This window comes from Microcoleus sp. AT8-A3 (assembly GCF_036705675.1).
Lineage (GTDB): Bacteria > Cyanobacteriota > Cyanobacteriia > Cyanobacteriales > Microcoleaceae > Microcoleus.
The window spans coordinates 163,375-209,438 of the sequence record NZ_JAUBVD010000004.1 but is presented as its reverse complement, the minus strand read 5'-3'; the positions used below and the strand labels follow the sequence as shown (position 1 = coordinate 209,438).

Annotated in this window: 25 protein-coding genes and 1 CRISPR repeat array (1 of these 26 running past the window's edge); of the genes, 4 read left to right on the top strand and 21 right to left on the bottom strand. The window is 47.0% G+C overall.

Annotation, left to right across the window (positions count from 1 at the left end):
* The coding region (locus tag QUB51_RS04370; protein ID WP_333259767.1) for a two-partner secretion domain-containing protein at positions 1–3,305 on the bottom strand (3,305 nt) is incomplete at its 3' end.
* Between the two features lie 81 nt (positions 3,306–3,386).
* Between QUB51_RS04370 and rnhA the strand changes: the two genes are divergently transcribed.
* Entirely contained in the window at positions 3,387–4,292 is a 906-nt protein-coding gene (gene rnhA, locus QUB51_RS04365) for a ribonuclease HI (RefSeq protein ID WP_333259765.1), read from the top strand.
* 119 nt (positions 4,293–4,411) lie between these two features.
* Here rnhA and QUB51_RS04360 read toward each other — a convergent pair whose 3' ends face one another.
* Positions 4,412–4,945: a phosphatase domain-containing putative toxin gene (locus QUB51_RS04360; protein ID WP_333233934.1), complete on the bottom strand. Its 534-nt coding sequence runs from the start codon at positions 4,943–4,945 to the stop codon at positions 4,412–4,414.
* Between the two features lie 57 nt (positions 4,946–5,002).
* Here QUB51_RS04360 and QUB51_RS04355 point away from each other — a divergent pair, with 57 nt between their 5' ends.
* Positions 5,003–5,641, top strand: a complete 639-nt coding sequence (locus QUB51_RS04355) for a pentapeptide repeat-containing protein (protein WP_333259762.1) — start codon at positions 5,003–5,005, stop codon at positions 5,639–5,641.
* Between the two features lie 358 nt (positions 5,642–5,999).
* On the opposite strand, the gene QUB51_RS04350 is transcribed toward QUB51_RS04355, so the two are convergent.
* Positions 6,000–7,067: a TIGR03032 family protein gene (locus tag QUB51_RS04350; protein ID WP_333259759.1), complete on the bottom strand. Its 1,068-nt coding sequence runs from the start codon at positions 7,065–7,067 to the stop codon at positions 6,000–6,002.
* A gap of 275 nt (positions 7,068–7,342) precedes the next feature.
* Here QUB51_RS04350 and QUB51_RS04345 point away from each other — a divergent pair, with 275 nt between their 5' ends.
* Positions 7,343–11,356, top strand: a complete 4,014-nt coding sequence (locus QUB51_RS04345; protein ID WP_333259756.1) for an FG-GAP-like repeat-containing protein — start codon at positions 7,343–7,345, stop codon at positions 11,354–11,356.
* A 150-nt stretch (positions 11,357–11,506) separates the two neighbouring features.
* Here QUB51_RS04345 and cruG read toward each other — a convergent pair whose 3' ends face one another.
* The 16 genes from cruG to cas5d all read right to left on the bottom strand — a co-directional run bounded on the left by cruG (position 11,507) and on the right by cas5d (position 42,760).
* On the bottom strand, positions 11,507–12,709 hold the full coding sequence (gene cruG / locus QUB51_RS04340; RefSeq protein ID WP_333259753.1) for a 2'-O-glycosyltransferase CruG: 1,203 nt from the start codon (positions 12,707–12,709) through the stop codon (positions 11,507–11,509).
* Positions 12,710–12,941: 232 nt separating this feature from the next.
* Positions 12,942–13,883, bottom strand: a complete 942-nt coding sequence (cruF, locus tag QUB51_RS04335; protein ID WP_333052677.1) for a gamma-carotene 1'-hydroxylase CruF — start codon at positions 13,881–13,883, stop codon at positions 12,942–12,944.
* 235 nt (positions 13,884–14,118) lie between these two features.
* A complete protein-coding gene (locus tag QUB51_RS04330; protein ID WP_333259750.1) occupies positions 14,119–16,734 on the bottom strand; it encodes a CHAT domain-containing protein in 2,616 nt (871 codons plus the stop codon).
* 119 nt (positions 16,735–16,853) lie between these two features.
* Complete coding sequence (locus tag QUB51_RS04325; RefSeq protein ID WP_333259746.1) at positions 16,854–19,751, bottom strand: two-partner secretion domain-containing protein; 2,898 nt, start codon at positions 19,749–19,751, stop codon at positions 16,854–16,856.
* Between the two features lie 65 nt (positions 19,752–19,816).
* On the bottom strand, positions 19,817–22,768 hold the full coding sequence (locus QUB51_RS04320) for a two-partner secretion domain-containing protein (protein ID WP_333259743.1): 2,952 nt from the start codon (positions 22,766–22,768) through the stop codon (positions 19,817–19,819).
* A 106-nt stretch (positions 22,769–22,874) separates the two neighbouring features.
* Positions 22,875–23,492, bottom strand: a complete 618-nt coding sequence (locus QUB51_RS04315; protein ID WP_333052670.1) for a Uma2 family endonuclease — start codon at positions 23,490–23,492, stop codon at positions 22,875–22,877.
* Positions 23,493–23,736: 244 nt separating this feature from the next.
* The gene (locus QUB51_RS04310; RefSeq protein WP_333208387.1) at positions 23,737–25,902 is read right to left on the bottom strand and encodes a ShlB/FhaC/HecB family hemolysin secretion/activation protein; all 2,166 of its coding nucleotides are present in this window, start codon (positions 25,900–25,902) and stop codon (positions 23,737–23,739) included.
* A 615-nt stretch (positions 25,903–26,517) separates the two neighbouring features.
* Entirely contained in the window at positions 26,518–27,525 is a 1,008-nt protein-coding gene (locus tag QUB51_RS04305; RefSeq protein WP_333052668.1) for a protochlorophyllide reductase, read from the bottom strand.
* Between the two features lie 686 nt (positions 27,526–28,211).
* On the bottom strand, positions 28,212–29,330 hold the full coding sequence (locus QUB51_RS04300) for an alkene reductase (protein WP_333052666.1): 1,119 nt from the start codon (positions 29,328–29,330) through the stop codon (positions 28,212–28,214).
* A 124-nt stretch (positions 29,331–29,454) separates the two neighbouring features.
* Positions 29,455–29,607: a transposase gene (locus QUB51_RS04295; protein WP_445242998.1), complete on the bottom strand. Its 153-nt coding sequence runs from the start codon at positions 29,605–29,607 to the stop codon at positions 29,455–29,457.
* 138 nt (positions 29,608–29,745) lie between these two features.
* Positions 29,746–36,429: a CRISPR direct-repeat array (repeat unit 37 nt; unit sequence GTTTCAATCCCTGATAGGGTTTTAGGTTGTTTTCGGC).
* A gap of 254 nt (positions 36,430–36,683) precedes the next feature.
* The gene (gene cas2, locus QUB51_RS04290) at positions 36,684–36,956 is read right to left on the bottom strand and encodes a CRISPR-associated endonuclease Cas2 (protein WP_333052664.1); all 273 of its coding nucleotides are present in this window, start codon (positions 36,954–36,956) and stop codon (positions 36,684–36,686) included.
* 15 nt (positions 36,957–36,971) lie between these two features.
* A complete protein-coding gene (cas1d, locus tag QUB51_RS04285; RefSeq protein ID WP_333052662.1) occupies positions 36,972–37,976 on the bottom strand; it encodes a type I-D CRISPR-associated endonuclease Cas1d in 1,005 nt (334 codons plus the stop codon).
* A 22-nt stretch (positions 37,977–37,998) separates the two neighbouring features.
* On the bottom strand, positions 37,999–38,592 hold the full coding sequence (gene cas4, locus QUB51_RS04280; RefSeq protein WP_333208389.1) for a CRISPR-associated protein Cas4: 594 nt from the start codon (positions 38,590–38,592) through the stop codon (positions 37,999–38,001).
* Between the two features lie 276 nt (positions 38,593–38,868).
* Positions 38,869–39,711 (bottom strand): CRISPR-associated endoribonuclease Cas6, encoded by an 843-nt coding sequence (gene cas6, locus QUB51_RS04275; protein ID WP_333232822.1) that lies wholly within the window; start codon positions 39,709–39,711, stop codon positions 38,869–38,871.
* 3 nt (positions 39,712–39,714) lie between these two features.
* The gene (gene cas3, locus QUB51_RS04270; RefSeq protein WP_333259738.1) at positions 39,715–41,991 is read right to left on the bottom strand and encodes a type I-D CRISPR-associated helicase Cas3'; all 2,277 of its coding nucleotides are present in this window, start codon (positions 41,989–41,991) and stop codon (positions 39,715–39,717) included.
* On the bottom strand, positions 41,972–42,760 hold the full coding sequence (cas5d, locus tag QUB51_RS04265) for a type I-D CRISPR-associated protein Cas5/Csc1 (protein ID WP_333259735.1): 789 nt from the start codon (positions 42,758–42,760) through the stop codon (positions 41,972–41,974). The genes cas3 and cas5d overlap by 20 nt, the downstream gene beginning before the upstream one ends.
* A gap of 25 nt (positions 42,761–42,785) precedes the next feature.
* On the opposite strand from cas5d, the gene QUB51_RS04260 reads away from it, so the two are divergent.
* On the top strand, positions 42,786–43,361 hold the full coding sequence (locus QUB51_RS04260; RefSeq protein WP_333052653.1) for a Uma2 family endonuclease: 576 nt from the start codon (positions 42,786–42,788) through the stop codon (positions 43,359–43,361).
* A 37-nt stretch (positions 43,362–43,398) separates the two neighbouring features.
* On the opposite strand, the gene cas7d is transcribed toward QUB51_RS04260, so the two are convergent.
* Positions 43,399–44,415 carry a type I-D CRISPR-associated protein Cas7/Csc2 gene (gene cas7d / locus QUB51_RS04255; RefSeq protein ID WP_333259731.1) on the bottom strand — a complete coding sequence of 339 codons (1,017 nt, stop codon included), beginning with the start codon at positions 44,413–44,415 and terminating at the stop codon, positions 43,399–43,401.
* Positions 44,416–44,426: 11 nt separating this feature from the next.
* Positions 44,427–46,064, bottom strand: the 3' portion of a protein-coding gene (locus tag QUB51_RS04250; protein WP_333259727.1) for a CRISPR-associated protein Csc3. The gene runs 1,104 nt beyond the window's last position; 1,638 of the gene's 2,742 nt are visible here — the last part of the coding sequence; its start codon lies beyond the right edge, outside the window — the gene reads right to left on this strand; its stop codon occupies positions 44,427–44,429.

Genomic DNA, 46,064 nt, shown 5'->3' with positions numbered 1-46,064 from the left:
TTATTGGGATTATTAGGATTATTGGGATTATTGGGATTATTGGGATTATTGGGATTATTGGGATTATTGGGATTATTGGGATTATTCGGATTATTCGGATTATTGGGATTGTCGGGATTTGTTGGTTGATTGGTAGTTACGATCGCACTATTGCCTTGAGTGTAAGAATTTATGAACGATCGCCCTTGAGTAATCGTACCTGAAGCATTGCTGGCGATCGCCCCAGCAGTACCGTTAGTCGTCGCATCTCCCACCGCAAAAGGTATCGGCGGATTGACATCACCGCCGCCGTGGCGGATCGTAACTGTACCCGCTTGAGTGTCGCCAAGAGTCGAGATGCTAACAGGAGTGCCGTTTTGGCCAAAAGTACCCGTCACTCGAACTAAACCCGGAGTTGCGAGCTCAACATTACCGCCCGGAGCATTTATGGATGCAACGCTGATATCATTTTGAGCGTTAAGATTTACTGTAGAAGTGCGATCGACCCTAACAACAGGATTAACATTTATTCGCCCTATTGTGATTTCGTTTGCGGCTAAAATACTCACAATTTCCGCAGCATTTATATTGCCAGTGCTGACACTTCCCCTACTGCTATTAACATCAACAGCGACTCCCTGCAAATTCCCCGTATTCACATTGTCTAACGCTCTGAAAGTGATATTTTCTGTTGCAGTGATGTTGGTCATTTGCAGATTCCCGCTAGTGCTATTGACATTCACTCTCTCTCCCTGCAAATTTCCGGAACTTACATTGCCAGAAGCTGTTACATTAATATTCCCAGTGGCTGTGGTATTTGCAGTTTGAATTGTTCCAGAGTTACTATTGACATTCACTCCCACTCCCTGCAAATTTCCGGAAGTTATATCGCCTAAAGCTGTTACATTAATGTTACCAAGGGATGTAGTATTGCCGATCGCAATTTTTCCCCCATCGCTATTGACCTCAACTGCTCCTCCTAGCAAATTCACTGCATTTAAGTCGCTGGATGCTCTCAAAGCAATAGTGCCAGTGCCAGCATCGATCGATAGAACTCTAATATTAGTTTGGGCATTCAAATTTACTGTAGGAATGCGATTGCTTCCGTCTGTGCTGGTGGTAGGATTGACATTAATTGTCCCTGCTGTAATTTGCTGTCCTGCCAAAAGTCTGACATCTCCATTCGTAGCGATCGCCCCCGTATTAACACTCCCATTGCTGCTAGCATTGACAGTCGCAGCGGTGAGATTGCCTACCGTTAAGTCCCTCAAAGCTGTCAAATTGATATTCTCAGTTGCTGTGATATTGACTGGTGTAGTATTAGGCACAATGGTATTGGCATCAGTCACAACTCCCAATTCACCGGAGTTACTGGTAATATCAACATTAGACCCCTGCAAAGTCCCAAAATTCACATTGCCAAAAGCTCTGAGTGCGATCGCCCCGGAAGTCCCAGTATCGATCGACCCTGTTACTATATTGCCTCGAACAGTATTCAGACTAATACTGCCGTTGATATCAGCACGAGAAATGTCACTTGTCAATATAATATTGTCATTAGCTTGAATATTAATTGTCGAACTAGACGTTAATCTGCCCCCAACTACCACTCCTGCTTCCCTGCTTTCGAGATTAATTTGACCGCCATTAATATCTCTAGTTGCGATAATTCCCGGCGCTGACAAAATCACCGGCCCGCCTGCCGAAATATTTTCAATAGAAATCAAATTATTCGATAAAATAGACGCAGGAGTAAATATTGCATCGTCACCTAAAGGATTAGGTTGTTCATTATCACCCGGAGTATCCGTAGGAGAATTAGGAACATTAGGAGAATTAGCCAAATTTTGCACTCCCGCCCGCAGAATTAAAGCCGGACTGCTGGTTAAAATAGCAATATCTGGATCGCCACTCACATTTTCCCTACCCAATGCAATATCGGGGCCGGTAATTGTAATATCCTCGGCAACAATGCTCCCCCTCGCCTCGACTTTCAGCGAAACTCCGGTATAATCTCCAAAGAAAACATCTCCTTCCGAACTGATAATCGGGTCAAATAAACTGACAAAGTTTCCCGGCATTCCCGACAAATTGCGAATCGAAAAATTGCCACCAGAAACAAAGTGGGAATCCCCCGAAATAACGCCGTTGCTAACCAAACTCAAATTGCCGCCGCTTTGGAATTGCGGGGGAAGAGATAAGCCGCCGATCGCATTTTGAGTGAGAATGTCGATCGTGCGAGATCCCTGAATGTATAAATTACCCCCAGCCTTCGCCAAAAAAGGATTCTGGGCGCTGTCCCTGACCCGCACCGCATCCCCACCCAGCAAACTCAAATCCCCCGCAGTTTGCAGCCTAGCGCCCGCTAACGAGAGATTTTCCGCAGCCCATAAATTCGCACTTCCCGCATTCAACTGCGGTAGCCCAGACACATTAGCAGCAATCGCCACATCCCCAGAATTCACCTGCAAACCAGAAGCCACAAGCCGCACAGAACCGTCATCCGCAACCGCAACACCCGCAGCCTGATTTTGCCCAGTACCTGTCAGCAACTGCGGCAAAGAAATAGGATTCAAAGTCTGTTGAAAACTACCAAAATTTCCGCCCGTTGCTATTTCCAGACTCAACAAATGCCCCGGTTGACTAATGCGGAGAACATTATCTCCCGGAACAGCAGCAACAGTAATTTGCCCGCCCGCAGCCGACAACTGCCCCGTACTAACAACCGTACCGCCAAGCAAAGCCAAATTTTGCCCAGGATTCACCGCTAAATTGCCAGCATTAACAATACTTCCTGGTACACCCGGACTAAAATAAAAAGCATTTGGCGTACCAACCAAGGCGCTAAAATTATTTATACCCGCAGCATTAAACCAATTTGAACCAAAACCGACACCAGTAGCAGTAGTTGCAGTAAAAGCCGCCGGCACATTCAAACTCGCGTTCGGGCCAAACACAATCCCCGCAGGATTAATTAGAAAAAGATTAGAATTGCCGCCCGTGACAGTAATTAAACCGTTAATTAGCGAAGCGTCCCCGCCAGCAATTCGAGCTAATATATTTTGAATAGCCGAATTAGTCAGAAAATTAGCAATTTGACCTTGATTCAAGCCAAACTGCCCAAAACTGTGAAAAAGATTCGCGCCGTCTCCCGACAAACTGCCGCCGTTGATATCATAGCGGTTGCCGATCGGGGTGACAACAGTACCCGTACCGTCAGCAGCAGGCACTATGGGCTGTGCTTGCGCGAAAGTATTAAAAATTAACAAAGAAAACGGACAAATAAATAGCGCAACCTTTTTAATCTTTAAGTTGGCATTTTTCATAGCACTAAGTAAAACTATCTCAATTGCCTTAATTATCGCACTTGCAAACAACTTACCTGTAAATTACACATTAATTCGCTCATGACAACTCCCAAAATCAAAAGCCTCTACACAGACGGCGCTTGTTCCGGCAACCCAGGCCCCGGCGGCTGGGGTGCAGTAGTTTGTTTCGCCGACGGCAAGTGTCACGAACTCGGAGGTGCAGACCCCCAAACCACTAACAACCGCATGGAAATGCAGGCTGCCGTCGCTGCGCTGGAATTTTTTGCCAATTCCGGTCAAACCGAACCTGTCACCGTTTACACCGACAGCGAATACGTTAAAAACGGCATCACTAAATGGATTCAAGGCTGGAAAAATAAAGGCTGGAAAACCTCAACGGGCAAAGATGTTGTCAACCAAGACCTCTGGCATCTGCTAGACAAGCTGAATTCCCGGCAAATCCAGTGGGAACACGTCCGCGGCCACTCCGGCGACTTCTACAACGACAGATGCGATGAAATCGCCCGCAGCTTCTCGCACAATCTCACTCCCGAACTGCAACAGCAGAAACCAACGGGAGACGAGGCCGGGGCGGGCACGGGGGCACCGCCCCTACGCTTTGACAACACAATTGTTTCGGAAGAAACGGACGTAACTGGTAACAAAACGATAGAATCCTATGTCATAACTTCTGACCTTCCGATCTCCAACTCTACCATGATGGATTCAACTGCCGATACCCTGGAGAACTTGCCCCGCGAGGTGAGGGTTCAGGACCTCCGCAATCTGATCGAAACGTTGCACATCGCCGACGAGGTTGCGACGAAAGGCTACTTGATTACCAGTTCTGAACTGGCTGATTTGATGGATGTAAATGCCAGCGCTGTCACCAGTCGTGGAGACAACTGGGTTTGGCGAAATTGGGTAGTGTCGCGGGTGCGGCGCGAGGGCAACCAAATTCTCTGGCAATTAGAGAGAATTGACCACGTTAGTACAACTGATTAGTCAGTTGGCAGTTGGCAGTTGGCATTTGGCATTTGGTCAACTGTTAACTGTTAACTGTTAACTGTTAACTGTTAACTATTAACTGTTAACTGTTAATTAACTAACGGTGCAACCGGAGTTCATATAACAGGACGACCATCATCTAAAAGAGCATTAAGTTTTCCGGCAACTTGCCAAGGGTTTCGACCTTTGAACAAAGCAGCAAACACGGCTTCATAGGGATTTCTACCAGTTTTTTTTACTGCTGCGATCGCCTGTTTGTTAGATAATCCCCGCCCGCTAACCAACCAAGCAGCCAAAACCTGTCCTGTACGTCCGATCCCCCCAGAACAGTGAACTACGACCCCTTCGCCTTTGCTATTTGCAGATGCCAAAAATGGTAATATGCGATCGAGCAAAATATCCCTATCTACCAATTCAAAATCGGCAATCGGAGCCCAGCAAACTCGATCGCACCCAAAGATGTTCCGATACGTTCCCAGTAAGTCCCTGTAGCGGATGAGTTGGGAATCGGGAAGCAAACAGCAAACTTGCTTGATATTGTGCCCCTGCATAAATTCAATCCACTCAGCAATTTCTGCATCGCGATATCCAGGTCTCGCTGCACCAAATACAATTAATTCAGTCTCCGAAGCCGCCGCAAATTTGTGCATAATGTTTTCAATAATTTTACCTATAATTAAGAAATACCAACAAATCCTGAATCAACAGTGAAAAACAAGAGTTCGATCGCCTTAATGAACTGGCTGCAACCCAAACCAGAAACCGTTTTGTTATGCGACTCAATTGTAGCAGCTTCTGAGATGGCATTCATGCTCAACGGTGAGTGGGATGGGTGCAATAGTTTAGTCCTCCCTAAATCCGACAAGGTAGCAATTGAAGCAGCCGCCCGTTTGCTGGAGACATCGTGGTGCTACCAAAATACTTGCGAACCAGTTTTAATTCGGCTGGGAGTTGACGAATTGCTGCGCCGTTATGGAATTGGAGACAGGTTTTTTATTAATGCTAACTTGCGATGCGCGCAATTGAGCGAACTTTGCTTGGAAAACATTGATTTGAGTTATGCTAAATTAAATTTGGCTAACCTCAGCGGCAGTAATTTAAGCAAAGCAAACTTAATGGCAGCACAGATGCAATCGGCAAATTTGAGTTGCAGCAATTTGAGTAAATCGCAACTTGTGAGGGCGAATTTATCAGGAGCAAATTTATCTGATGCTAATCTCAAAGGTGCTGATTTGAGTTATGCAGATTTAAGCAATGTTTGTTTAACAGGTGCTGATTTAAGAGGTGCAAATTTAGCCAGAACAGACTTAAGAAAAACCAGCTTAGATGGGGCGATTGTTGAGTAATATCAAATCCCGCTTAAATACTTTCTCTCACACCGCGTGGGTAAATCCTGTAAACATTTTAACATCAAACCGACAGTCCGGCAGGGGTTGAAACCCCTGCCTCAAAGCGCAAGTCCTCTTTTAGAGGACTGATGAGTTCTTGAGTCCTCTTTTAGAGGACTTTAGCTATTAGACAGGGGTTTCAACCCCTGGCGGAGTAGCGGGTGGGGGGGAGGACTGGTGGACTAAAAGCTTAAGTTGACACGCTTTGGGTAATGCCGTTTCCCTACGGCGATCGATCGCACTTCCGGGGTGTGCTTCATAAACGTGGAATCTGCTGTATCTGCGTCCATCCGCGTACATCCGCCACCATCTGCGGTTAAAGTTCCAAAGTAATTAACTGAGCAATTTCGTCAGTCTGAAAACCCAAGGCCATCGGCTTTTGCACTGTCGGAATCACTTGTACATCATAGAGTTCGGTGACAATTCCTTCAAAGCGCAACCAGTGAACGATCGCCCCCGTAGTCAAATCAATCACCATCATACCACAGCGAGCTTCAGCATCCTTGGCCAGCAACAACTCATCCAATTCTAAACCGCTAAAAGTGTTGTCACCTCCCCGAGGTTTCGAGAGTCCAACAATTGCCCAATTTTGCCAAAAAGCCAGTCCTCGGACATATCCCGGACAAAACGTAATTGCCTCAAATTTTCCTGTTTCTAAATCCACATAACCGAATTCTCCTCTCCCCGAATTCAGCAGCCACAATTTATCTTGATACCAGCGGGGTGAATGCGGCATCGACAATCCCGTGACGATAATATCATTAGATTCAATATCAATAACTATACCGCCATTTTTTCTGCGATCGCGCCAGCCATCCACGACATCCGACTGACTCGACGCTGTGACATATTTCGCTTCTCCTTCTACCATAGCCAAACCGTTGAGGTGACAGCGGTCTTCATTGATATATTGTGAGATAAAACTTGGTTTCCAGAGAGGTTTGCAACTGTGGCGATCGCTCACTGTAGCGATACAATTAAACAAAGTGCTAATAAAAATGATTTGATTATTTTTATCGACAGCGATATCGTGAATGTCAATATCTCCTGTAGTATAGCCAATTCTTGGTATATATAATTTATCGTATCCTTGGTATAGTTTCCCGGATTCTAAGACATTATCTAATTGCCAGAGTTGATATTTTGAACTTAAATAAAGGCGTTCCGGCGTGCAGAAAAGCCCCATTGCGCGATCGAATATTCGCCAAAAAGCCGATATTCTGTTCGTTTCGGGCACAGCACCAATTAACATTAACCTGCTGGTTTGGTAGGTAGTGCAAGCGAGACTGATTTGTTGTTGGGTTAACCAAGATGGAAAATCGCGATCGCCAAAAATCTCGTGTTCTTGGACTGTATTGAAATTTGTGCGATCGTCATTATTCATAGAATCACTGAGCGTAATTGCCTAAAATCAATAATCTCATAAACTCGCCCCGACTTCGACTTTTTATAATTGTTTACAATAACCCGGAAACATATAAAGATTTTGTAAAGGAGAAGCTCAACCACTGACAGTACGATCGAACCCTGCTAAGCTCCTAGCAATTAAAAGTTTAGGGGGTCATCCGCTACCAGATAGAAATACCGCCATCGCAACTCAAATCGGGCGATCGCTTTTAGCAGCTCAAAAACCAGTAATTCTACCTAATGCAAAAACAGATGAAAACCCTAACTCAACTTAACAAAAAAAATCCCTTTGTTGCTTGCATGAGCAACCAGCCAAGCTCGATCGTCATCCTTGACCCCACAGTACCAGACAGCAACTACATAGCCCAAGGCATCAAACCAGGCACTGCCACCTACATCCTGGAAAACCAGCCTGATGCCCTAGAGCAAATCACCACATTCCTCGCTCAGCATCAAGGCATCGAAACCCTCCACATCATCACCCACGGTAGCCCCGGCAAGATTTACTTAGGCACGACAGAACTCAACAGCAGCAACATCAAACACTACAGCCAACAGTTGCAACAGTGGCGAAACGCCCTCAGTGTCAACGCCAGCATCATATTATATGGATGTGAGATAGCAGCCGGGGAGACAGGACACCAATTCCTGACTCAACTCCACCAACTCACAGGCGCAAACATCGCCGCTAACTCCCAGCCTACAGGTAACAGCAAACTAGGTGGCACCTGGAACATCCCGCAACTCATCCCCCCATCGAGCCAAAAGCCCAAACTTTCTCTGACAGAAACCACCCTCAAAACCTACAGCGGCGTGCTCAGCTTCGCCCCTAAAGTTGACTTCACAACTGGCAGTTTCCCCATCTCCGTCAGCATCGGCGACTTCAATGGCGACGGCAAACCTGACTTAGCTGTGGCGAATAGCGGCAGCAACACTGCCTCCATCCTGCTCAACACCAGCACCACAGGAGCCACCACCCCCACCTTTGCCTCCCAAGTCACCTTCGCAACTGGCCTTACTCCCACCTCCATCAGCATCGGCGACATCAACGGCGACGGCAAACCAGACTTAGCTGTGGCGAACTTCGGCAGCAACGACGCTTCCATCTTGCTCAACACCAGCACCACAGGAGCCACTACCCCCACTTTCGCCACCAAAGTAGACTTACCTACACAGGACTTACCTACTGGCACTCACCCCAACTCCGTCAGCATCGGCGACATCAACGGCGACGGGAAACCTGACTTAGCTGTGGCGGTGGTATTCAGTAACGATGCTTCCATCCTGCTCAATACCACCGCCATAGGAGCCACCACCCCCACTTTCGCCACCCACGTTACCTTCCCTACTGACACTGGTCCCAACTCCGTCAGCATCGGCGACATCAACGGCGACGGGAAACCTGACTTAGCTGTGGCGAATCGGTTCAGCAACACTGTCTCCATCCTGCTCAACACTACCGCCACAGGAGCCACCACCCCCTCTTTCGCCACTAAAGTTGACTTCAGAGCTGGCAGTTCTCCCAGAAGCGTCAGCATAGGCGACATCAACGGCGATGGCAAACCTGACTTAGCTGTGGCGAATAACGGCAGCAACATCTCGATCCTGCTCAACACCACCCCCAGCAACGCCACCACCCCCACTTTCGCCACCAAAGTAGACTTCACAACTGACACTGGCCCCAAATCCATCAGCATCGGCGACATCAACGGCGACGGCAAACCTGACTTAGCTGTGGCGAACGCCAACGACAACAACGTCTCCATCCTGATCAATACCACCGCCACCGGAGCCACCATTCCTACCTTTGCCACCAAAGTAGACTTCACAACTGGCAGTAACCCCAGCTCCGTCAGCATCGGCGACATCAACGGCGACGGGAAACCTGACTTAGCTGTGGCGAACCAGTTCAGCGACAGTGCCTCGATCCTGCTCAACACGGCAACGCCAGTCACGCCAACACCAACGCCAGTAACGCCAACACCAACGCCAGTAACTCCCACGCCAACACCAGTAACGCCAACGAATAAGAACAACCCCCCAGTTGTAAATCTTTCTGCCTTTTCGCAACAAAGTGGAGCACTAGGTTTTTCTCAAACTGGCAATGTGTTTACCTTGGCTGCAAACACCTATACTGACCCCGATCCGGGCGACAGCATTAATTATTCGATCGCCCTAGCAGATTTCAAGGCGTTGAATTCGTCGGCGTTTACATGGAAAACCGATCGGAGTGGCGGTCGCTATCGTCAGCCAGTAAATGAGTTAAGTTTTCCTGAGATTCCTCTCCCCTCATGGTTAACTTTCAATTCCGCAACTCGCAAAATTGAGATCGGCGAGACTCGCCCGCAGAAATTTGACTACTGGATGAAGATAATAGGAACGGATTCGTCTGGTGCCAATGTTAGCGAAATAATCCGCTTCAAGAGTTCTACTTTTGGTGGTTTTGTAATTGACGACTATATTGCCGGCGCGAATGTCTTCTTTGATGCTAACAAAAATGGCATCGCCGATCCGAACGAACCCAAAGGCACAACAGACGGTAACGGCGCATTTAGTTTTGATATTACTTCGGACACTTTTGACACTAATAATAACGGCAAACTTGATGCAAGTGAAGGTAATTTAGTTGCTTTTGGCGGCACCGACATCGGTACCGGTTTACCCCTAGAAACTCCGCTCAAAGCGACACCCGATGCAGAAGTAATTACTTTACTGACTAGCATGGTAGCTGAATTAGCCGATCGCGGTTTAACCGTTAATGAAGCTGATGCAAAAGTCACTAGCGCTTTCGATATTCCTAGCGATATCCCGATTAATTATGTGGATCCGATCGCCGCTACCCTAGGGGAACAACCGGGTGGTAAAGCGGTATTAACTGCGATGCTGGTAGCCCAAAACTCGATCACTCAAACAGCAGGATTAATTGAAGGTGCCAGCAATCTGAGTATGGGTGATGCTGTCAAGCAAATAATTAGTACGATCGCCGATCGCATCCTAACAGGAACCTTAGATTTCACCAAACCCGAACAAGTGGCGGATTTAATCGTCCAAGTGGGCGATCAAGTAAAGGCGATCGATCCTAATTTTAACGCCCAAGAGATATCAGTGGTGGCACCAGCACTAGCCCAGGTAATCGCAGCATCCAATCAACGGATTGTAGAGGCGATCGCGACTAATACCGATCTTACACAACTGCAAAAACAAGTAGCAGCCATCCAAAAAATTGCTTTGGGTGAAACAACTCAAGACTTTAAAGCATTTGGTGCCGGTCAAAAACCCCTCGATTCTCTAGTTGCAGAAAACACGGGTACGGCGTTAGATGAACAAATTTTGAATGGTGGTAATAACCCTGTAGTCACAACACCAACACCTGTAGTCACAACACCAACACCTGTAGTCACAACACCAACACCTGTAGTCACAACACCAACACCCGCAGTCACAACACCAACACCTGTAGTCACAACACCAACACCTGTAGTCACAACTCCTACACCCGCAGTCACAACTCCTACACCAACACCGACACCGACACCGACACCGACACCGACACCGGAAGTACAAATTGCGATCGCAATGCCAAAACCATCGGTATCAAGTAACGTGCGATCGGGTTTACCAGAAAACACCCGATTAGGAGATGTTTACCTGCTAACAGATGGCAACGATACCAGCTTCCCAGCAGCAGCATTAGGCTTAAGCGTATTTGCCCTTGCCGGCAACGATTCCTTGAGGGGATTAGACTTCCCAAACACCTATTTTGGGAATCAAGGAGAAGATACTTTAGTAGGTGGAGGAGGTAACGACGAACTAATTGGCGGCAAAGGTTCAGATTCGATCGCGGGCGGTACTGGCAACGATTTTCTTAGCGGGAATAATGACAACGATATCCTGCTAGGTGGTGATGGCGATGATACCCTGCGCGGTGGTAAGCAAGATGATATCTTATCAGGCGGTGCGGGTAACGATCTCCTGAATGGCGATTCCGGTTTGGATATCCTCACAGGTGGCGCAGGGAATGATATCTTTGTATTGCAAGATACGGCTACGGAAGTATCTCAAGCCGATCTGATTACTGACTTCACTTCAGAGGATAAAATTAAGTTAATTGATGTCACTTTTAGTCAATTAACTTTTGAGTCAGTTAATGCCATTTTAGATGGTGCAACTGCTGTATTATCAACGGCGATCAAATCAGGGAATGACTACTTGGGAGTGGTTTATAATCTGAATCCAACGGCTCTTAATAGTAGCTCTTTCTTGTAAGATTGATGGGGAATTCATATTACCCACAGTCAGGACACGGCAGTACATAAGAAGGAGACGGCAGTGCCGTTTCCCTACAATTAATCTGCTGTAGGGAAACGGCACTGCCGTGTCCTCATTTCAGCTAGTAATAATTCCGAATTTTAACGATTATTCATACTTTCTGCCGCGCCACTGAGTAGGCTGATTCAACGCAGAAATGAGAATTCGCAAAAACGCCAACGGATCGGCTAAAGGTGACAGCCAAAACAGCCATTTACCCGATGCCCCAGTTGTATCGTAGGAAGGTGCGATCGCCAAACACAAAGCCGATCGCACTGCAACCAAAAATACATTCAATCCCAACAGCCAAAAGTGCGGAAATACACCAACCGGCGGCAGCGAACCAAACAACAAATAGCACAATATAATCGGTACCGGCAAACCTTGAACCGCCAGCAACAGCCACAAATCGCCCCAAATTTGACCGCCCGAAGCAGCATCTTTCAAATCGAGCGATCGACCCCATTCATTCCAAGTCTCGATCGCCCCCTCATACATCCGCACCTTCAACACCTTAGCCCCATCCAAAAAGCCCACCTTAAAGCCCTTAGCAGCCGCATAGCGAGCCAAAGTCACATCATCGCAAAACGAACCCCTCGCGACCTCATAGCCCCCTAATGCCACCAAAACCTCGCGCTTACACAAGAAACACTGACCGTTCGCCATCACCCGTTCCGGCACATCCCCGCCAGTCCCCGTCGGCCCGAACCGATAAACCAAAGTCATTAACAAAGCAGGTTGCAGCCACAACTCCCCCGGATACTTGAGGATAAACTGCGGCGAGAGCGAAATCAAATCGTAATTTCCAGCTTTCGCTGTTTTGAGTAAACTCGCAATCAAACCCGGATGGGGCACAGTATCCGCATCTATCCCCAAAATCCACTCGCACTTCTCGGAACTTGCCAAAAAACCCGCATTCAGCGCCCACGGACGCCCTACCCAACCCGCCGGCAGCGGATCGTCGTTAATCAAGCGAAACCGGGGGTCTTTTTGTGCTGCTGCTTTGACTAAATCTCCGGTTCCGTCTACCGAATAGCTGTCAACCACGATCGCTTCTCGGAGTTCGTAACTTTGGCTGGTTAATCCTTCCAAACAAGGCGAAATTCGATCGGCTTCGTTCAAAGTCGGTACCACCGCAGTACAACTACCCAACAAATCCAGCGTCGGCGAATCCGGTTCCAGGGGTGGGATGCGCGATGGGCCTTTAATCAAACGCGACATCAGAAGGGCGGCGGCGGGTAATTGCAGCAGCAGGAGTGCGACAGCGATGATACTTGTCAGCGATTGGGAGAACAGGTGAGGGGCGATCATGGGATTTTAGATTTTAGATTTTAGATTTTAGATTTTCAATTGAAGAATTGGAAATTACGGTTGGTGTCAATTTAAAAATTTAATAAAATTTTTGCCTCAAACATATTACAGGAATTGGGCATGAAAAAATCGCCATTGAAAAACCCGGTTTCTTGTAGAAACCGGGTTTTTAAACTAGCTCAAAATTTAGTGTAAATTTTTGCTAAATCAGCCGGGGTTGCTCGCTAGCAACTCACTTACGCAAAACGCCCACGGGCTGAGGTGGAATTTGGGCCGTGATAACAGATGTATCCAAAGACGGCATTGTTTCGGTTACGTCACCTGTTGCGGGTTTAGCGATCCAGCATAACGCGATCGCCGGAACTACACCCAGAAGCACCGCTAGCGATGTCGGGAACCAGAACCGAGAATCCAAGGAAACTACAGTGATAATTGCTCCGAAAGCAAAGTTTACCAAATAAACAATTAAGGGCAAACCCAATTCCGATCGCTCTAATTTAATCGGTGTTTTTCTCCACAAGAAAGCTGCTACAGACATAAATAGCGCCCCCGTACCCATCCAACCAGCCAAATTGCGGTAAGGCATTCCAAAGAAAGCCCCAAGTTCCTCAAACTCCCAAAAAGGAACAGCAGTTTGACTCATCGCCGGATCTAGTACAAAATCCCAAGCAGTTAGCAGCAAAGCACCAAGGGCGATCGCCCCTATTTGGCGCACCCAGTTGAGTTCACCTTTACCGCCAGCTACTCCAGCGCGAGCAATTATGTATGAAACCAGTCCCAGATAAAACCACGAGAGGGGAATGGTAAACGGAACCAGCCCTGCAATTTTGTAGCCCAAACCGCTTAAATAGTGGTAGTGGCCGAAGGGAAAACCCGTACTCGTTCCCAACAACTCGCTACTCAAGGACAAAAACACAGAAGGCACTAAAAAAGCCAGAGTTGCACCCCAACCCAATGTCCGCAAGGCATAGAGAGCAACTGCTGCTGCACCAAAGATGATATAAACTACTCCACCCCCAGCCATCCCCCACTGGAATAGCGTTTGCCCCGCGGGCGGTAAACTCATCACCAATTCGGGACGGGGTAAAATCAGCAGCAACCCTGCCAATCCAAAAGCCATTGACAAGACGTGGGCAATTAAGCAAAAGCGCTCAGCAATCAAAAGTTGCTTCATGGGACTCCTCGAAAAAATATTAGATGCAAAAAGCACTCTTAACAGTTTACAAACTTTAACAAAAAACCAACTGCATTTGAGTCACTTGTCAATTGTCAGTTGTCAGTTGTCAGTTGTCAGTTGACTGTTGTCCACCGCCCGCCGATGCCCAATGCCCTGAGCAATCTAAAATCTAAAATCTAAAATCTAAAATTGTCAGATGCCCGATGCCCCATGCCCGATGCCCGATCTTAAATTACTGCCAATTCCCCACTAGCACGAAAGGCGCCCAGAAATAGGGATTTTGATAGTCTGGGTTTTTCAGCAGCGTTAATTGAGCGTTGCGGAGGGCTTCAGCTTTGCTGGTTTTAGAAGAAGCCAGTTGCTTGTAAAATTCAGCCATAAAGATAGCTGTAGATTCGTCGTTGACTTGCCAAAGGGTGGCGGCGGTGCTGCGCGCACCCGATCGAATTGCCGCCCCCGCCAAACCCAAAGCCGCCCGGTTATCCCCCGAAGCAGTTTCGCAAGCACTCAAAACCAAAAGTTCGATCGGCTGTTGTCTCTCCCCAGTGCGGGCTCGCAGCAGTCGATCGAACTCCTTAACATTCACTTTCTGATCCCAAGTCACAATAAAAGTATCCGCTGCATTCGAGCTAAACTGACCGTGAGTTGCCAAATGGACGATCGGGTAAGATACTGCTTTAATTCGATCGTGCAATCGCCCGCTGACAAAATCTTCATTCAGCAGCGAACTCGCCGGCATCTCGGCTGCAATTTGCTGAACTTCCTCCTTCACCCCCGGCAAAGCCGAGAAGCCTTGACGCGGTTCCGAGAGGCCAGCGGTGAGCACTTTTAACTTGACTTTGTTCAGCGGTTTCGGTGCCAGCAATTGCAATCCCGGCGCCAAAGCAATGCTGTATTTTTCTACCAAAAACTTTTCACCGTCGTGCAGCACCGCCATCGGCAGATTTCGCAAATAACCGTCGAGCACAAATACCAGGGTTTTAATCCCGGCGGCAGTCAAATCCGCCTCTGCGGGGCGGATTAACCAGTCATAAACCTGTTCAACGGGTTGCCTCCTGTTGCGGGGGAAAGCAGCAGGCCTGATGAGATTTTTGGCTTGTCTGAAGGCAGTTTCCAACTCAGCTTGAGACTTCTTCGTAGCGTAGCGGCGCAGGGGTTTGCCGGGAATTGACAAAATTACCTCCAAACGATCGCTCAAAATAATCGGATAAATCACCGCCGCAGTCGGATCGATTTCCTCGATCGACTTTGGTTTAGCATCAGCGCAAGCATCCCGAAAAAAGTTGTCCAATTCCGCCAACTGCAAAGATTCCACCGTTTGGCGCGCCAGTTTCAATTTAGGTTGACTGGGAGATTCCTCTTGCAAAAGCAGCCCGACTAATTCCCGATAAACCGGTTCGGCACTTTCCCGAAACGAAAATTGCACTTCGGGATTGACTGTCACCAAATCGCCCCGCAGAGAAGACAATATATTGACAGCTTGAGTATATTGAACGATCGCCCCTTCTGTATTTCCTTGAGCTTTCCGAATCCGTCCCAGTTGCCAAAACAATTGGTAAGCAATATCGGGAGATTGAAAAGCCGGTGCTAAACTCAAAGCCTCGGTTGTGAGATTTTCTGCTTTCTGATACTGCTGTTGGATTTCCGATAGTTTGCCTTTTGCTGCCAGAATATAAGCTTGTATTCGTCGATCGCCCAAACTGTTTGCTCCTTCGACAGAGCGATCGAGCATTGTGTCAATATCGCTTAAACTCAAAGTTTTCGCAGGCGACTGAGCTAATTTCATCAAGCTTTGAGCTAAATTAATTTGAGCGTAAAGTCCGGCGCGATTCGAGCCAAATTGATCGGTTTGAGATTCGAGAGAACGCCACAAAGCCTCTGCTTCCGACCAATCTTGGCGATCGACTAACAAACTCAATTGATTTAACTTTGCCTGAATTTGTAGGGGCGATCGATCCGGCATCGCCTGGATCGATCGACCATAATACTCTAAGGCAAAGCGTTCCCAATCCGCCCGCTGTTCTGGTGTCAAACCCGGTTTATTGCTTTTAGCCCGTACCGTATTGCCCAGATTAAGATAAATTGCAGCCTCCTCTGGCCGGCTACCTAATTTTTGGGCTGCTTCGAGTCCAAGTGACAGCACATCCTGCGATCGTTCCAGTTGTCCCAAAACCCGCAGTACCCGCCCTAAAGCATGAATTGCCCGGACTTGTTCGAGAGAAACCGATTCATTTTTCAAAGTTTCCAAACCCGCTGCGGAAACTTCGCAAGTTTGGTTTTCCAGCTTGAAAGAAGCTAACAGCATTTTGCAAGCCCTGGGGTAAAGTCCGAGAATTTCCCAAGCCCGACTTTGATTAATTTGAACTTGAAAAAGTTGGTTCTTTCTATCAATTTGCTCGAAAATTTTAGCAGCTTGCGTCCAAATCTCGATCGCATCTTGAGTCTGCCCGCGTTCAAGTTGCAACTGTCCTTGAATGTTGAGAGTTTCAGCTAAAATCCGCTGCTGTTCGGGAGTTTTGGCTTGGGTTCGCACAGCCGACAAACTCGAATTTACAGCTTTTTCTGCTTCTTCCCAAAGCGCCAACTGCCCGTAGGTTGCAGCTAAATTGCTCAAAGCTGTGGCGCGATCGAGATTTTCGCCTTTTGCCTCAAACTGCGCCGCCGCTTGCTGCAACAAAGGTACAGCTTCCGAAAAACGTTCCTCTTGGTACAGAGTTCGAGCTTGTCGAACAAGCTGCACCGCTGGTGGTGGATTAACCTGAGCAATTCCAGGAGGAATCGCAACGGATAGCAGACAGGAAATCACAAATAACAGAATTACTTGTCGGAGCGATCGGGTAAACTTCATAGTTAGAAAATAAAATTACAAGCGCAGACACACCTACTGATTAACCCAAATACATCTTATTTTTGATCTGCGTTAATCCGCGTTAATCCGCCTACATCTGCGGTAAAAAAAACCTAATTTCAACGCGGCACACAAACAGAACTAGGTCGAGGATTGCGAGAGTCAGCAGCATTACCCGGATTATATCCAACAAGCATAACTTCTCCTTGAGCATTCACCACCCAACCTTGCGCCGGCACAACTTCGCGATCGGGGATTTCTCCTTCTTCCTTCTTCTTCCCTCGATCGGTTACATCGGTTAAACCCTCTACATTCGTTGCCGAACTTCCTGCCTCTTCCACCCAATTAAACTGGCTAGAATTGCTGCTGAGGGCATCATTGGGACTGGGTGGCACTCCTCCTTTCCCAGTGACGGTAAATGCGCTCTCGGCCTCTTGCGTGCAGGGATTTGCCGCAATTAACGCAGCCGAATCGACAACATTTTGCGGCAGTTCCACTAAACCTTGAGCCGGATTCACTCCAGAAGCACTAAATGTTACAGTACCTTGCAAAGCCGGGCCGCTACTTTGGGAAATCGCCGCAATATCACTGGTAGGATTTAGAGAAGTCGGACTTACTTGCAACGCTGCAAATTGAGCATCTGTTAATCCCAAAGTCGCTCGAACCTGTTCGCGAGTGACTGATGTAAACCCGAAAACATTGGGGACATTAATATTAACCCGCCCACCTTGGGCCGATCGCGCATTAGCCGTAATATCGCTATTTTCGTTGGGAAGAGTAACCAGAATATCGCTTTTAATGTTGATATTGCCGCCGTCGGCAGCGCCCGCATCAGTGGTGATGCGGCTCCCCCGGCGCAATTGGATGTCGCGCGATCGCAAGTTAATATTAGCCCCGATACCCGATACAGTCGTGCCGTCAATACTGCCTTTGGTGGTGAGGGCGATCGAATCTGCGACAACATTGATGCTGCCAGCCTCCCCCGTTCCATAACTCTGGACGCTAACCGCTGCGCCGTCTCGGACACTCAACCGGCCCGCCGCAATGCTCAAGCTTCCCGCCGCACCAGATGGAGGTTGCAGCCCCAACAAAGTCTGGTACAGCAAATCTCCCGAAGCTGTGCCGATGCTGCTGGGAAAGATCCCGTCTCTGGTAGTTCCGGCTATTTCCATCGATTCCGAAGCAGCGACAGTCACATTTCCCCCTTGTCCCTCACCCAAAGTTGAGGCTCCGATAGCTCCTCCGTCTCGGACAATCAACCGTCTGGCATTCAACGTCACATCACCGCCTTTGCCGCCCCCAGCCGTTCCCGCAGCGATTAGACTTCGGGAAGGAATTTCGCCCGGTGCGGTGCCGATCACTTCCACCGAGTCTGAAGCGTTGACGGTGATGTTGCCGCCGGGCCCCCCCGCAGGAATCACCTGCTCTGCAGTTCTCACCCCGCTCGAAGAAGTGATGCTAGCCCCTGCTTCGACGCGCAGGGAGCGGGTGTTAATTTCAATGTTTCCAGCCCTTCCCGTGCCGCCAATACTGTTAGCTGCTAGAGCCGTACTCAGGGGGCTATCCGATCGCTCTCTCGCTACTATTACCGAGTCAGAAGCTCTCACGCTCAGATTTCCGCTGTTCCCGGCACCAAAAGTCGAGGGCGAGATAATGGCTCCGTCGCTGACACTCAGTTGACCGGTTTCGATAGCGATACTACCTGCATTTCCGCTGTTAAAAGTTGTGGTGAACAGCCCGGAGGCGTTGATTTCTACCGATTCAGAGGCTCTAATTGTCACACCAGAGCCGTCTCCGGTACCGAGTGTAGGGTTGAGTATTGCCGATCCGTCTCGGATAGTTAATCGTTTGGTGTCGAGCGCGATATCCCCGGCTCTGCCGGCACCGAGGGTTCCGGTAATGATGCTGCTTTCGCGGGAGGCGACATCTGGCGGCTCTTGTGCTGCACCAGGATCGAGAATCCGTCGCCGAAAGTTCTCAAATCCTATTCCCTTGAGTTCTATATTCTCGGCGGTTCGGACATCGATCGGGCCTCCGGCTCCGCTTCCGGTAGTGGTGGAGCCGACAAAGGCTCGATCTAATAGGCTAAAGCGCACTGCTTCGATATTGATGCCGCGGCCGTCAATGCTTCCCAAGGTATCGGAGACTAGGCTCGATCGATCGCGCAATGTCACATTTCCTCCCCGGAGTGCGATCGCGCCTCCCCCTGGCCCACTGGCTGTCACCGCCGATAAACCTGATAATTCAATGTTGCCAAAATTGGCAACATTTGTATAATCTAAACCTAATCCTATGGGCGTGATGCTAAAGCTTACAAAACCCGGACTTGCCACACTTCCTAATTGAATGTTGCCACTAAAAGCGCTGGCAAAACCATTGTTAAAAATTAAATCTCCTCCCACCATTGCTAAGGTTTGACCGGGAGGAACTGCTAAACCTACGGGGATTGTTGTGCCTTCAATAACTTGGGTAACACTGGAAGAGTTGACAATTGTGCCAGGATTTTCTCTAAAGCTTAAACCCACAGGAATATTAATCGCTAACAATGGCACTGCATTAGAATTAGCTGCACTAAATTCAAACCCATTATCAAAGAGAACGCCGCTACCAGTAGAACCGATAAATGAGCCTCGCAAATCTAACCGAGCATTGGGGCCAAAGACAATCCCTTTGGGGTTAATTAAGAATAAATTGCCGTTTCCCAAAACTCCCAGAGTTCCTAAAATATTAGAAGGGTTGCCACCAGTAACGCGGGTGAAGATGTTGGCAATTCCGCTGGGATTGGCAAAATATGCTCCCCGCCCCTCACGGATGTTAAATTCGCGTAAACTGTGAAATAGGTTAACGCCGCGAGTTGCACCGCCTTCTATTCTATCTGAGGGTAAGTTATTAATCGTGTCGGGAACTGTGCGCGAACTTTCTGCACCCAAGCTGCTATCGGGGACAATTTGGGCGACGGCGGGGATAGGAAACAGCAGTAAAAATGCAAAAAATAGGGCGGAAGATTGGCGGGGCATCTTTTAATTCCTGTTAATTTACTCTTAGGAAAATACCGACGGGTTAGCTAAAAACTGAAGAGTACCTATTGAGGTACGCAAACACCCGTCCGTTTCGGACTGCGAAGAGATGCACCATTACTTGAATTATACGCTACCAGCGTTACTTTTCCTTGCTCATCTATTACCCAACCTTGAGCGGGAATAATTTCTGTTGGCCGCATTTCTATGGATGGTCTTTGGCTTTCTACTTGCTGACTTACACCTACCGCTGGTTCCACCCAATTAAACTGGCTATAATTGCTGCTGAGAACATCATTGGGACTGGGTGGCACTCCTCCTTTTCCAGTGACTGTAAATGCGCTCTCGGCCCCTTGCGTGCAGGGATTTGCGGCAATTAACGCAGCCGGATTGGCCACATTTTGCGGCAGTTCCACTAAACCTTGAACAGGATCAACTCCAACAGAACTAAATGTTACGGCTCCTTGCAACGCCGGGCCACCACTTTGGGAAATTGCGGCGATGTCGCTGCTATTAAGCAGAGATGTAGGACTTACTTGCAACGCTGCAAATTCGGCGTCACTGATCCCCAATCTGTTTCTGACTTGTTCGCGACTCGCTGCTGTAAAGCCGAAAACATTGGGGACATTGATATTGACGCGGCCGCCGCCTGCTGTGCGGGCGTTGGCTGTGATGTCGCTGTTTTCTTGCGGGAGGGCGACAAGAATGTTGCTGTTGATGTTGATATTGCCGCCGTCAGAAGTGCCTGCATCGGTGGTAATTTGGCTGTTGCGGCGCAATTGGATGTCTCGCGCTTGCAGGTTAATATTTGCTCCAGTACCGGATACAGTCGTACCGTCAATACTCGCTTTGTTATCAAGAGCGATCGAATTTGCGACAATATTGATATTACCAGCGCGTCCGGTTCCCGTAGCCTGTACCGTGACTGTAGCTCCATCTCTGACAATTAGTCGATCGGCATTCAGATTCAACGAACCGGCATTTGCTGTAGCATTAGGATTAGTACCAAATATCTTGCCCACGGAAGCATCAATTGTACTGACAAACAAACCATTATTTCCGCTGCCGCTGACTGAAATGCGATCGGCATTAACAGTAATATTCCCCACATCTCCAGAGCCCAAAGAACTCGTAGAAACTATCCCCCCATCCCGCACAGTCAGGCTGGGCGTATCAATCCGAATATCCCCGCCCCGACTCGAACTCAAAGTTCCAGAAGTCAGCGCGCTAGCATTCTGAATTCCGCTGGTCAAAACTTGAGAAATACCAGAAATTTCTACTGATTCACTAGCCCTAACAGTTAAATTTCCCGCAGGCCCGCCCTCCTGAGAAAACAAAAACCTGCCAATTAAAACACCCGTTCCTAAAGTAAAAGCAGAACCATCAGAGAGAGTCAACCGCTTCGTATCAACGTTAATATTCCCCGCCCTTCCGTTAGAACCGATACTCAGCGTGCTGATTCCAGTTGACACAACTGTTCGCGGGCCGGTGTTAGACAATTCTACTGATTCAGCAGCTTTAATGTTGATATTCCCCGACGGGCCACTGCTGTAGCTGGTGGTACCCAGAAGAGAACCGTCGCGCATAATTAATCGATTGACATCAACACTAATACTTCCTCCTGCACCGGTACTTTCTTTAGCCGTCCCGTTGTTAATTCCAGAACCCACCATCTCAAAAGTATTGGCGCGAATGATTAAATTCCCGCCCCTTCCACCGCCAAAAGTGATACCGCTACCTACTACGCCATTGTTGAATATCAGGCGGCCAGTGTCGATCGTAATATTCCCCCCCGAACCAGCACCAGCACTAGCATTAAACAGCACAAATAGCGGGTCAAAGGGGTCTGCGGTTCCCGATACCAGATACTTAATTACAACTTGTTGATAGCCATCAACTCCCAGCCCGCTCATTTCTACAGAATCAGCAGCGCGCAAGTTGATATTACCTCCTGCACCATCTCCGAGAGTCAGGGTAGAAAATTGCGTGCCGTTTTGCACTCGCAAATTTTGGGCGCTGATATCGATACCTCTACCATCAATATTTCCCAAAGTCAGCGCATAAATCCGCGCACCGCTAAGGGCGACATTTCCACCTTTTAACTCTACTCTGCCACCCCCAATACCGCTGGTGTTAATAAGTGTTCCATCGGCTATTTGAATATTGCCAAAGTTTTGAAGATTGTCATAATTTAAAGTTAAATTTCCCTTTTCCCCCGCTGTCATTGCAAAATTAACTAAACCTGGACTCGCTGCGCTACCGAGTAAAATTTGTCCGCCGCTGGCGGTTAAATTGCCGCCTGGGAGTTGGATGTCGCCGCCAATCAGTGCTAAAGTTTGACCTGGTTCTACTGCTAAACCAACTCGATCGCTAATTGGGATTGGCACAGCAGAGGCTGGCAGGTTTACCTTTCCTAAAGCCGTCGATTGGTTGACAATTGCACCGGCATTGTCTCTAAATCTTAAACCAACGGGAATATTAACGGTTAACAGCGGGGATGTTTGCGGGTTGGTGCTGCTGAATTCAAAGCCGTTATTAAACACAATACCGTCAGCCGTTGAACCGATAAACGAACCGCGCAAATCTAACCGCGCATTCGGCCCGAATATAATTCCTTTTGGGTTAATTAAAAATAAATTACCGTTGCCTAAAACTCCCAGAGTTCCTAAAATATTTGAAGAGTTTGGGCCCGTAACGCGGGTGAAAATATTAGAAATTCCCTTGGGATTTTCAAAATAAGCTCCCCGCCCTTCACGGATGTTAAATTCGCGCAAGCTGTGAAAGAGGTTAACGCCACGAGTTGCGCCGCCCGTGATTCTATCTGAGGGTATGTTATTGATAGTATCGGGAACTGTTCGCGAACTTTCCGGGCCCAAGGTATTATCGGGAATGATTTGGGCGATCGCGGAAGTGGGAAATAGCAACAGGAAAGCAAACAGTAGGGAGTAACTTACGGGCGCGCTAGATGCCCAACCCCTACTCCCCACAATAAAATCTAGTATTTGTGGAACAGGCATCTTGCCTGTTTTTGAGAATGGTAAAAATAGTAAACAGTAATGGAATGGAGGCATAAAAACACTCTTTCCAGGATAAATTTTATCAATGTAATCTCATCTCGTTTCTCTAAATGTTTTGAATTTGGCTGCTGAGTACAAGTTGCTCCACTGTGATTTCTAGTTCGGGAAAAGTTTTAGACATAATGCGCTCATTACCTGTAAAACTTTGAACTAAATAACTGCCATTTTCCAACGAGTAAACGAAAACTGTGGGAATTTTGGGATTTCCTAGATAAGCCCTAGAAGCGATCGCTAAATAATCCACAATCCAATACTCATAAATGCCGAGCCTTTGATACTCATCTAGCTTATCCACATAGTCGTCTTCCCAGTTAGTTGAGGTAACTTCTACTGCTAATTGGATAGGTTCGGTAAGAGCTCCGTAGCCACGTACATTACTGTTCCATACTGATGCCTTAACCACGCCAACATCAGGATTTCTGCCTTGTTCTTGTCCTGAAGCTGTGACAGTTCTCAACACTATATCTTTGTCAACGATATAGTCAAGCCCCAAGCGATCGCTTTCTCTGTCGAAAGACTTAACAAGAAATCGTGCCACATTTTTATGAGCTCTGGTTGCTTCCACTTTGACAATCTCTCCATTTACAAGTTCGTAGATGCCCGATCCGTCTGGGTACTTTTCGAGAAAATCTGCAAATGTTAGTTTAGTTTTTGTCTGAACCATAAGACAAGCCCTCTTTGGTTAACTAGATTTTAGATTTTAGATTTTAGATTGAAGGAGAGCAGGGAATTATATCAAATCCGGTAGCATCGCAATTATTTATCTCTCTGTTCTCGGACTCTGTGTTCTCTGTGTCCTCTGCGGTTTAATCATTCCAATGAAACCGGAATTGATATTAGCTAACCTATATTTAGTCCTCGGTTAAGGACTGTCGCGATTAGACGACTTTAATCGCCGACAGAATTAGCTAGAAAGCAAAGTAATTAATCCGAAAGTATAAGCCTTTTTCCTGCAAAGTTCGATCGCCCGATCGAGCATTTATCAAAGGAATACCATAGTCTAAACGCACATTCAACCGATCGCCCATCTGCCAAACTAAGCCCAAACCCGCACCCAGAAGTTTATCCGACTCAGGATTCGGCTTTTCTTCCGACTGGTTCCACCCTAGCCCAAAATCGATAAACGGAGCCACTTGCAACAATCCTTCGACTTCCGGGACACGCCAAACCGGAATTCGCACTTCAGCAGACGCGATCGCACCGCTATCAGTTAACAGCAAATCTTGGCGGTATCCGCGCACGCTTTGAACGCCGCCGATCCCGATTTGTTCCAGGGAAAGCAGGGGGCGATCGGCTAATTGAATGTCGGAACGCACAATCAGCAAGGTTTCTGGCGCTAACAGCCGCACGTACTGGGCTTGTCCGCGCCACGCCAGAAAGCGGCTGTCGGGCCCGCTATCGTTCGCAGTAGCGCCGAACAGATTAGTGCCGAGGGAGAATTGCGATCGCGCCGCGAACACTTGGTTGGAACTCCGCTGCACGTATTCTTGAAAAAACCGCACAGCCGAAACCCGCGTTTCGCCGCGCTCATTTGCTCCCGCCGAAAGCGCAAATCGTTCCCCTGACAGGAATGTATCGCTTTCTTGCCGCGAAAAACTCAGTCCCAAAGCCAAAGTGCGATCGGGCTTTTCGACAATCGGCTGGCGGTAAGTTAATTCGTAGGTGCGCGATTTCCCCTCAATTTCAGCAGCATCAAACGGTTCCTCGATGATGTTGGTGCTAGCAGCACTCGCAGCGAATCCAATCGTGCCGTTGCGCGCGTTGACGGGGACTGTGTAGCTGCCGTTGAATTCATTGCTGCCGTCGGTGTTAGCATAAGATACCTCTAATCCGTCGCCCAAACCGAGCAAATTTGCTTGATTGATGCGAACACCCCGCCGAAAACTGCCGACGCTGGGCGATCGATTGTTGTCTGCGAACACTTCAGCGCTAAAGCTGTCTGCTTCTTTGACGCGCACTTCTAAGCGGCTGTTTTCCGGGCGGCTTCCGGCTTGCAATTCGGCGGAAATATTGCCAATTAAGGGGTCGAGTTGCAGCATTTGCAAGGCTTCCAGCAAGCGAGATCGGTTGAGGGGCCGTCTGGTGGCGCGTTCAAGGCGCGATCGCACGTAATTTGAATTTAAGCGCCTGTTTCCAGTAATCTCAATTTCATCTAATCCGCCTTCTACAATCCGCATTTTCACCACACCTCCTTCTCTCGGAAAGGTTTGGTTGGCGGGAATTACAGCGCCGGAATTGATGTATCCGGCGGCTACATATTTTTGAGTAACGGCTGCTTCGGCTGCGATCAGTTCGGCAAAGGTGATTTCGCGGCCGGCAAACTGTTGCGTAACTTCTGCGAGTTCGCGATCGCTAAAAGCTGTGTTGCCCTCAAATTCAAAGCGATCGACCCTAATTGTACCCATAATCCCCGGTCTATCATCGCCGGGAACAGGTGTTAGCGGGGTTGGTTGGAGGGGAGATGGCGGGGGAGGTTCCGGTGCTGTTGGTGCAGGTAATTCCGGCTCTCTGGGCTGAATTGGGTTGGGCAGTTGACTGAGTTGCAAAGGTCGATCGATACCCAAATCGGTTTTTTTTCGGTCAATCTTTTCTTCTAGCTTTTGATCTGAATTAAAAAGCTCGGTTTCTTGAGTTTTTGTGCTGAAAGTGCGATCCTCTCCGAGGGCTTCGCTAACGGGCTGAGATGTTGCACCCTTGTCAATCAGCCTTGTACCGGCGGGCACGATGCCCACCCCACAATCAAACTCACTCGTTGTGGAACAGGCATCTTGCCTGTTCTTGAGAATGGTGTAAGATGTCACATCGACTGAATTTGCCGCAGACGGCGGTAAGTCGGGAGTTTCCGCAGCCACCGAGTGTTCTGATTCAGCGGGTAAATGCGTCTTGTCGTCAGCGGTGGCTAAGTCTTCGCGACTGTCAAGATTAGTGTCGCCTGCGCTGCTAACTGCTGCCAAATCCTCAACATTTGAGGTCAAAATTTCAACTGTGCTAGCGGAGGTTTTTGCTGGTTTTGCCAACAAAACTAACCCAAAAATTCCAGCGAGTAAAAATAGTTTTTGTGAGGGACCAGCCATAGGATATAATTATTATCTCGCTTAAGTGGGGGAAAATATTTTCAGGAAGTCAGCACCCTCAAGTAAAAATCAATCTTAACAGCAAAAAAGGAAACAGCCGTCCCAGACCACAGTTTCGCAACTGCTACAAACCAAAAGGTCGATCGACGGCTGTTCATTTCCCAAGACTTACGCTTCAATCGGGTGATTATCCGAAAAAATATCCTGTAAGTCGATCGTAAACAGTAAAAAAAACCAAATTTTTTGGTTGCAAAACCTACACTTTCATGCTAACGCAGAGAGCAGAATAGTCCTGGACGCCAGGGTAAACCAGAAACGCGCTACAACTGAGATATGGCACCCTTCTCAATAATCTTTTTATGAACAGGCAAGATGCCTGTTCCACAATAAAATTCATCTTTTGTGGAACAGGCATCTTGCCTGTTCTTAAGAATAGTGCAAGATGTGAGTTACAACCCGCAGAGCCACTAAAAAACCCGCTTTCTTTGATTTTGGTGCATCATACCAAATCCGACTTTAATACCCCCTTTATTATTGAGTCAGCGTCTACCCACATCCTGTGCGTAGACGCCGTTTCAACCGCCAAGCCCGATAAAGGGGGTTTGTAACTTTGAATTATGCAGACCGGCCCGCACCAGCCGCAGCACCCATTTGAGCCCCGTCAGTCAATCCCACCAACTTAGCGCTCAACTCCCACATCCGCTCGCCTTTTTCATCATCGCGGGCCTGGGGAGAAACCTTCTGTACAAAAGACTTACCATCTTTTTTCTGGCGGTTCCCCCAACTCCAATAAGCCCCAGATTGCTTGTATTCTGGATCAGCAACCACCATCGCCAGCCTTTCCCCCGCCAACTCCTGCGACACGTAACCCCCGGTGATATTCTTCTGAAACAGCGGGAACAGCTTCTGAAACAAAGGATAGTGATTGCGGAAAAGCGGCGTATCCGCAACGCATCCCGGATACAGCGAAGTGAAAGTAATCCCCGTGGATTCGTGAAAGCGGCGGTGCAATTCCCGCATCGTCAGCACGTTGCAAACTTTGCTATCTTTGTAAGCCTTGACGGGTTCAAACTTCTTGCCGTCAACCATCGAAATCGGATCTTTGAAACCCGCTTCAAAACCCTCAAACTTGCCTAAATCCGGGCGCGGCGGAATCTTCCCGCCCAACTCGTCTGGATTGTGAGTCACGGTTCCCAAAATCACGATTCTCGCATCGGAATAATAGGAAGGCTTCATATTTTCCATCATCAGGTTGCACAGCAGGAAATGACCCAAGTGATTGGTAGTCATCGTCAACTCATAACCCTCCGGGCTCCGCAGCGGTTCCTTAATCAAAGGCATATAAATGGCCGCGTTGCACACCAAAGCGTCCAGAGACCTGCCGCTGGCCTTAAATGCGCGAGCAAACCTACGCACGCTCTCCAAATCGCCCAAGTCAATCTCCATGATGGAGAAACTGCCTTCAGGTATGCCCAACTCTCGCGCGGCGTCTCCGGCTTTCCGCACGTCCCGACAGGCCATGACTACGTGCCATCCCTTGTCTGCGAGAGCTTTCGCGCCGTACAAACCGACGCCGGAGGAAGCGCCGGTAATGATAACCGTTGATTTGTGATTTTGTGCCATCTTGTTAAAAGCGCTTCCGCTATGGATTTTTTTCAGGCACTCAAACCCTGAGCTAGCAGCTTGGATGTTTTGAAGTACCCTATGGTTATTAGGATATGGGGAAACGTTCTCGATCTCAACTGGGAGCCTCTCACTTTTGCAGCCAAGCTAGAAATTGGAGGCAGGAGGCAGGAGGCAGGGGGCAGGAGGCTGGAGACGGGAGGCTGGAGCCAGAAGAAGTGTTTTTACAAATAATAAATCCTCGTTTTCAACGGGCGATGAAAATTAAATATGAGTCCAACTTCGACTCTTATTTGGATAAATCAACCATACATCTTTTATATCATGTCCAATCGATTGATCGCGATTAAAGACCGGGGCGGGTTTACAGATTTTCCCGTTTCTATTCAATATCTTGGCTCACGGCCCCCTACAGGAATCATGGTTAATTGACCGGACATGATATTAGGGGCGGGTTGACAATTACAGCATATTCGGTGGTTCGTGAAGTACACTATAAAGCTCTATTGTTGGTACATTGTTATGTAGGGTGCGGATCTGCTCATGTTTAATGAAACTTGCAGATTGACTGGTGGATCCGCACCTTACTTACGACAAGGTTGTGTGTACCGCATATACATGGAATATGCTGTATCTATGATGCACATACTCGGTATTTATTGATAAACCCGCCCCTAAAAACTCAACTAAGAAATAGCTTGAGATTCCTGATAGGTAGGGAAATCGATATAACCTTCAGGCCCAAAAGAATACCAGACGCCCATTTCAGCAGGCGGATTGAGCGGCCAACCATTAGTAAAACGCTCTACCAAGTCAGGATTGCTGATAAAATTCCGACCAAAAGCAATTAAATCCGCAAGTTTGCTGCTCAGGGCAGTTTCAGCCTGTTCTTGAGTATATCCGCAGTTGCCAATGAGCGGCCCTGTAAACACATCGCGAAACTCTCCTATCATCATCGGCGTTCCCAATTCATGAAAGCCAAAAGCCAGACCATCTACCAAGTGAAGGTAAGCTAAATCATAGGCATTTAACTGCTCCGCGAAATACAGAAAATCTTCTCGATAAGTGGGAGAACCCATATCATTGAAATTACCGTTGGGAGACAGTCTAACTCCCACTCGGTTTGCCGGAAATACTGTGATAATCGCCTCTACAATTTCCTTAAGAAAACGGTAGCGGTTTTCAACTGTGCCGCCATAGGAATCTGTGCGGTGATTGGTTTTGGTTTGCAGGAATGTGTCAATGAGATAGCCGTTTGCCGCGTGAATTTCTACACCGTCAAAACCTGCCATTTTAGCTCGTTCCGCCGCCTTGCGATAATCTTCTACAACTAGGGAGATTTCATCGGTTTCTAGAGCACGGGGAGTTTCGTAGGGTTGTTTGCCTAGAGGTGTATGAATGCCCTCTCCGTTTATTTTGATGGCAGACGCTGCAACTGGCAATTGATTGTTTTGATGAAAACTGCTGTGGGAAGCCCGCCCAGTGTGCCAAAGCTGCATGAAAATCGGCGTTTGGTGGGCATGAACCGCAGTCACAATTTGTTTCCAAGCCTCGCCTTGCTCGTCTGAATAAATACCGGGGGTATTGAGCCAACCATTAGCTTGAGTAGAAACGACTGTGGCTTCTGTAATGATTAAACCAGCGGAGGCTCGCTGAGTGTAATACTCTGCCATCAAGGCGTTGGGCATCCGCGCTTCACCGGCTCTGGCTCTCGTCAGGGGTGCCATGACTACTCGGTTTTTTAAGGGTAAATCTCCGATTTTGAAGGGACTGAGTAGGAGTGGAGAAGTTGTTTGATTGGTCATAATTTTGAGGTTTTGTCAACTGAAGAATCTGGGAAATCATATTTAGCAACCGCTGGTGTTATGCTCCCAGGCGCAAGACATCCAAGGGTCGCGAAAATGTAAGCAATCAAACTCATCAAGCTGTTTACGAATTTGATTTTTTAGCCAAGACTCTTTTTTGTTCAATTTTGTTAAACTCTGGAGAGTATGGCGGTAAATATAATAGTCTACACCGTGCTGTTTGAATCAATTCCTGAATCCGACTACTTTTATCAAATGTGAGATTATCCATGAGCACCACCTGTGCTGTGAGTGCTGGAGGTAAACTTGTTTCCGGCGAAGAAGGAGTCAGGAGTCAGGAGTCAGGAGTCAGGAGAAGAATACCCTCTTTCCTCCTGTCTCCTCCTCTGCTGAATACTGCTGAATACTTCCGAAAGTTTCAATCCCTGATAGGGTTTTAGGTTGTTTTCGGCAAGAACCTCGAAAAGTGAAGCGGATGCAATCGGGTTTCAATCCCTGATAGGGTTTTAGGTTGTTTTCGGCCAACACCACCCATCTCATCGCCAAACTTTTTACCAGGTTTCAATCCCTGATAGGGTTTTAGGTTGTTTTCGGCTTGTTGTTCAGTTCAACGCATTCCTCGGTATCGTTTCAATCCCTGATAGGGTTTTAGGTTGTTTTCGGCGTGATTTGAGCCGATCGGACAGTGATAGCGCAACTGTTTCAATCCCTGATAGGGTTTTAGGTTGTTTTCGGCGTTTTAATCCAGGTGAAAATCGATTTATAAGTAAGTTTCAATCCCTGATAGGGTTTTAGGTTGTTTTCGGCTCCTAATTGTCAAAATTTCAGTATAGGCATTGTAGTTTCAATCCCTGATAGGGTTTTAGGTTGTTTTCGGCGTGCGCGTTCCCAGAGCTTCCAGAGTCGATCGTTAAAGTTTCAATCCCTGATAGGGTTTTAGGTTGTTTTCGGCCTTACATCCCGATCGCTGTTGGCTTTAGCAAAGTTGTTTCAATCCCTGATAGGGTTTTAGGTTGTTTTCGGCGGCATAGCAGGCGTTGAGCTAGAAGAAGACACGCAAATGTTTCAATCCCTGATAGGGTTTTAGGTTGTTTTCGGCTTAGTCCCAATTTTGGCGGGTACAATATCTTGGTCAGAGTTTCAATCCCTGATAGGGTTTTAGGTTGTTTTCGGCTGATGCCGTAATAGTTTGGTTTTACATTGGATTGTTAGTTTCAATCCCTGATAGGGTTTTAGGTTGTTTTCGGCCTTGAAGATTATTTGACTCGTTACTGCTTGGATGTTTCAATCCCTGATAGGGTTTTAGGTTGTTTTCGGCTAGATTTTGCGTTTTCATGTTTTAGGAAATTAGGTTTCAATCCCTGATAGGGTTTTAGGTTGTTTTCGGCGCGGCAGTTGTCAGATCCCGTAAAAGTAAGAGATATGTTTCAATCCCTGATAGGGTTTTAGGTTGTTTTCGGCGCAAGCTTTACAGAGTCAGGGAGAAAGTGCTTTGTTTCAATCCCTGATAGGGTTTTAGGTTGTTTTCGGCGACTGCAAATATTCTGAGCGCACTAGAAGCGTTAGTTTCAATCCCTGATAGGGTTTTAGGTTGTTTTCGGCTAATTCGGCCGGCCAAGCTGATGCCAAAAAATTGTTTCAATCCCTGATAGGGTTTTAGGTTGTTTTCGGCTTCCCAGTCTGGAAAATTACTCACGCTTAATTGGGTTTCAATCCCTGATAGGGTTTTAGGTTGTTTTCGGCTCGGAGCACATCTACCCAAATCCACCTCGAAAAGTTTCAATCCCTGATAGGGTTTTAGGTTGTTTTCGGCATGAAGATATTGAATATTACGATCGCCCTGTGATTGGTTTCAATCCCTGATAGGGTTTTAGGTTGTTTTCGGCATTTTATTTGTATTAACTATCTTCGTAAGTTACGTTTCAATCCCTGATAGGGTTTTAGGTTGTTTTCGGCTTGGGGTCGTCCCCTTGGTCAGTTCGCGTTCTGGCCCGTTTCAATCCCTGATAGGGTTTTAGGTTGTTTTCGGCGAGGGCAGTGCCGTGATGGGTGAAAAATAGGGCTTGTTTCAATCCCTGATAGGGTTTTAGGTTGTTTTCGGCATTAGCGGATTATTTGCTTCAAGCTGAAGTTGCGGTTTCAATCCCTGATAGGGTTTTAGGTTGTTTTCGGCCTTCGGCATTGGATGAAGGATCGCCGTATCCGTCGTTTCAATCCCTGATAGGGTTTTAGGTTGTTTTCGGCTAAATGCAAGCGCCGAATATCCTTCAATGATCGCGTTTCAATCCCTGATAGGGTTTTAGGTTGTTTTCGGCCAGACTCAAGGCTGGAGCCAGCTTTCCGATCCACCGTTTCAATCCCTGATAGGGTTTTAGGTTGTTTTCGGCTTTCACTCTACTGCAAACGTCAGGAGGAAATTGGTTTCAATCCCTGATAGGGTTTTAGGTTGTTTTCGGCTCAGAATTTGATGGAATTCTTGGGAGTAGAATTTGATGTTTCAATCCCTGATAGGGTTTTAGGTTGTTTTCGGCGGGGCAGAAGTTCTTTACAGCGTTTTGCCTACTCAAGTTTCAATCCCTGATAGGGTTTTAGGTTGTTTTCGGCCTGGAAGCAGTGTTCGACACTTCCCCCCAGTATTTACCCGGTTTCAATCCCTGATAGGGTTTTAGGTTGTTTTCGGCAGGAAGAGGCTGCCGTAGATGCCGTCACACGTCTTCAGTTTCAATCCCTGATAGGGTTTTAGGTTGTTTTCGGCGTTAGAAAACAAGCGGACTCAAGAGACTTTAGAGGTTTCAATCCCTGATAGGGTTTTAGGTTGTTTTCGGCTCAACATCATTTTCTGATGTTTCAGCTTCTTTCGTTTCAATCCCTGATAGGGTTTTAGGTTGTTTTCGGCGCGTGGATTGCGATCGGGCCCCGGTAATTAGTTGTTTCAATCCCTGATAGGGTTTTAGGTTGTTTTCGGCATTGTCGCCGTTGCCAATGGTGCATTCAGACTTAGTTTCAATCCCTGATAGGGTTTTAGGTTGTTTTCGGCCGAATTGTGGCAGAGGGCCGGGCCCAAGAAATTGTTTCAATCCCTGATAGGGTTTTAGGTTGTTTTCGGCGAGGGTGGTGGTGGGCTGCGAGTGCAGTGGAGGGAGGGGTTTCAATCCCTGATAGGGTTTTAGGTTGTTTTCGGCTGATAAAATACATGGCTTTTAAAACTGAAGAAATAGTTTCAATCCCTGATAGGGTTTTAGGTTGTTTTCGGCGCGTAAGTCTTCCCGCGTAACGATTCCAGATATTGAGTTTCAATCCCTGATAGGGTTTTAGGTTGTTTTCGGCAAGAAAATCGCTCTTTTGCATCTAGACTACTTGATTTGTTTCAATCCCTGATAGGGTTTTAGGTTGTTTTCGGCTATTTTCCTAATTGTTTAGTCGGAGGAACCACTGTTGTTTCAATCCCTGATAGGGTTTTAGGTTGTTTTCGGCGATCGAAAGCTATCTGTTATTGGCAGAGCTTAGGGTTTCAATCCCTGATAGGGTTTTAGGTTGTTTTCGGCCCTAGCTTTTTGAGAACTGCGTAGCCGTGTTTGCAGTTTCAATCCCTGATAGGGTTTTAGGTTGTTTTCGGCCTCATACGTCCTGATGACGGAGCTTTGGTTCGAGTTTCAATCCCTGATAGGGTTTTAGGTTGTTTTCGGCGTTTGATGAAGAAGTAAAAACCTTGGGTGCCGAGGGTTTCAATCCCTGATAGGGTTTTAGGTTGTTTTCGGCGGTTCGATTCCTCTCGCCCCAATTCTACTAGCTAGTTTCAATCCCTGATAGGGTTTTAGGTTGTTTTCGGCACTCGCTATCGCACGGAGCGTCGCCACCGGAAGTGTTTCAATCCCTGATAGGGTTTTAGGTTGTTTTCGGCTAGTCGATCGCCCGCAACACCACGCTTTTAACTGTTTCAATCCCTGATAGGGTTTTAGGTTGTTTTCGGCTTGAGCTAGCATTTCCGGTAAAACACTCAGCTTATAGTTTCAATCCCTGATAGGGTTTTAGGTTGTTTTCGGCTTTAGATTATACTCAAGCCCTGTCAATTGACCTAGGGTTTCAATCCCTGATAGGGTTTTAGGTTGTTTTCGGCAATTCAACGATGAATTCAGGAAAGCACTCATTCAAGTGTTTCAATCCCTGATAGGGTTTTAGGTTGTTTTCGGCGATGCTTGCCGCTGGTTTCATCAACCCAGGTGAACTCGTTTCAATCCCTGATAGGGTTTTAGGTTGTTTTCGGCAAAGTACCGATGCCATTTTCGCCGTTTGCTGGACATCGTTTCAATCCCTGATAGGGTTTTAGGTTGTTTTCGGCTAGGGCATCTGCTAAAACTTGGACAACTTCAAGAGAGTTTCAATCCCTGATAGGGTTTTAGGTTGTTTTCGGCCCGGAGCTTGTTTTTCACCGGGCTATCTTAAAAATGCTCGTTTCAATCCCTGATAGGGTTTTAGGTTGTTTTCGGCCGGCTTGGGATTCAATCGTAAGTCACAAGTTGGAGGCAGTTTCAATCCCTGATAGGGTTTTAGGTTGTTTTCGGCCTGATGGGCTGTTTTGGGCATGGCGTTATGTATTTGTTTCAATCCCTGATAGGGTTTTAGGTTGTTTTCGGCCTGATGATGGCAAACAAAATGCAAACAAGAATAATCGTTTCAATCCCTGATAGGGTTTTAGGTTGTTTTCGGCTCGACATTGTTACTTTTACAGAGAATTTCCTTCGGCTTGTTTCAATCCCTGATAGGGTTTTAGGTTGTTTTCGGCAGTATTCGGCCGCAAAAACAAAGATGATTTAGCGTTTCAATCCCTGATAGGGTTTTAGGTTGTTTTCGGCCTTTGAGCGCTGCTGTCTCAAATTCATTTGCAGGCTGTTTCAATCCCTGATAGGGTTTTAGGTTGTTTTCGGCCGAAGATTTACGAAAGTTGTTCATGACTTTAATGAAAGTTTCAATCCCTGATAGGGTTTTAGGTTGTTTTCGGCTCATCGCCACTCGTTGCACGGTATTCTTGATCAGTTTCAATCCCTGATAGGGTTTTAGGTTGTTTTCGGCATTTCTGGTATTCGTAGTAGTCGGATGCTTCATCCCGTTTCAATCCCTGATAGGGTTTTAGGTTGTTTTCGGCTTGTCCGAGGCCGCCACCGTTTATTAAGCCGAAATTGTTTCAATCCCTGATAGGGTTTTAGGTTGTTTTCGGCTTGGGCTACGAGTGGATTATCGATGATTACATTGTTTCAATCCCTGATAGGGTTTTAGGTTGTTTTCGGCTTGAATGGTAATATGAAAAAATCACACATCCGCGTTTCAATCCCTGATAGGGTTTTAGGTTGTTTTCGGCACATATTTAAGAGATTTTACCAACTTAGTAATATGTTTCAATCCCTGATAGGGTTTTAGGTTGTTTTCGGCTCATTGACCAATTCGACAGGATCCAAAACAGTTTGAGTTTCAATCCCTGATAGGGTTTTAGGTTGTTTTCGGCGCAAGCTGCTAGCATCCAGCCACATAGTCACCGAAAGTTTCAATCCCTGATAGGGTTTTAGGTTGTTTTCGGCTCTCCTTCTATCCCCATCTCCCAGTTTCCCGTAGCGTTTCAATCCCTGATAGGGTTTTAGGTTGTTTTCGGCTATCAGCACCTAAAGTCAGGGAGAGCAAACCCAATGTTTCAATCCCTGATAGGGTTTTAGGTTGTTTTCGGCTGGAGCCACTAAAGCTGTACTGCCAATATTGGCTTCCCTGAGTTTCAATCCCTGATAGGGTTTTAGGTTGTTTTCGGCCCTCTGTCTGCATAGAGCAAGCCTCAGCAATTCGTTTCAATCCCTGATAGGGTTTTAGGTTGTTTTCGGCCTTTGGTAGTTGTCAGGGTTCATGATTCCTCCTGTCTAGTTTCAATCCCTGATAGGGTTTTAGGTTGTTTTCGGCGATAGAGATACAAAGTTTGCAGCGTGCTTCATTCGTTTCAATCCCTGATAGGGTTTTAGGTTGTTTTCGGCCCGTCGCCGATCGCGATCGCTCCTGGCGTTAAGCAATTGTTTCAATCCCTGATAGGGTTTTAGGTTGTTTTCGGCCACAGGAAATGGGATGGAGAATGGCCCGCAAGCAAGAGTTTCAATCCCTGATAGGGTTTTAGGTTGTTTTCGGCCGATCGCCTAGCGGTTCATGCCACAATGAATTTATAGTTTCAATCCCTGATAGGGTTTTAGGTTGTTTTCGGCCCCGCATCGATCCAGACACTATAGAGAAAATTTGTGTTTCAATCCCTGATAGGGTTTTAGGTTGTTTTCGGCCCGAAACGCCCTTCGGGGCGTCTGCCGGGTGGTTGTGTTTCAATCCCTGATAGGGTTTTAGGTTGTTTTCGGCATTCGATCGCTCGTCCGGCAGTGCCAACAATCAAAAGTGGTTTCAATCCCTGATAGGGTTTTAGGTTGTTTTCGGCCTCATCTTTATTACCTCGCCTCGAACAATATCACCAGTTTCAATCCCTGATAGGGTTTTAGGTTGTTTTCGGCATGAAGTGTTCGACAAACAGCGTCGCAGCCTACTTTGTTTCAATCCCTGATAGGGTTTTAGGTTGTTTTCGGCATCATTCTTGCCATTCTGCGAGCAATTCGTTCGTGTTTCAATCCCTGATAGGGTTTTAGGTTGTTTTCGGCTCCCCGCCCGCGTCCCTTCACAAAAGATGAAGCAGACGGTTTCAATCCCTGATAGGGTTTTAGGTTGTTTTCGGCCGTTCTCGCCAATACTAGATGCTATATACATTTTGTTTCAATCCCTGATAGGGTTTTAGGTTGTTTTCGGCTAGAAGATTACTACAGCAAGAATAGATTAGCAGGTTTCAATCCCTGATAGGGTTTTAGGTTGTTTTCGGCTCGATAAGTTCAAAGGCAAATACGTTTGATTCTTGTTTCAATCCCTGATAGGGTTTTAGGTTGTTTTCGGCCATATATGAGGATGGTTGGGCAGTTAAGTATCAAGTTTCAATCCCTGATAGGGTTTTAGGTTGTTTTCGGCAAAATCGGACTTTTGAGCTTGCAGGAATCTATGGTTTCAATCCCTGATAGGGTTTTAGGTTGTTTTCGGCCGCCGGGGTCTGGGAGGCTTGAAATATAAGGTTTTCAAGGTTCAGTTGCGTCTGACTGCAATCAATATACCATTTGAGCGATCGCCCTGTCAAGGGGGCAAATTTCAAATAGACCTCAAACTCTTTCCCAGTAAAGCTTTCAGCATTTGCGTCTGACCCGCATGAGGTACAAACCACCGCAAACCCAGTCCTGGCAAAGCTCTCAGCCATTAAAATTCACCCCCTCAGTTTAACACCTACAGCCAGACGCAAAATCAAACCATAAAGATCGTAGTATCCAGCGGTGCCCGGCCGCCAATCCGCTCGATCTTCCCCTGACAGCAAGCACACAAATAGTGAAACAGGATGCTGTCTTCTTCCGACTTAATCACCCTACTCAGACGTTGGCGCATCCGGGCATACTGAGTATCCGTCACCTCGCAATGAAACACCGAATACTGCTTCCATTCCCCATAAGACTTGAGAATCTGGTGAATCTTAGTGCGGCGCTTGTCCTCAGATATATCGTAGCAAACCAAAACAAACATAACTTAATTGCCTCCCTATTTCAAAATCAAAGGTGGATACTTATCAACTTCACCCATCAAATACTTAGCCATCAGCCGCCCTTGAATTTCAAAAGCTTCTTGATAACTACACAACTTTCCCATCACAGGATGCTTGAACTTTGACTGCTTCTTTTCTTCGTAAAGTCGCAAAAAATTGTGCAGCGCTTCTTTTGTTAAAGAAACCGCCCCGCTCAACGGTTCTGCCGTAAAATCATTAGGCGAAACTTTCTGCAAATTAATCGCCTTCAACACTACAGCATCAACTACCAAAGGTCGAAATTCTTCCATCAAATCCAGCGCTAAGGAAGGACGGCCATAGCGCTCAAAATGCAAATATCCCAAATACGGATCGAATCCCACAATATTCACCGCACTTTGAACATCGTGCCGCAGCAGAGAATATCCCAAACTTAACAGAGAATTTACCGGGTCAGTAGGCGGACGGCGGCGGCGAACTTCAAAGCTAAAATCTGGCACGCGAATCAGTTGATTGAAGCAGCCAAAATAAGTCGCACTACCCGCCCCCTCCAATCCTCGCAGAGAATTAATACTCGAAGTTTTCTCAATAGACGCGATGACTTGTTTCAATTGGGCAATGGGTTTTTCAAAATCCTGTGGAGAATATTTGCGCTGACATTCTAACAAAGTATTGCGGTAATTCTTGAGTTTTCCCCGTACAAAGCCTCTCACTAAATGCACGGATTTTTCCGATTCCCCAGCCGCTTGCCACTGAGCTTTTCGCACAAAAATATTTTTCGTCATCTCCGGTTCCAACCTCCCCAAATAACGTCCGTTTAGCGTCAAAAAACTTAAAGGAATGTGACGTTCCAAAAGTTCCACAACCACAGCCGGCGAAACTGTAGCGCGTCCCAATGCAACAACCCCATCAATCTTAATTAATGGCACGTCCAACAGATTTTTTTTGTCAGCTTTAACCGTCAGACGTTCATCGACTTTGCCAATAAAAGCATCTTCTTGAGTAATGTAAACTGTTCCCATTGTGAATTCTCCTATTTGCAGGTTAACTTGCTTCTTGATAGCGGTTGACTTTGGCCGCAGCTTGGGGCAGACATTGGGGAAAAAGACTGCATCCCGTACACCGAGCGGTGTAAACTGGTAAAGGGATATTTCCCGATCGCCAAAGAGCACCGACTTTTTCAATAGTGGCGATCGCATCCTGTCTCAAACCCTCAGAAATCTCGACTAATTGCCGCTGATGCGACTGCGCGTAATACACATATCCAGTCGCAATAGTTTTCCCCGTCATCTCCTCTAAACAAAGCGCTTGGGCGCAAACTTGCAACTCATCATTATCCCATTCCCCCTTCCGTCCCCGCTTGTATTCCACGGGGTAAATCTCACCCTCAGCCGACTCAATCAAATCCGATTTACCAATCAGTTTGTAGCGCTCGGATTTCAGCCAAATCGCCCGCACCTGCCAAGTTTCATCCCGGTTAATCTCGCCCATCGTGTGAACGCGATCGTGCAAACTCGTCCCTTCAATGGTATACTGATTATCGGTAAATTCTCCCGCACAAGACATTCGCCAGCAGCGGTGAGGACAGTAAGAATACTGGTTGAGAGTTGCGATCGAAATGTAATCAGAATCGTTCATAATTTTGATGGTTTGTAGGAAATTAGTAATTGGAATTAATTAGTGATGCCCCATTCCGCCAGGGGTTGAAACCCCTGTCTCATAGCTAAAGTCGGTTGAAACCGACTGAAGCAGTAATTTAATCATTGATGATATTTTGAGCTTATCGGTAACAGTAAGCGCAAAGGTTGAAACCGACTGAAGCAGTAATTTAATCATTCATTCTTGCAGTCCTCTTCAGAGGACTTTAGCTATTAGGCAGGGGTTTCAACCCCTGGCGGACTATGGGTTTTACGTTCAGTTATCAAGAACTTTTTTAACAACTATTCGCCTAGTCATTCCCATCCCCATCGGAGTTTTCCTCCCCACCCCGCAGTAAACAGCAAAATCAGCCAAAGCATTAATTTGCTTAATCGCTAAAGGCTCCACATCTCCCAAAATCCGATAACTAACCTCCCCAACCATGCCGACAAAATCGCTTTGATAGTTTGTCAATTTTTCACTGCGGATATTGACAAATGTCGAAAAAAGTGCATCGAAGGAAAGATCGGGAAGTGCGATCGGGCTGTACTTATTCCAACGACTGAGGAGACTATTAAAAACGCAGTCTCTAGTAGGAATCACGGAATCAAATTTTCCCTGCCGAAAGGTAGTAGGAGTTGCAAAACTGAAGGCAATTAAGCGATTAGTTTCGGAAGCGCGATCGTACAATTGAGAGTAATCGCAAGCATTAGCCCAAGGCTGATCTACTTGGGGCGTTCCGAGAATCTTGGTAATCATCAAATCTGCGGGTCCGAGATGCCACGGCTTCGAGGGATTGAGGTTCAGCCAAAGATTAGTTAACTTGCCGAATAAAGTGTCATCAAGGAGAGTAATTCGCCACCAACAGAGGGTGTGTTCTGGAATCGATTCTGTGTGTTCCCATTGCAGGAAATGGTGTTTTTTGAAAGGGCATTTTTTAGTTTGCAAAGGGCTGAGAGTGAAGGATTTTTGGGCGGTGGCATCGTGGAGGCGATCGCCGAGTTGTTTGTCAACGGAGCTCACGAGGGTGAGGAAGAGGGCGTGCAGGTGTCTTCCGGTGAGGTATCCGGGGGGAATTGGGGCCAGGGGAAGGATGTTGAGGACTAGGCTGTGCGGCATAATTTAAACTACCCAGAATTCTTGATTGTCAGGACATTTTAAGGTAATGCCAGCGGAGGCGATCGCCAAAATTCCCGATAAACTCGGAAAGAATGTATATTCTTGTTCGTTAGCAAAGCTATCTTTGACCGTAATCGGATAGCATTCGATTCCTTGTTTTCTGAGTTTGAGAATTGCCCAGCGATTTTTGCGATGTTCTCGGACAATCACACCGGGCATTAAGGGCGGTGTAAGCTGGGAAATTAACGCTGTGGGACGGACGTTATCGCCGATCGTCCGTTCGATCGTACAATTTTTAAAAGCATAAAGTTTGCAAAGATAGTTGTTTGCAAAATCTTCTAAATCTGCAACTTGCAAGGCAAATTTTAGTCCGTAAGTTTCGGTGGCGCGATGGGTAAGCACAATCCCATTTTCATCGGACGCAAATTCAAAAAATCTCAGCAGGTGAATGGGATCGAGATTGGTTTCGCCGACTTCATCGAGTAAAAAGTTTTTGGGGTCATAAATCTTGACATTTTCAAACAAACTTTCTCGAAACTTGAAAATTGGCGCATAACTGGCTTTGAGAATTGTCGCGTATTCTTTCAACTCTTCGGCAACTTTTTGGTTTTTGCGGATTTTTTCCTCAACTAATTCGATTGACTTTCTCCCAGAATCAATTTCTTCCCAATCTTCGGGATAGTTTGCTTGCATAAAACTGATGACGCAGTTTTGACCACCTTTAATGTACTGCCACTCTTTTTGAATTTGTTTGATAGTAGATTTAGCCACATTTTCTGCACCTTGCAATACCTTCATCCGCCGCCGATAAGAATTCCAGTCTCGCTTGCCTCCCAAGACTATTTGCATGGTTTGATAAAGCTGCATAACTAAACTTGCTTCGGGCAATTTTTCCAGCAATGTTTCTAGTTCTAGTAAGGGTTTGGCAATTTCTAGAAAGGCTTCGGAACGCCAGTAAATGTCGAGAAAGGGACGCTTCATGCAGTCTAGACTTTCTAACATTTCCGTCAGGGTTTTGCGTCCACCGGAACAGTCAAGTTGTTCGATGCCTTGTTCCCAAGCGCGATCGGGTAAATAGGCGATCGCCTCTGAAGGAATTTCGGTTTGCGTTTTCCCTAACACCCTTCCGACACGCCCGATGCGCTGCCAAAATGAAAAGCGATCGCGCGTGGAAAAAATCAACCAATCGAGATTTTGCCGGGGTGTTTCTTTCTCCCGATCGAAGTTGAAGCCCACATCGACGGTACTGGTAGCTAGAATCACTTGTTTTTGGGCGGCCAGCGGGCGTTCTTCCTTGGGTGTATCCCCCGTAATCCGCCCGCAGAAATCGGCAAATCCGCGATCGCGCAATCGATCAGAAATGCGGCCTAGGGTATCTTTGGCATCAAGAATTACTGCCCCATTTTGGTCAGGATTTTCTCTGAGTCGCCGCAGAACTTCTTGGACAATTTCTGCGATCGTAGTTTCTTTGTCAACCTGCTTGCGAATTTCTAGATTGACTTCTGTTTGAGAAGGACGTAGATAACTAATTTGACTTTTTCCATCGATTCGAGCAATTTTTACCCCATTTTTTCCTAAGACATTTAAGGCTTCTTCGCAAGCAGGTTCTGGCGTTGCCGTCAACAGAACAATTTTTCGATTGTACTGAAAGTAGCCAAACTCTTTAGATAAAGCGAGATAGAAAAACAAGCTAACTAATTGTTTGGCATCGTAAAGGTGAAATTCATCGAAAATTACAGTCGAGAAACTGCTGTAAAATTCACTGGCAATATTTCCGCGATCGAGATTATTGTAAGCAAAAAACGTCGCATAGTAGAAAATATCCGGGTTTGTCACCAGCAAAATTGGTCTACCGCCACCGCATTCGGGAAAAATAGTTGCAGGTTCGCGCAAAACATTATAGATTTTTTCCCCTGAACGTTTCCCAACGCGATCGTCGGGCCAGGAATTGACTTGTCTAGCAGAAGCAGCTTTCACGATATGAGGTAAGCCCGCATCCCGAACAAATTTTTCGGCGGCTTCAGTTTGCTGGTCAACTAAGGCATTTGTCGGTGCGATATATATAGCATTGCGCTGAGAGTTGTGCAGCAAAACACTCAATCCGGCTTTGGTTTTTCCCGTTCCAGTCGGTGCGAGATCGAGAATGATATCATTATTTTCGGACGCTTCATAAACATCTACTTGATGCTGCAAGGCTTGTCCCATAAATTCCAGTTGTGTAGGCAATTGGGGACAGGCAGAAATGCTGGCTGGTTCGAGTTTAATTTTTAGATAATCCATTGTTGTTTCCACCACAAAATTCAAGGTTAGCTGGGAGAATAAAATCCTCGGCTTGCAGCGCTTCACCGCGAAACGAAAGATTTTTCAATAACGATGCGGGCGGCATCGAAATTAAGTCGAAAGCGAGGAGTTCGATATTTGCAGGTAAGTCGGCGGCGCTGAGATAAGTATTGCAGCGGTAATCGCCCCTCGGAAGTTGCACAACATCGAGTTTTTTCACGATTTCAACACGGACTTTGCTGGTAAATTTTCCAACGCGAATGTATTCGGGCAATTCGCGATCGCCAAATACTAATGTCTGAAACCGATTTCCCCGTTCAATTACTCGCAGTCGCCCGGTTTGGGGGAAGTTGCTAGGGCGATAGGTACTGGGTTTTTTCCCCGTTCTACTGAGGGGTAAATCTTCGCGCGCCGTTGCTACTCGGTTGTTGGTCATGGCATACCAATAGGAGTCAGAAAGGGCGTTAAACCGCTCAAATCGGAAGGATAAAGTGCCGTCAGCCGGCCATGCGGGGAGGATGTAGCTATTACCGGAAAGGGGCGTTAAATCTTCTATATACCGAGGTCTGCTGGTGTCTTGGCCGGTAAGGCGATAGGGCGATCGCGCCCAACCTAAAGCATAGGCTAGTGCATAATTGCCGATCGCCCCTTCGGTATAGTAAGTATCGGACAATTCCCGCGAGGCAAAAAACACGGGTTCGGCGCACCAAAGTTCTATCAAGCGTGCCGTGGAATGTGTCAAAATAGAGTTGGATCGGTTTTGAGTCATAAATTAATAAGGATGGATTAAGAATATGGTTGCAAGTCAAAATTCCGGCTATCTTTCTCCAGAAGATTATCTGCAATTAGAGGAAACCAATTCGGTTAAACATGAATACAGGCAGGGCGATATGTACGCAATGGCAGGGGCAAGTAATACTCACGTGCTAATTACTGGAAACCTGTATGTGTTGCTGAGAAATCATCTGCGCGGACGAGGTTGTCTCCCATATATTTCTGATACAAAGGTTCGGATTGAGAGGATTAACACCTATTACTATCCAGATATTGCGGTTACTTGCGATCGCCGGGACAGAGAGTTTAGCAATTTCTTGCGCTATCCCTGTTTGATTGTGGAAGTTTTATCTGAGACAACAGAAGCTTTCGATCGCGGGGACAAATTTACCGATTACCGAAATTTAGAATCTCTCCAAGAATACGTACTCATCAGCCAAACTCGAATACAGGTTGAGTGTTTTCGCCGTAATGACCAAGGACAATGGGTTCTCTATCCTTATCGAGAAACGGATACAATTCATCTGGCTAGCGTGGATTTTTCCTGCGCGATCGAGGATTTGTATGAAGATGTAGACTTTTCTCCTATTTCTTAGTTTTAGGAAGGGCGAAAGCCTTTCGCCCCTACAATCACTATTCTTCTGATTTTTTACCCTTTCCTTTCTTCCCACCTCCTTCACTCTTCACCTTCCGCCAGGGTGCGTAGGATTCATCCAAGCGTTTGAGGAATGTTTCTTGTTCCGGTAGCGACCAATGGCGATCGACATCGGCAATCAGCGCGTCACATTCGGTGGCGGACAACTGCATCGAAATACCTCGTTTGTTTGTCCAACTGCTGATAATTTCCTGAGTTGCATCTACTAAAGATGCGGTTTTTAAAGGATGTTCTAGGGCGGTATTTTTTGCTTTCAGCTTGTCATAAATTCCTTGTACCAATTCCAGGGAACTCGGCAGTTCGGCAATACCGCCAAATACACCGAGAATTTGATTGTCCATGCGTCCGACGCGGCTGGAAACGGCACCATAACGACTGGTTAATAAAATGTTGCCGAGGGTGTAGCGCAGTTCGTCAGCGGTGACATCTTTGAGGGTGACAATATCGAGGAAGTGAACCCCAGGTTTGATGTATTCGCTGGTGTTGAGGGCAGTCGAAGCGTTACCCTTTTCATCGCGCATAGTTCCGGTTTCAAAGATAGCATTGATGGTGCGATCGGCAATTAGTTCTGTCGAATGCAACACGCTAAACGCATCCTCTGTCCACACCCGGCTTTTTTGCGCCCCTTCTCCCCCCGCAGCAAAGCCGTAGAGGAAGCAATCAACGCACATTTCACAAGGCGCATTGGTATTGAGAGCACAAATTGCATCAGTTTTTGGTGCCGTGTAGAGAAGATTTTGCGAGCGCAACAACTCTCGTCCTTTCCGCCTTTCCGGTGCAACTTGTTTGCGTTTTGTCATCACCAGCCGAGGAATTGATTCGGTATCTTCAATGCCAGCTTGCACGTATTCGCTGCACATCGGTTCGCCCGTTCCCTCTGTCCGAAAAATGGTTTCCGATTGCGTGGTACGAAGGACAACAATCCCAATGGTGCGGCCTTTGGGGAAGTTTTCGTAGCTGGGTGCGAGGAAGGGTTGCAATTTTGCGATCGACATTTTGTATTCTCCTAGTTGTTTACAGATTCGGTTTCAGATTCGGCTTCAAATTCGGTTTCAGATTCAGTTTTAGACTTAACTTCTTGACGCGCTTCTTTAAAAAAGAATAAGTAGGCAGCCTCAAGGGTCTTACTATCAGTTAGCAGTCGTTCGGAACGCGAGTGATAAACCCCCTCAAATAGTTGTTGCAAAACTTGATAAAACTGCTTTATTTGTTCATGTTTCGGTTTACCAACGCCGTGTTCTCGAATGCGATCGAGACGGTTGTGGTATTGCTGCACTAAGGCGGCAAATACCGTGTCCCAATCCATATGAGATTTTCGAGATCGTACAGCTTTGATAAATGCTGAAAACGGTTCAGTTTGGGCAGTGCGGCGGGGGGAACGGCCACACAAATTGGCAACTTGGGCAATGTGTGCGGCTTGCTTGAGATAGCTAGAAACGCGATCGTGTTCTTCTGACATGAGACTCCTCAGTAAAGTATTCAAAGGTTCTTTTATGCGCGACCAAATTGCCTCCAAATTGGGGTCATCTTGTTCCCGCAGCAGCCAGCGCAGCAGGACGTAATAGAAACTCAGGGGACGAGTTGCCGCCCGCGCCAAGTCATACAAACAGTCATCTTTTTTCTGAATACTTGCCACCGAAATAGCTAGCTTTCCGATACAGCGCAGCCGTTCTAAAACTTGCTCTGCCGTGACTGCCGTGCGCCGTTCTTCCTTGGATAAATGACCGTTTCGCCGATACTGGCCGCTGCCTAATAGTGGCTGCAAAGATGACGGAATTCCCTCAACTTTTCCGAAAAAATCCCAAGTTGGTTCGACTTCCAGATTGGCACCCAAAACAAAGGGAAAACCAAAGTCAAATGGCAAACTCATTTCCAACGCCAATCTGAGCGATTTTAGCAACGCCACCGAGTTATTAACTTCTCCCCACAGCACGGGAATTGTCACCGTTGAGTTGATAAATTCAGGACGTTTTGGCAGTGCAAACCCAACCATTTTGTTGGATTGAAAAACCCTCTCGTTTTCGCGGTAAAGTTTAATTTCGTCAACTGTTACTGTCCCATCTTCATTGTGGGCTGCGGTATTTTTCAGAAAATTTTGCCAAATTGTTCTGAGTTCAATACTCGATCCTTTTGGCAGGGCAAAGTGAAGATATAGCGGGTCTTGTTTGACAGAATTAGGGAAATTTGCACCCACTGCCATCAACTGATAACCCAATGCCGATAAGTTATCTGCCCGCCGTTTGGGTTCAGCAATCATGCCGCCGGGAAGACGATTGGAAAAAGCTTGGACTTTGGTTCCCGGTGGCATTTTTGGGGAACTCAATTCGCCGATTTGTAGCGATGTTGTCCCCAAGGAACAGCGCTGGCGCGGGTTAGCTTCAATGTAGGCTGTGAGTTCATTAAAGCCTTGCCAATTGGCTGGTGTGGAAAAGTTGAGCAGTTGCCGAACGGCATTTACCAACTCTTCAGATACGTCTATCTCTTCGGCTTTGCCGCGCAGTTGAAATGAGTCTTCTAAGGCGGCAAATACCTTTTCTAGCTTCTGTTCGCGATCGCCCTCGATGGATTTAGCCGCAAACAAACAGCGTCCGTACTGCGCGTTAAACGGTTCCAATGCCGCCCGCTGTTCTGGGGATAATCCGAC

What these genes read in the sequence shown, in the direction of transcription:
- QUB51_RS04305 (WP_333052668.1), bottom strand. Translation starts at nt 27,525, where the DNA reads ATGGCACAAAATCACAAATCAACGGTTATCATTACCGGCGCTTCCTCC.
- cas2 (WP_333052664.1), bottom strand. Translation starts at nt 36,956, where the DNA reads ATGTTTGTTTTGGTTTGCTACGATATATCTGAGGACAAGCGCCGCACT.
- QUB51_RS04360 (WP_333233934.1), bottom strand. Translation starts at nt 4,945, where the DNA reads ATGCACAAATTTGCGGCGGCTTCGGAGACTGAATTAATTGTATTTGGT.
- cruG (WP_333259753.1), bottom strand. Translation starts at nt 12,709, where the DNA reads ATGATCGCCCCTCACCTGTTCTCCCAATCGCTGACAAGTATCATCGCT.
- cas7d (WP_333259731.1), bottom strand. Translation starts at nt 44,415, where the DNA reads ATGTCGATCGCAAAATTGCAACCCTTCCTCGCACCCAGCTACGAAAAC.
- QUB51_RS04325 (WP_333259746.1), bottom strand. Translation starts at nt 19,751, where the DNA reads ATGCCCCGCCAATCTTCCGCCCTATTTTTTGCATTTTTACTGCTGTTT.
- QUB51_RS04320 (WP_333259743.1), bottom strand. Translation starts at nt 22,768, where the DNA reads ATGCCTGTTCCACAAATACTAGATTTTATTGTGGGGAGTAGGGGTTGG.
- QUB51_RS04260 (WP_333052653.1), top strand. Translation starts at nt 42,786, where the DNA reads ATGGTTGCAAGTCAAAATTCCGGCTATCTTTCTCCAGAAGATTATCTG.
- cas6 (WP_333232822.1), bottom strand. Translation starts at nt 39,711, where the DNA reads ATGCCGCACAGCCTAGTCCTCAACATCCTTCCCCTGGCCCCAATTCCC.
- QUB51_RS04310 (WP_333208387.1), bottom strand. Translation starts at nt 25,902, where the DNA reads ATGGCTGGTCCCTCACAAAAACTATTTTTACTCGCTGGAATTTTTGGG.
- cruF (WP_333052677.1), bottom strand. Translation starts at nt 13,883, where the DNA reads ATGAAGCAACTTTTGATTGCTGAGCGCTTTTGCTTAATTGCCCACGTC.
- QUB51_RS04315 (WP_333052670.1), bottom strand. Translation starts at nt 23,492, where the DNA reads ATGGTTCAGACAAAAACTAAACTAACATTTGCAGATTTTCTCGAAAAG.
- QUB51_RS04330 (WP_333259750.1), bottom strand. Translation starts at nt 16,734, where the DNA reads ATGAAGTTTACCCGATCGCTCCGACAAGTAATTCTGTTATTTGTGATT.
- cas4 (WP_333208389.1), bottom strand. Translation starts at nt 38,592, where the DNA reads ATGAACGATTCTGATTACATTTCGATCGCAACTCTCAACCAGTATTCT.
- QUB51_RS04345 (WP_333259756.1), top strand. Translation starts at nt 7,343, where the DNA reads ATGAAAACCCTAACTCAACTTAACAAAAAAAATCCCTTTGTTGCTTGC.
- QUB51_RS04300 (WP_333052666.1), bottom strand. Translation starts at nt 29,330, where the DNA reads ATGACCAATCAAACAACTTCTCCACTCCTACTCAGTCCCTTCAAAATC.
- QUB51_RS04350 (WP_333259759.1), bottom strand. Translation starts at nt 7,067, where the DNA reads ATGAATAATGACGATCGCACAAATTTCAATACAGTCCAAGAACACGAG.
- rnhA (WP_333259765.1), top strand. Translation starts at nt 3,387, where the DNA reads ATGACAACTCCCAAAATCAAAAGCCTCTACACAGACGGCGCTTGTTCC.
- cas1d (WP_333052662.1), bottom strand. Translation starts at nt 37,976, where the DNA reads ATGGGAACAGTTTACATTACTCAAGAAGATGCTTTTATTGGCAAAGTC.
- cas5d (WP_333259735.1), bottom strand. Translation starts at nt 42,760, where the DNA reads ATGACTCAAAACCGATCCAACTCTATTTTGACACATTCCACGGCACGC.
- cas3 (WP_333259738.1), bottom strand. Translation starts at nt 41,991, where the DNA reads ATGGATTATCTAAAAATTAAACTCGAACCAGCCAGCATTTCTGCCTGT.